Genomic DNA, 57,671 nt, shown 5'->3' with positions numbered 1-57,671 from the left:
GCAGCCCATCATGTATAAGAAAAACGCCATGAGCGAACGAACGACTTCTGCAAGCTGGGCGATGGGGATTGTCAAAGCGCTGGAGATGGACGGCCTGGATTGCCGGGTTCTGTTCAAGCAACTGGGGCTCGATTACGCAGCGCTGGATGATCCGGATGCGCGTTTCACGCAAGACTCCATGACCCGGCTTTGGCAACGCGCGGTCGACTTGTCCGGTAACCCGGCGATCGGCCTGAACATGGGCAAGGTGGTGCGACCGGCCTCGTTTCATGTCGCCGGTTATGCGCTGATGTCGAGCAATACCCTGGCCGAAGGTTTTCAACGGCTGGTGCGCTATCAGCGCATCATCGCCGAAAGTGCGGACCTGAGTTTTCGTTTGCTCGATGAAGGTTACGGGCTGATTCTGACCGTGCATGGCGATCACCTGCCGCCGACCCGGCAAAGCGCCGAAGCCTCGCTGGCCTGCGCACTGGCCCTGTGCGGCTGGCTCAGCGGGCGCCCACTGCACCCGGTCAAAGTGCTGCTGCAGGGCGATCAACCCGCCGACCTCGAACCGTATAAACAAGCCTTCCACGCGCCGCTGGTGTTCGGCGCGCCGTACGACGCGCTGATTTTCAAGCGCGCCGACATGGAAGCGCCGTTGCCCACCGCCAACGAAGCGATGGCGCTGTTGCATGATCGTTTTGCCGGGGAATATCTGGCGCGGTTTTCCGAGAGCCGCGTGACGCACAAGGCACGGCAAGTGCTGTGCCGCTTGCTGCCGCAGGGCGAACCCAAGCGCGACACCGTGGCGCAGACCCTGCATCTGTCGCAGCGCACCTTGCAGCGTCGCTTGCAGGAGGAGGGCACCAGTTTTCAGCAATTACTCGACGACACTCGCCGCGAACTTGCCGAACAGTATCTGGCGCAACCAAGCATGACCTTGCTGGAAATCGCCTACCTGCTGGGCTTCGCCGACCCGAGCAATTTCTTTCGCGCCTTCCGCCGCTGGTTCGACACCACGCCCGGTGATTATCGGGCGCGGTTGCTGCAAGCGCCGAACGCGGTCAGTGACGCCAAAACGCCGGAATACACAGCACAAACACCGTAATGATCTCCAGTCGGCCGAGCAGCATGCCGGCCGACAGAATCCATTTGGCCGCATCCGGCAGGGTGGCGAAGTTGCCGGCCGGGCCGATGGTTTCGCCCAGTCCCGGACCGACCCCGGACACGGTGCTCGCCGCGCCGGTCAGCGCGGTCATCCAGTCGACGCCGAGCAACGACAGCAGCAAGGCGATCACACAAATGGTGATGGCGAAGAAGAACGAAAAAGTCAGAATCGAGCGCACGATCTCTTCATCGAGGCGATGACCGTTGTACTTCTGCTTGATCACTGCCCGCGGGTGAATCAGTTGATTGAGGTTGGACTTGAGCAGGATATAGGCGACCTGAAAGCGGAAAATCTTGATCCCGCCCGCGGTCGAGCCGGAACAGCCGCCGACAAAGCCCAGGTAGAAAAACAACATCAGCGAAAAATTGCCCCACAGGCTGTAGTCGCCGAGGGCGAACCCGGTGGTAGTGACCACCGACGTTACGTTCAGCGCCACGTGGCGCAGCGCTTCGAGCCAGTGCAGCTTGGTGGTCCACCAGTACCAGGTGCCGAGCACCAGCCACGTCACCAGCAACATCGCCAGCAGACCCTGCACCTGTTGATCGCGGATCAGCGCTTTGCGATTGCCGCGCAACGTCGCCACGTACAGGGTGAACGGCAGGCTGCCAAGGATCATCACCACGACCGCTACCCAATGCACCGCCGGCTGCGTCCATTTCGCCAGCGACTGGTCGGACGTGGAAAAACCGCCGGTGGAAATCGCCGACATCGCGTGATTGATCGCATCGAACGGGCTCATCCCCGCCCACCAGAACGCGAGGCTGCCGAGGATGGTGATGCCGACGTAAGCCGCCACGATCAGCCGCGCCACCATGTGTGAGCGCGGCATGACCTTTTCCGAGCGATCCGAAGATTCGGTCTGGAACAGGCGCATGCCGCCGATGCGCAGCAGCGGCAGAATCGCCACCGCCATGCCGATAAAGCCGATGCCGCCGATCCAGTGCAGCATCGAGCGCCACATCAGGATGCCCGGCGACATGGTGTCCAGACCGTTAAGCACGGTAGAGCCGGTGGCGGTGATGCCCGACATGCTTTCAAAAAACGAGTCGGTGTAGCTGATGTGCTGGGTCAGCAGAAACGGCAGCGCGGCAAAAATGCACACCACCAGCCAGCTGCTGACGGTCAGCAGATACATGTCTCGCGGGCGCAGGTGAACGTGTTCCGGACGGCCGGGAATCACCAGTGCGAGGCCGGCGACGAAGGTGATCATGCTCGCCCAGAGGAAGGACGGCAGGTCGCTGGTGCGCTCGAAAATCACCAGGGTGGCCATCGGCACGACCATGGCCACAGCCAGGGTAATCAGGAAAATGCCGATGATGAAACCAATGGTCCGTAAGGTCGGCAACGCCATGAAATCCGCTCGGGCTGATGGAAGAAGGGCGCCATTCTACCTGCGGGGCAGGGCATGTAAACCGGCAGGCGCTGCACAGTTAAAGCTAGAATAGCCGCACATTTTTCAAAGGAGGTGGCCGATGCAGGCTCTCGACGCGTTGCTCAACCGTGTTTCCGTTCCCCGACTGGTCGAACCGGCCCCCACTGCCGAGCAGCGCGAAGCCCTGTTTGGCGCCGCCTTGCGCGCGCCGGATCACGGGCATCTGCAGCCGTATCGTTTCCTGACCGTCGAAGGCGCCGCGCGTGAGCAAATGGGCGAGTTGCTGGCCGAGGCTGCGCAAATGCAGGCTGGCGAAGTCACCGAAGCGATGATCGACAAGGCCCGCAACGGCCCGCTGCGTGCGCCGCTGGTGGTGGTGGTGATTGCGAAATTGCAGGAACACGTCAAATACCCGAAGGCCGAGCAATTGCTCGCGGCCGGGTGCGCGGCGCACGGGATTTTACTGGCGGCGTATGCGCAGGGGATTGGTGCGGTTTGGCGGACTGGGGATCTGGCTTATTCAGCGCATGTTGCCAAGGGGTTGGGTTTGGCGGAAGGGGAGGAGGTGATTGCGTTTCTTTACCTCGGCACGCCGCAGAAAGAGCCGCGGGTGGCTGAGAAAGTTGATCTGGCTGAGTTTGTCAGTGCCTGGCCTGGTAAAGGCTAAAGATCAAAAGCACCCTCACCCTAGCCCTCTCCCAAAGGGAGAGGGGACTGATTGGGGGATGCTGTAGAGGTTCGCCGTCCTGAGTGATTTTCGCTGAATCCAGAGTCGACTCAGACGCAGGACGTGTTGTTTTTGCGGATCCACAATCGACTCAGACGCAGGAAGTGTTGTTTCTGCGAATCCGGAGTCGACTCGGTTTATCAGGTCGACGTGGAACGTATGACACCTCGGTCAGCCCCCTCGCCCTCCGGGAGAGGGCTGGGGTGAGGGTGGCTCTTATGGCTGCACCACCGCACCCGGAACAAGCGGCAATTCCAGACTCGCCACAAACCCACCCTGCGGATGATTCGCCAATATCAGCGAGCCGCCATGCCGCTCCGCCGCCCTCTTGGCAATCGCCAGACCCAGCCCATGCCCGGCCGCTGTCTGCCCCGGCGCCCGGTAAAACGGCTCGCCCAATTGACTGAGATGCTCAGCCTGCACGCCCGGCCCGTGGTCGCGCACGCTGATGACAATTCGCTCGCCCTGAAGCGAGGCCTGCAGTTCAATCGGCTGCTCCGGCGGATTGAAGCGCTGGGCGTTGCGCAGCAGATTATCCACCGCGCGCTCGATCATCGTCGGCCAGCCTTTCAGATGCAGTTGCTGCTCAGCTTCGAGACGCACGGTCTGTTCCGGCGAGCCCAGTTGCGCATCTTTCTGCAAGGCGCCGAGCAGCGCATTCAGGTCCACCTCTTCGGCACTGGCGTTGTCGGCATCGACCCGCGCCAGCACCAGAATTTCACTGATCAAGGCTTCCAGCCGATCGCATTCGCGGGTCAGCCGTGGCCAGAGTCTTTCCCGTTCTTGCGGATTCGCCCGTTCCGCCAGTGCCAGGGCAATGCGCAGCCGTGCCAGCGGCGAGCGCAATTCGTGGGAGACATCGCGCAGCAACTGGCGCTGGCTGCCGATCAGGCTTTGCAGACGCGCGCCCATACGGTTGAAGTCGGTGGCGAGGACGCCGAATTCATCGCGGCGGTTGGCCAGTTTGGCCAGGCTGTTCTGCTGATAAGTGGTTTGCCCCAGATCATGCACCGCACCGCGTAAACGGCTGAGCGGTCGGGTGATCGAGAAAGTCACCAGCAGACTGAACAGGGTCAGCACCACCAGCGCGATGCCCAGCGCACTCAGCGGCCAGAGCAGGCTTTCGCGGTGCCACGCATCGAGTTCCGGGTGTGGTATGCGGTAGATGAACAGATAAGTGTCACCGGTTTTTTCACTGGTGATTTCATCGGTCAGACGCCGCCACGGCAGGCGGCGGTCGTCGTTGTTCTGCCGTGCTTCGAACGCGGCGGCACGGCGCGGGAAGGTGCCGCGTACTACCGGGTCGCCGGTTTCATTGAGCACTTGAACGTCGATGTGATACTGGCGTTTGCGCTGTTCGAGGATGTCCTGCGCGGCTTCTTCGCCCTGGGCTTCGTAGGTTTGCGTCCATTCACTGGCCAGCGTATTGAGGCCGGGATGGCGGCTGAGAATCCACGCGTCCTGGTTGAGCATGTGCCCGAGCAGAATCGACAGCCCCGCGACCAGAGCAATGGCCAGCCAGAAACTCGCGAGAATACGCCAGAACAATGAACGCACAGAAACTCCTCAAACAACACAAAAACCAATGCAGGAGTGAGCCTGCTCGCGATGGCGGTGTATCAGCCAATTCATACTTGTCTGACGCACCGCTATCGCGAGCAGGCTCACTCCTACATCTGGATCATTGAAAACAGGCCCGACGGCGTCAGCCGTCGGGCCCAGGGTCAAACCATTATTGCGCCTTTTGCGCCTGCTGCGCTTTCCACGCTTTGAACTCGGCCCATTCGGCGCGGCGTTCGGCGCGCTTTTTCTGGATCTCGTCGAACTGCTTCTGTTGCTCCGGTTTCAGCAAGGCGCGGACATCGGACTCGGCTTTCTTGTGGTTGGCCGCGATCTCGTCCTTCATGGCTTTCTGGTCGGCCGGCGAGAGTTTCTCCAGGTACTTGTCGACCACTTGCTTACGCTCGTGCATCTGCTCGCCCATGATCTTGCGGATCTGCTCGCGCTGTTCGCGGGACAGGTCGAGCTGGCTGTACGGGCCCTTGCCGTGCATGCCACCGTGCATCTGACCCCCGTGGCGCGGACCGTCGAGCGGGCCACCCATCGGACCGCCATCCTGTGGCATGGCCATGGCCACGGTTGGCAGAGCGGCAGCGAACATCAGAGCGATAAGAGTCTTGCGCATGGTGTATCTCCTTGTCTCGTTCCCGGTACGTTCCGGATGAGTGCAGATTACGCAGATCAAGGTCAGCGGCGGTCAGTACAGCGTAAAGCTTGGGTAAAGACGATTTGTCATCGAGCTGACATACCCCAAAGGCTTGAAGATCAAAGGCAACGTCAAAAGCCCCTCACCCTAACCCTCTCCCGTAGGGAGAGGGGACTGACCGTGCGGGATGCGAGAGTCACACCGACATGACATACCGAGTCGAACACAAATTTTGAAAAGCCCAAAGATCGGCTCCCTCTCCTGGGGGAGAGGGCTGGGGTGAGGGGCGAATCCACCACAAATCCCAAACCAACCACCCGCTTCTAACCACTCAACAATGAGCGTTAGCTCGAGTGCCCTTGATCTTGATCTTGCCTAACCAGCGACATCGGAAGGCTGAGTGGAGGGATTGATCCGGGCGTGGGAGCGCAGCGACCGTACGACGAAGTCGTACACAGCGGAAGGAGGTGCAGCGAAGCAAACCGTAGCCGCTGCGCCCGGAGCGATCCCGGAGCGAAGGGACCCGAGCTTGCGAGGGCCGTACGTAGGAGCAAAGCCTTTTGGTTCCTTTTTGCTGGGCCGGCACTCCGGCGTTTGAAAAAGGGACTCGCCGTAAGGGCGAAACCCTAAGCCGCCGTTACCGCAGCAACGGATATGCACTCAAAACGCACCATAGCCAGCTACCCGCACAGGCAAACTGCGCCGACTCAAAGGCTGTAGTAATAACCCCGACTCCGCAACGCAACGATCCGCGGCCGTCCGTCCGGGTGAGGGCCGATCTTCCTGCGCAAATTGCTGACATGCATGTCGAGGCTACGGTCATACAGCGTCAACTTGCGCCCAAGGGCAATCTGCGCCAGTTCCTGCTTGTCCAGCGGCTCGCCAGGCTGCTTGAGCAAGGCTTCGAGCAAGCGGCTTTCAGAAACGGTGAGGGTCTGTTCTTTTTCATCGATGCTGACCACACCGCGCACCGGACTGAAACTCAAATCACCCAGCTCAAGCTGCGTCGACACCGCCGCCGGGTGGCTACGGCGCAACACGGCGCGCAGGCGTGCAGTCAGTTCGCGCGGATCGCAAGGCTTGGCCAGATAATCGTCGGCGCCCAGCTCCAGACCGAGGATGCGGTCCAGCGGCTCGCCGCGGGCCGAGAGCATCAGCACCGGCAGATCGGCGTGATCGTTGCGCAATTGCTTGAGCAGTTCCAGACCGCTGCCGTCGGGCAGCATCACGTCCAGCACCACCGCCGCCGGAGCGGTTTCGGCCAAGGCCTTGCGGGCACTCTGACCATCGTGGCAGGCGCGCACCTGGAAGCCTTCCTGGCTCAACCAGCTACTCAGGAGTTCACACAACTCCTGGTCATCATCAATCAATAACAGCTCGCTCATGACTCACTCAATTTAGCCATTGCCGACGTTTTCGGCTTGCTCCACTGGCAAAGATACCGCAGAGCAGCGCCAATAGCGCTACCCCGGCGCCCGTGACGAACCACTGTTGCTGATCGGTCAGCAGACGCGGCAGCGGACTGGCCTGCGCTTCCTTGAGTTGCAGCTTCAGGCGCTGGTTCTCCTGGCGCAACCGGGCAAGCTGGGCGCTTTCACGGGTGTTGTCGGCATTTTGCAGTTGTTTGCTCAGTTCTTCTCGTTGTTGCTCGCTGGCCTTGAGGCGCTGCTGCAACTCGGTGATCTGGCTGCCGGCACTCAGCGAAAATGGCGTGGAACTGCCGCCATCAGTGATTTCCTCACCATGGGCGGGCGCCATGATCGACAACGTGACCCACATCAGACACAACGGACCCTTGCGCATCGCGACACCTGTTTGCAATGGATATTGGGCAGGTTGTCGGCAGGCAAACGAGAATAATGAGCGATTGAGAACGCGATGAACCGACAAGGTTCATCGCGTGGGGACAGGCTTAAGGCAGGACTTGCTTGAACGGCTTGACCACGACATTGGCGTAGACGCCGGCAGCGATGTACGGATCGGCGTCCGCCCAGGCCTGCGCGGCGCTCAGCGAATCGAATTCGGCGACGATCAGGCTGCCAGTGAAACCCGCAGCGCCCGGATCATTGCTGTCGACCGCCGGGTGCGGGCCGGCGAGCACGATGCGGCCTTCGCCCTTGAGCGCTTGCAGGCGCTCCAGATGCGCCGGGCGCGCGGCGAGGCGGGCTTCGAGCGAGTTGGCGACGTCGGTGGCAATGATGGCATAGAGCATGTCAGTCCTCGGTTTTTGGTGTTGTGGTATCGGCGTCGTGCAGGTGACGCGACAGGTAAACGCCCTGTGCGACCAGGAACAGCACGGTCATGCCCAGGCTGCCGAACACCTTGAAATCGACCCAGATGCTCTGGAAGGTGAAGGCGACGAACAGGTTGGCGGCGCCGCAGAACAGGAAAAAACCGATCCAGGCGATGTTCAGGCGCGTCCAGACCGGGTCCGGCAGGGTCAGCGCATGGCCCATGATGCGTTTGATCAGCAGGCGGTCACCAATGAAGTGACTACCAATGAAGGCCGCGGCGAACAGCCAGTTGACCACCGGCGCTTTCCATTTCAGGAAGGTTTCGCTGTGGAAGGCCAGGGTCAGGCTGCCGAACACCAGGCAGGCGATCAGGGTCAGCCATTGGCTCTTTTCCAGCTTGCGCTGTTTGATGAACAGCGCGCCGTAGACCACCAGGGAGCTGATGATCAGCATCGCCGTGGCGCTGTAGATACCGCCTACGGTCACTTGCTGGCCGGCGATATCGACGACCCGTGGATCAAGTTTGTAAACGATGAAAAACAGCAGAAGCGGGATGAAATCGATGAATTGTTTCACAGTGAGAGCCAGAAGCTGGATGTGGCGGCATAATAACAAACATATGGGCGCGCGATAGCGCCAGCTGATTTGAGGTTACAACTCCCCGTGAATGTTGATTTGCACTGCCACAGCACGGCCTCCGATGGCGCCCTGGCGCCTGCGGTTCTGGTTGCGCGTGCGTTCGAAAACGGCGTGCAAGTCCTGGCGTTGACTGACCATGACACCCTTGAAGGCCTCGCCGAAGCGCGCACGGCCGCCACTGAACTGGGCATGCAACTGATCAACGGCGTCGAGTTGTCCTGCACCTGGGGCGGAGCGACCATTCATGTGCTGGGATACGGTTTCGACGTCAACGCCGCACCGTTGGTCGAAGCGATCGCCAAATTGCACGACGGTCGCTGGCTGCGGTCGGAAGAAATAAGCCGCAAACTCGCCCTCAAGGGCATGCCCGGTGCCCTCGACGGCGCCCGGCAGATCCAGCAGGAACTGGGCGACAGCGGCAACGCGCCGGCCCGTCCGCATTTCGCCGACTGGATGGTGCGCGAAGGTTACGTCAAGGATCGCGCCGAGGCATTTCGCAAATGGCTCGGCGCCGGCAAGCTCGGTGACGTCAAGTTGCACTGGCCGACACTGGAAGACACCGTCGGCACGCTGCGCGCCGCCGGTGCCTGGGTCAGCCTGGCGCACCCGTGGCACTATGATTTCACCCGCAGCAAGCGCCGCAAGCTGATTGCCGACTATATTCAAGCGGGCGGGCATGCCATTGAAGTGGTCAATGGCTATCAGCCTGCGGAACAGGTGGGCAGCCTGGCGATCCTTGCCCGTGAGTTCGGTCTGCTGGTCAGCGCCGGCAGTGACTTCCATGGCCCTGGCGGCTGGTCCGAGATCGGCCAGTACCGGCCGGTTCCCGAGGACCTTCCACCCCTGTGGTGTCGGTTCAAACATGACCCAGTTATTGCCGCCGTCTGAACAGGTAGAGAATGTGAGTCAATTTTTCCAGATACATCCGGAAAACCCGCAAGCGCGCCTGATCAAACAGGCGGTCGAGATCATCCGCAAGGGCGGGGTGGTGATCTATCCCACGGACTCTTCCTACGCGATCGGTTGCCAGATTGGCGACAAGACCGCCATCGAGCGCGTGCGCCGTTTGCGTCAGCTCGACGAGAAACATAACTTTGCGCTGATCTGCAGCGACCTGTCGCAACTGGGCAACTACGCCAAGATCGACACCGGCACGTTCCGTATTCTCAAGGCGCATCTGCCGGGCCCGTACACCTTTATTCTCAACGCCACCCGCGAAGTACCGCGCCTGTTGCTGCACCCGAAAAAGCGCACCATCGGTTTGCGCGTGCCGAGCCATCCGATCGCGCTGGCGCTGCTGGCCGAACTGGGCGAGCCGCTGATGAGCGTAACGCTGATCATGCCGGGCGATGAAGACCCGCTCAGCGATCCGTACGAAATGCGCCAGTTGCTCGAGCATCAGGTTGATCTGATCATCGACGGCGGTTTTGGCGGCATCAAGGCGTCCACGGTGATTGACCTCACCGGCGACGACCCGGAAGTAGTCCGCGTTGGTTGCGGCGACCCGACGCCGTTCATGGTCGAGGCCTGAATGTCCGCAGTGGAAACCGTCGTCGATCCACAGGCCGGCGCCCAGCAGGAACTGCCGTTTGCCATGGTCTATGGCCAGGCGGTCATGGAAATGCCGCTGGATCTGTACATTCCGCCGGATGCGCTGGAAGTCTTTCTCGAGGCCTTCGAAGGCCCGCTCGACCTGCTGCTGTACCTGATCCGCAAACAGAACATCAACATCCTTGACATCCCGGTGGCAGAAATCACCCGCCAGTACATGGGTTATGTCGAGTTGATGCAGTCGGTGCGCCTGGAGCTGGCTGCCGAGTATCTGGTGATGGCGGCGATGCTCGCCGAGATCAAATCGCGCATGCTCCTGCCGCGCGCCGAAACCGTCGAAGACGAAGAAGACGACCCGCGCGCCGAGCTGATCCGCCGCTTGCAGGAGTACGAACGATTCAAGGCCGCTGCCGAAGGTATTGATGGCCTGAGCCGTGTCGGTCGTGATGTGATCGTGCCCAAGCTCGATGCCCCGGAAGCGCGGGCGCGCAAGCTGCTGCCCGACGTGGCGCTGGAAGAGATTCTGATGTGCATGGCCGAAGTGTTGCGCCGTGGCGACATGTTTGAAAGTCACCAGGTCAGCCGCGAAGCGCTGTCCACCCGCGAGCGCATGAGCGATGTGCTGGAGCGGCTCAAGGGCGGCGGTTTCGTGCCGTTTGTCGAGCTGTTTACCGCCGAAGAAGGTCGCCTCGGTGTGGTGGTGACCTTTATGGCGATCCTGGAACTGGTCAAGGAATCCTTGGTCGAGCTGGTGCAGAATGAGCCGTTCGCCGCGATCCACGTGCGAGCCCGAGCCGAATAACGAGTCCCTGTATGAACCTGACTGAACCCCGCGAGCTGGCGCCCCTGCTTGAAGCCTTTCTGTTGGCCTCGGGAAAACCGCAATCGCTTGAGCGCCTGTATGAACTGTTCGAAGAAGGCGAGCGGCCGGAGCCGGCGGTCTTCAAGAAAGCCCTGAGCCTGCTGGGCAAGTCCTGCGAGGGGCGCGCCTTCGAACTCAAGGAAGTCTCGTCGGGCTACCGCTTGCAGATCCGCGAGAAGTTTTCACCGTGGGTGGGGCGACTGTGGGAAGAGCGCCCGCAACGTTACTCCCGCGCCTTGCTCGAAACCATCGCGCTGATCGCCTATCGCCAGCCGATTACCCGTGGCGAGATCGAAGACGTGCGTGGCGTGGCGGTCAACAGCAACATCACCAAAACCCTGCTCGAGCGTGAGTGGATCCGCGTCGTCGGTTACCGCGACGTGCCGGGCAAGCCGGCGATGTTTGCCACTACCAAGGCGTTTCTCGATCACTTCAACCTGAAAAACCTCGAAGACCTGCCGCCGCTGGCCGAACTGCGCGAGATGGAAGCCGAACCGGTCCTCGATTTCGACGACGCGCCGGTGCCGCAAAGTCTGCAGGAACTGGCCGATGCCAGTGCCGAGCCGGAAGAAGAAAAAGAGCAAACCAGCTTCCACAGCCTGCTGCTGGAGCTGGACAGCATGGAGGAGGGGATCAAGACCGATTTTGACGATTTGCTGCGCGATGGTGCTGATGCTGAAACATCGATCAGCGAGCCTGAGCTGAGCGAGCCGACCCTTGACGTTGAACTCGAAGCCGAGCCTGAAGCCGAGGCTGAAGACGACGTTCTCGGTGTCGCCGAGGCCCGTGAGAAACTCCTGGCCGCCGTCGCCGCCCTTGAACCGCCGGAGCCCGAGCTCAGCGAAGAAGAAGCCGAAGCCCGCGCACTGGCCGAAGCCATCGAAGCCGAACGGCGCGAATTCGAGGACTGACCCCATTTAAAGAACACCGCCGTCCCCTGTAGGAGTGAGCCTGCTCGCGATAGCGGTGTATCTGACGAGAATATGCCGACTGACGCACCGCTATCGCGAGCAGGCTCACTCCTGCAAGGGACTTGTGTGTTTCTGGAGACAGCGATGAGTTCGACCAAAGACCCGTGCATCAGCCTCTGCAAATTCTCCGACGACATCTGCCTCGGCTGCGGCCGCAGCAAGCGCGAAATCAAGGCCTGGAAAAAACTCGACAAGGATGACAAGCGCACCGTGCTCGCCGAAGCCGCGTTGCGCCTGATCAAACTGCGCGGTGCCGGTCGGCGGAAAAACAAATAACCTGCGTTCGATCAGCTAGTCTCTGATGCGCAATGCCGTACATCCGCGTATGATTCGCGACCCTTCGCCGATCCCTTCGGCCGAAGACCAGATTCCAATGCTTCAGGCGCCGCCTGAACAGACCACACCGGGAGGTGCCCAGATGAGTGACATCAATCAGAAAGACGACCAGGAAATCGGACCAGCAGGCGAAAAGCTGCAGAAAGTCCTCGCCCGTATCGGCGTCGGCTCGCGCCGTGACGTCGAATCCTGGATCAGCCAGGGCCGCATCAAGGTCAATGGCAAAGACGCCACCCTCGGCCTGCGCGTCGACATGCACGACGCCATCACCATCGATGGCAAGGTGATCAAGCGCGAAGAAGCCGCCGAGTCGGTCCGCCGCGTGATCATGTACAACAAGCCCGATGGCGAAATCTGCACCCGTGACGACCCGGAAGGCCGTCCGACCGTGTTCGACAAGCTGCCGCGTCCGAAAGAAGGCCGCTGGATCAACATCGGTCGTCTCGACATCAACACCACCGGTCTGCTGATGTTCACCACCGACGGTGAACTGGCCAACCGCCTGATGCACCCGTCCTACGAGATGGACCGTGAATACGCCGTGCGTGTACGCGGTGAAGTCGACGACGAGATGATCGAGCGCCTGAAAGCCGGCGTGGTGCTGGAAGACGGCCCGGCGCGTTTCACCGACATTCAACAGGCCCCGGGCGGCGAAGGTTTCAACCACTGGTACCACTGCGTGGTCATGGAAGGGCGCAACCGTGAAGTGCGTCGTCTGTGGGAATCGCAGGGTCTGGTGGTCAGCCGCCTGAAGCGTGTGCGTTTCGGTCCGGTGTTCCTCAACTCTGACCTGCCGATGGGCCGCTGGCGCGAAATGAGCCAGTACGAAGTCGACGTGCTTAGCGCTGAAGTCGGCCTGACCCCGGTGGCGATGCCGCAGTTGAACGCCAAGAGCAAAGACAAACTGGAACGCATGCAGCGCAAATCGTCGCGGCCGATGGCCAAGACCGAGCGCGTGCGCACCCTGCGTCCTGCCGCTGGCGCGCCAACCGCGCCGCGCCCGAGCCGTGAGCCGCAGATCGAAGGCGAGCGTCCAGGTCGCAAGCCGATCGCCCGCGACGGCGAGCGAGCACCGCGTCCGGCCAACGGCCGTACCGAGCGTGGCGAAGGTCGTGCACCGGCCGGTCGCGGTACGCCAGTGGCGGATCGTCCGGCGGACACCACCAACAAGCGCCCGGCCAAACCGGCGCCGAAGCGTCCGGGGATCAAACTTGTCGACAGTGACAAGCCTTCGGGTAAGCGCCGTGGCGCACCGGCCGGTTCGGGTCAGCGTCCGGGGTTTGGACGCAAGAAGCCGGAGTAATCGGGTTTAGTGCCGAATGAAAAAACGCCAACCGCAGGGTTGGCGTTTTTTTTCATCTGGCGAAAGTGTGGTGGTGGCTGGGCAGGCCCCATCGCGGGCAAGCCCGCTCCCACAGGGTTTTCTGTCGTTCACAGATATTGTGTACACCAACGAAACCTGTGGGAGCGGGCTTGCCCGCGATGAGGCCTGAAGCTGCACCGTCAATTCCAGCCTTAAAACACAAATCGCCCGTCGAATACCGGTTTGTCATCCAGCGCCAACACCCCGCCAGAAAAGATCAAATCAAGGTGATGACTGCCCTTGGCTCCGCCACCCAGGCCCAAATGCAGTCCGCAGTGCCGCTCTTCAAACCCGGCATTGCGCGCGTACAAATCCTTCACACCTTCATTGGTGCCAATCCCTAGTTCCTCGATGCGCCGGTTCGACGGGTTGGCGTCGAGGTATTTATTGAAATCATGCTCCAGCCCCGGCACGTCGGTGGCGATGCGGCTGATGGTCGAGTTCTCGATCCACAGTTCCAGCGGTGATTCCAGCACGCCGTACTTGCGCGCAAACGGAATGGTGCTGAGGAAGGTGCCCTTGAATTTCACATGGCCGTTGATGGCTTCGCTGTGCGTGGCGATCTCGCCAGGGGCCAAGTCAAAGTTGCCGACCCCGTTGATGTCGGTCCATTTCTTGATGCTGCTCATCGGCGTTTCGAACCATGAGCCGTCATCGTCCTTGAAGCTCAACGTGGTCGCCTGCGACATGCGCTGGATCAAGTGGCTGTTGAGGCCGGCGATGCGCTGCGGGGTGACGCTGAAGGTGTCGTAGAAATAATCGCCGTAATCCTTGAACAGCAGCGACTTCTTCCAGTTTTCCGCCATCACCGCTTGCAGCGCGCGGACGAATTCCGGGCCGTCGGGGCGCGGGTTGGGCAGGGTCGAAGAGTCGTAGAAGAAAATGTACAGATCGCTGTCGCCAATCGCCTCGGCCAGCGCTGCGGTGCTTTCCAGGTCCAGGCGGCGGGCGCTGAAACGGAAGCGCGGATGCTCGCCGGCCTGTTCGGCGATGGCACCGGTCAGGGCTTCGTAATCGGCGGTGTGGCCGAGCAATACCTTTGCCGAATCGAGGCCGGCGAGGGCAGGGTGGTGTTCGAGGTAGTAAAGGAAATGCGAGATGGCGCGGGGCTTGTCCATGAGTCCTCCCTGACTGACCGGGAAATGAAGCGGCAGGCACGACCGGCCGGACCGTGCCTGCCCGGGGATGTCTTACAGAGGCCACATCGCCGTGCCGAACGGTACGACCGCGTCGGCTTGCATCATTTCCACGGCGGCCTCATGGGTCGGTGCTTCAAACCATTCGTCCAGTTGCAGTTCGGTATCCAAGTCTTTTTCCAGTGCTTGCATGGTCGATCTCCTAGATGACTTTCACGGTTTATGACTGGCCGGTCGAGGTGGCCGGCGAGTCGTGAAAAACCTAGTTCAGCGGCTTTTGTAATGCAAAAAATTATCCATTTAATTTTTAAATAGACTTTTTGTTCTGTTTTTTGCGCTGGTTTTTCTTATTTGAAAACAAAAAACTAGCCTGCGCATTTCATTAGCAAGCTTGCTACCGTCAATTTGCAGACGTCCTACGGATTGTTCTGAATTGGAAACTTTACGTTACGCACTGTCAGAGAATATTTACGAAAAACAGCGCCAGACCGCCTGAATCACCAACAAGCGAAGCGCTGTAAGGAAAATCTGCCGAATGCCGTCCTGCCGGGGGCCGCGCAAGGCTCTGGTGCGCTTGTTTCAGCGGCGTTTGCAAGGTGAGATGGGGCCCATGCCTGCCGTGCAGGTGCATAACAAGAAGGAGGCGCAATGAACGCCGTGACTGATCTCCACTTCGCTCCGTGGGACGGTTTTTTCCTCGTCCACGCCGATGGTCTGCAAAGGCCTGACTCAATTTTCGCAGCCGCCCGAACCTCTCGAGGCGGACACACGCAATCCCGGCAACCGACACGCTGATCCAGCGGAGTCTGGCAGCAGGGGGTTAGCGGTGTACAATGCGCCGCGTTTTAACTGTGACCCTCTGCGTAATCGCGCAAATCTCAAGGCTACCCGCCTTGTTCACTCCGTCGCGCCACAAGCGTGCCGGGTTCGATTTCGTCACAGATAAAAACAAGCAGGTGACGCATGACCGTTGTAAACAAGCTGAACTCCTGGTGCCTGCGCTGGGGTTTGATCGGGGCTGCCTGAAATCGCAACCTTGCAGCAACGTCTACTGCACACCATCAAACCTTGCGTGAGACCTTTTTCATGAGTGGACAACCCTCGCAGTCAGGCGAGCTGAAACGCGGCCTGAAAAATCGCCACATTCAACTGATCGCCCTCGGTGGCGCGATCGGTACCGGATTGTTCCTCGGCTCGGCCGGGGTGCTGAAATCCGCCGGCCCGTCGATGATCCTCGGCTACGCCATCTGCGGCTTCATCGCCTTCATGATCATGCGCCAACTGGGCGAGATGATCGTTGAAGAGCCGGTGGCCGGTTCCTTCAGCCATTTTGCGCACAAATACTGGGGCGGCTTCGCCGGTTTCCTGTCGGGCTGGAACTGCTGGATTCTGTACATCCTGGTGGGCATGTCCGAGCTGACCGCCGTCGGCAAGTACATTCACTACTGGGCGCCGGATATCCCGACCTGGGTCTCGGCGGCGGCGTTCTTCGTGCTGATCAACGCGATCAACCTGGCCAACGTCAAAGTCTTCGGTGAAGCCGAGTTCTGGTTCGCGATCATCAAGGTCGTGGCAATCGTCGGCATGATTGCGCTGGGCAGCTACTTGCTGGTCAGCGGCAACGGCGGCCCTCAGGCTTCGGTCACTAACCTGTGGTCTCACGGCGGGTTTTTCCCCAACGGCGTCAGCGGTCTGGTGATGGCCATGGCGATCATCATGTTCTCCTTCGGCGGTCTGGAAATGCTCGGTTTCACCGCAGCCGAAGCTGACAAGCCAAAAACCGTGATCCCGAAAGCAATCAATCAGGTGATCTACCGCATCCTGATTTTCTACATCGGCGCGCTGGTGATCCTGTTGTCGCTGACGCCGTGGGACAGCCTGCTGGAAACCCTCAACGCTTCGGGTGATTCGTACAGCGGCAGCCCGTTCGTGCAGGTGTTCTCCATGCTCGGCAGCAATACCGCTGCGCACATCCTCAACTTCGTCGTGTTGACGGCGGCGCTGTCGGTGTACAACAGCGGCACCTACTGCAACAGCCGCATGCTGCTGGGCATGGCCGAGCAGGGCGATGCGCCGAAAGGCCTGGCGAAGATCGACAAACGCGGCGTGCCGGTGCGTTCGATCCTCGCGTCGGCGGCAGTGACGCTGGTTGCCGTGCTGCTCAACTATTTGATCCCGCAACATGCGCTGGAACTGTTGATGTCGCTGGTGGTTGCGACGCTGGTGATCAACTGGGCGATGATCAGTTTTTCGCATTTCAAGTTCCGCCAGCACATGAACCAGACCCGGCAGACGCCGCTGTTCAAGGCGCTGTGGTACCCGTACGGCAACTTCGTCTGCCTGGCGTTCGTGGTGTTCATCCTCGGGGTGATGCTGCTGATCCCCGGCATTCAGATCTCGGTGTACGCGATTCCGGTGTGGGTGGTGTTCATGTGGGTCTGCTACCTGATCAAGAACAAGCGCAGTGCGCAGCAGGCGGTCCCGGTGATCGCCAAGTAAGCGCTTAAGCAGAAACAACAAACCCGGCCAAGTGCCGGGTTTGTTGTTTTCAGCCTCATGCAATTCCCTTGTAGGAGTGAGCCTGCTCGCGATAGCGGTGTGTCAGTCGACGAATATGTACCTGATACACCGCTATCGCGAGCAGGCTCACTCCTACAGGGGATCTGTGACAGGCTTGAGATTCGTTTCCAAGGTATCCTGCACCCTCTGAATACGGACGCTTTTCCATGCTGGTGATTTCCAACAACGTGCATCTGCCCGATGCCGAGATCGAGCTGACGGCCATCCGCGCGCAAGGCGCCGGCGGGCAGAACGTCAACAAGGTGTCGAGCGCCATGCACCTGCGCTTCGACATTCCCAACTCATCGTTGCCCGAGTTCTACAAGGAACGGCTGCTGGCGCTGCGTGACAGTCGCATCACCAGCGACGGCGTGTTGATCATCAAGGCGCAGCAATACCGCACCCAGGAAGCCAACCGCGCCGACGCGCTGGAACGTCTGGTCGAGCTGATCCTCAGCGCGACCAAAGTGGAAAAGAAACGCCGCCCGACCAAGCCGACTCTCGGCTCGAAGAAGCGCCGGCTCGAATCCAAGTCCAAGCGCGGCGACATCAAGGCCGGGCGCGGCAAGATCGATTTCTAGTTCTCGCGGTATTTTGCGGTGTGCTTGTACAGATAGACGCTCAAGCCGAGCCCGCTCAACGCGGCAAGCGCAGCGAACAGAAAGATCGAAGCGAAACCGAATCCCGCCGCAATCGCCCCGGCCAACGGCCCGGTGATGCCCAGCGACAAATCGATGAAGAGCGAGTAAGCGCCCACCGCCGCACCACGGCTTGAGGCCGGCACCAGATTCACCGCCTCGACGCCCAGCGCCGGAAACACCAGCGAAAAGCCAAACCCGCTTAACGCCGCACCCGCCAGCGCCCAGTGTGCATCCGGTGCGATCCATAGCAGCAACAACCCGAGGGTTTCCACCGACAGGCAGGCAATCGCCACGCGGAAGCCGCCGAGGCGGTTGATCAGGTTGCCGAACAGCAGCCGCGCGCCAATGAAGCTGGCGCCGAACAGGCTCAGGCACAGCACCGCGTTGTCCCAATGCTGCGTCGCGTAATACAGGGTAATGAACGTGGCGATGGTGCCGAAACCGATCGAGCCCAGCGCCAGGCCGCAGCCATGGGGGAGGACTTTACCGAGCACATGGATGAACGGCAGGCGCTCACCGGCAACAATCGGCGCGGCGGTTTTTGGCCACGCCAGCGCCAGGCCGAGCAGGGCCAGCAGGATGATGCTGACGCCCATGCTCCACAGGCCCAACCGGCCCACCAGCCAGACGCCGAACGGCGCACCGATCGCCAGCGCGCCGTAGCTGGCGATGCCGTTCCAGGAAATCACCTTGGCGGTGTTGACCGCACCGACGCGGCCGATGCCCCAGCCAATCGAGCCGGAGCCGACCAGACTCTCGGCGCTGCCCAATACCAGACGGCCGATCAACAGGCTGATCAGACTGAACAGCGGGAGGCCTGGCGTCCACGCCGAAAGCAGCATGAACACACCGCTCAAGCCACAGCCGGCCAGACCGATCATCACCGCGCGTTTGCTGCCCTGGTTGTCGATGATCTTGCCGGCGTAGGGGCGGCTGAGCAGGGTCGCGAGGTATTGCACGCTGATCACCAGCCCGGCGATCACCGCGCCAAAACCGAGGTCACTGTGCACGTAACCGGGCAACACCGCCAAGGGAATGCCGATGTTCAGGTAACCGATAAAGGTGAAAAGGACGATGGAAACGACTTGCAGCGTAACCGCCAGAGGGCGCTGGGGCTCGGGTATAGAGGACGACATGGGTAACGATCCACGGGAGCAGCAGATTAGATAGGCTGCTCATGATACCGGCGTGAACCGATCAGAGGCTGGGAAAAGTAAAACTATTTGCCCGGCGGCGCGTTCAGGACTGGGCTGGAGCAACCAGTTGAGTGGTGACCAAGGCGGCGAGGGCGTTCTCTTCGCTGCCGAAACGTGCGAGCAGGGCGGCCTGTTTCTCGGGGGAGAGGCGGTTCCAGATGTCGATCATTTTCTCGGTCGCACCGATCAGGACGGCGGCTTGGCTTTCGGAGAATTCGTCGGTCATGGCGGGCTCGGGTTTCAGGCAGTGTGGAAAGCGCATGTTAGCGCTTTCCACACGGTCTGTACGGCGGGTCTTACGCTTCGCTGTCGGCTTTGCGGCTGTCAGCGGCTTCTTGCGGCTCGGGCTTTTCGGCGCCGGCGTGTTGCGGGGTCGTCTGCTCAGGTACGTGCAGGCTTGGGAAGGGGAGATTAGGAATCTCGTGCATGGTTGCGCTCCTCGCTAAGTCTGTTGATAGATCAGGTGCTCCGCGCTTTTACAAAGCCTGCGCAGGATACAGCAGGAAAAATGACAATCAGACTTTTAATTCAAATTAATGCGACAGATGGCCGCAGGGCGAGAGGTCAACGCAAAAAAATGTAGGAGTGAGCCTGCTCGCGATAGCGTTGTATCAATCAACATTGAAGCTGACTGACACACCGCCATCGCGAGCAGGCTCGCTCCCACAGGGGAATTGCGGTGTTTGTATTATTTGCAGGCGTCAGCGATGGCGTCGGCAAGCAAGGCGAGGCGGGTGGCGTCGATGCCGGCGACGTTGGCCCGGCCGGAGCTGACCATGTACACGCTGTGCCGCTCGCGTAGGTGCTTGACCTGCTCCGGCGACAAACCGGTGTAGGAGAACATCCCGCGCTGCACGCCAATATGCGCAAAGCGTTCGCGCAAACCGTGCGGTTCCAGCGCTTCGACCAGGCCGCTGCGCAGTTGCGCGATGCGCAGGCGCATGGCTTCCACCTCATCGGCCCAACGGGCTTTCAGCTCCGGATCGGCAAGAATGGTTGCCACCACCGCAGCACCATGATCCGGCGGTGTCGACCACAGGTTGCGGGCGATGTTGGCCAGTTGGCTGCGAATGTCGATCAGCTTGTCAGGGCTTTTCGCGCAGACGATCAGCGCCCCGGTGCGGTCGCGGTACAGGCCGAAGTTCTTCGAGCAGGAGCTGGTGATCAGCAGTTCGGGCACTTGTGCCGCGAACAACCGCGTCGACCACGCGTCTTGCTCCAGACCATCGCCAAATCCTTGGTAGGCGAAGTCGATCAGCGGCAACAGATCGCGGCTGCGCACCACTTCAAGCACGCGCTGCCAGTCGTCATGGCTGAGGTCGAAACCGGTCGGGTTGTGGCAGCAGGCATGCAGCAGCACCACATCACCCTTTGGCGCTTCCTTGAGCACGGCGAGCATCGCTTCGACGTCGAGGCGGTTGTCGCTGCCCACGTACGGGTAGTGACTGACCTCGACCCCGGCCGCAGCGAAAATGGTTTCGTGGATCGGCCAGGTCGGGTTGCTCAGCCACACGCCTTTGCCCGGCAGGCACTGGGCGATGAAGTCGGCCGCCAGGCGCAAGGCGCCAGTGCCGCCCGGCGTCTGGGTGGCGCCGGCACGTTGTTCGGCAATCAGCTTCGAGTCGGCGCCAAGCACCAGCTCATTGATGACCTTGCCAAACAGCGGATTGCCGTGGCCGCCGATGTAGGTCTTGGTGTCCTGGCTTTCCACCAGCCGCGCTTCGGCAATTTTCACCGCCTCGGGAATCGGCGTCAGGCCCTGGGCGTCCTTGTAGACGCCAACGCCGAGGTCGAACTTGCGCGGATTACTGTCCTGCGCGTAAGCCTCCATCAAGCCGAGGATCGGGTCGCCGGGCACCCGGCCGATGGCGTCGAAGTGCATTACTTGCGTCCTTCTGCGGTCTTGGCCACTTCGTCAGTGCGCGCGGCCATGATGAAGTCGTTGCGGTGCAGGCCTTTGATCGAGTGGCTCCACCAGGTCACGGTGACTTTGCCCCACTCGGTCAGCAGGCCCGGGTGGTGACCTTCGGCTTCGGAGATTTCGCCGATGGCGTTGGTGAACGCCAGCGCGTGCTTGAAGTTCTTGAACAGGAAGACTTTCTCCAGCTGCATGATGCCGTCGCGGACTTCGATGTTCCAGTCAGGGATCTGCTTGATCAGGATCGGCAGTTCTTCATCGCTGACTTGTGGCGCATCGGCGCGGCAGGCTTCGCAGTGGGCTTGGTTCAAAGTGGACATGGTCGGTTCCTGAAATCGAGTGTGTTTTTTATTCAAGGGTGTGCGCCCGTCGGTACCGTCACGCTAAACCAAAGTGGCGGCGACGCACAGGCGCAATTGTCAGCAAAGGTCGCGGTTCAGGCGGCTTTGGGTTTCGGCGGAAATTTTGGCGCGTGCAAGCCAAGCTGCATGCCCTGGCGCACCATGGCCATGATGTCTTCATGCGCGACGTCGAACAGGCGCTTGAGGTTGGGCAGGACAAAATACAGCGGCTGCAGGATATCGATGCGATACGGCGTGCGCATCGCTTCGAGCGGATCGAAGGCTTGATGCTCAGGCTCGTCTGACAGGCAGTAAACGGTCTCTTTTGGCGAGGACAGAATGCCGCCACCGTAGATGCGCTTGCCTTGCGGCGTATCGACCAGACCGAATTCGATGGTCATCCAGTACAGGCGCGCCAGATACACGCGTTCTTCCTTGCTCGCTTGCAGGCCGAGCTTGCCGTAGGTATGGGTGAATTCAGCGAAGTAGGGGTTGGTCAACAGCGGACAGTGCCCAAAGATCTCGTGGAAAATGTCCGGCTCTTGCAGGTAGTCCAGTTCTTCGCGGGTGCGAATAAACGTCGCGACGGGAAACTGCTTGCTGGCGAGCAATTCAAAAAACGTCTGGAAGGGAATCAGCGCCGGCACGCGCGCAACCTGCCAGCCGGTGGTTTCGCCAAGCACCTTGTTGATCTCGCCGAGCTGCGGGATGCGGTCGTGGGGCAGACCGAGTTTTTCGATCCCGTCCAGGTATTCCTGACAGGCACGCCCTTCGATCACTTTCAATTGGCGAGTGATCAGCGTGTTCCACACCGCATGTTCTTCGGCGGGGTAGTCGATAAAACCTTGCGCATCGGGCTCGCGAGCCACGTATTGCGTCTGCTTCATGCTGCTCTCCTGCTAGGGGAATTCGTTTTTGTTATGTCCAGCGATGGACAGAGGATTACCCGAGAAGTGTGGATGTGCAGCAGGTTGAACCACCTGCGCGTAGGAATTTTCTCTGGTTTTCGTAAAGTAATCGTTACGCTTTGCCGGATAAGTCGCATTTGCGGCGATTGGCGGGTTTGAAAAGGGCGGTGGGTGTCACATAATCTTGACAACAAATTGCTCGCCTCGACATAAAGTCGTGCGCTGTTCCCCTGTAGGAGTGAGCCTGCTCGCGATAGCGGTGTGTCAGACAGCACTGATCTGAATGACACACCGCTATCGCGAGCAGGCTCACTCCTACAGGTTTCTCCTCGTTCAACCGGGCCTCTTTCTATGCGCATCAAAGTCCACTGCCAGAACCGCATCGGCATCCTGCGCGACATTCTCAACCTGCTCGTGGCTTACGGCATCAACGTCGCGCGCGGTGAGGTCGGTGGTGAGCACGGCAATGCGATCTATCTGCACTGCCCGAACCTGATCAACATCCAGTTCCAGGCCCTGCGGCCGAAGTTCGAAGCGATTGGCGGGGTATTCGGCGTCAAGCGGGTCGGGCTGATGCCCAGCGAGCGCCGGCACATGGAGTTGAACGCATTGCTCGGGGCACTGGAGTTTCCGGTGTTGTCGATCGACATGGGCGGTTCGATCGTCGCGGCCAACCGCGCGGCGGCGCAGTTGCTCGGCGTGCGCGTCGATGAAGTGCCGGGCATTCCGCTGTCGCGTTACGCCGAGGATTTCGATTTGCCGGAACTGGTGCGCGCCAACAAATCGCGAATCAACGGCATGCGCGTCAAGGTCAAGGGCGACGTCTTTCTCGCCGATATTGCGCCGCTGCAATCGGAGCACGACGACAGCGAGGCCATGGCCGGTGCAGTGCTGACGCTGCATCGCGCTGACCGCGTCGGTGAGCGCATCTATAACGTACGCAAGCAGGAGCTGCGCGGCTTCGACAGCATCTTTCAGAGCTCGAAAGTCATGGCGGCGGTGGTCCGTGAAGCGCGGCGCATGGCACCTCTCGACGCACCACTATTAATAGAAGGCGAAACCGGCACCGGCAAGGAATTGCTCGCGCGCGCGTGCCACCTTGCCAGTCCGCGCGGACAGTCGCCATTGATGGCGCTCAATTGCGCCGGGCTGCCTGAGTCGATGGCCGAAACCGAGCTGTTCGGCTATGGCCCCGGTGCATTCGAAGGCGCGCGCGCCGAAGGCAAACTTGGCCTGCTCGAACTGACCTCCGGCGGCACGCTGTTTCTTGACGGCGTCGGCGAAATGAGCCCGCGCTTGCAGGTCAAACTGCTGCGCTTTTTGCAGGATGGCTGCTTCCGTCGCGTCGGCAGCGACGAGGAAGTTTATCTGGATGTGCGGGTGATCTGTGCGACGCAGGTGGACTTGTCCGAGCTGTGCGCACGCGGCGAGTTTCGTCAGGACCTCTATCACCGCTTGAACGTGCTGTCGCTGCACATCCCGCCGCTGCGTGAATGCCTCGATGGCCTGACTCCGCTGGTCGAACATTTCCTCGATCAGGCCAGCCGGCAGATCGGCTGCACGCTGCCGAAACTGGCGCCGGCAGCGATGGATCGACTCAGCCATTACCATTGGCCGGGCAACGTACGGCAACTGGAGAATGTGCTGTTTCAGGCGGTGTCGCTGTGTGACGGCGGTAAGGTCAAGGCGGAACATATTCGCCTGCCGGATTACGGCGTGCGTCAGCCGCTTGGCGATTTTTCCCTCGATGGAAATCTCGACGAGATCGTCGGGCGCTTCGAAAAAGCCGTGCTGGAGCGTCTGTACTCCGAGCACCCGAGCAGTCGGCAACTGGGCAAGCGCCTGGGGGTTTCGCACACCACGATTGCCAACAAGTTGCGTGAGTATGAGGTTGGTAAAACCGAGTCATAGCCAGAAGTTGCGTCGGCTAAGATGGCTTCATCGCGAGCAGGCTCACTCCTGCAGAAACCGGGTTTCATCTGAAGGAGCGCGGTCAACTGTAGGAGTGAGCCTGCTCGCGATGGGGGTGGCCGCCGTTGGCTGATGCCAAAGGTTGCCACTCACCGGCAGGACACCGCCGGTTTTTCGTCTTCGATACATTTCAAATTTCCCCCGCAAAACCCTCAAGCCCTTTGTTTACCGGGCCTCGGGCCGCCAATAAAAAGTTGGTCTGCTAATTGCTTATGGCTCAGCAGTACAGCGGTGGGCGGCAAACGTCCGGCATGCAGAGGAAAGAGTGTGGACAAGTACCTTTATGTGGCAATGACCGGCGCCAGCCAGAACGCACTGGCGCAGCGGGCGCATGCCAACAACCTGGCGAACATCTCCACCAACGGTTTTCAGCGCGACCTGGAACAGGCGCGTTCGATGCCGGTGTTCGGTGACAGCTTTCCGGCGCGTGCGTTTGCCATGAGCGAACGGCCCGCCACCGACTTCACCCCGGGCTCGCTGGTGCAGACCGGCCGTGACCTCGACGTTGCCGTGAGCGGCAATGGCTGGATCGCCGTGCAGAATCCCAACGGCGGCGAAAGCTACGTGCGCACCGGCAGCCTCAACGTCGATGCCCTCGGCGTGTTGCGTGCCGGCAACGGCATGCCGGTGATGGGCAATGGCGGTCCGATCGCCGTGCCGCCCGAGCAGCAGATCGAAGTCGGCGAAGACGGCACCATCAGCATTCGGGCGATGGGCGAGGGCCCACGGGTCATGGCCGAAGTCGACCGGATCAAGCTGGTCAACCCCGACATCAAGAACATGAACAAAGGCCTCGACGGCTCGATTTACACCAGGGACGGCCAACCGGCGCCGGCCGATGCCAACGTCAAACTGGTCTCGGGTTTCCTTGAGTCGAGCAACGTCAACGCCGTTGAAGAAATGACCTCGGTGCTGGCGCTGGCCAAGCAGTTCGAGTTGCACGTCAAGATGATGAACACCGCCAAAGACGACGACCAGGCCATGGCTCGGGTCTTGCAGATCAGCTAATTATCAGAACGTCGCGCCGTAAAACAGGCGCACGAGGAGAATCGAATGCTTCCGGCTCTATGGGTTGCCAAAACCGGTCTGTCCGCCCAGGACACCAACCTGACCACCATTTCCAACAACCTGGCGAACGTTTCGACCACGGGTTTCAAACGTGATCGCGCCGAGTTCCAGGACCTGCTCTATCAGATCAAGCGTCAGCCTGGCGCCCAGTCGACCCAGGACAGCGAACTGCCGTCGGGTCTGCAAGTGGGTACCGGTGTGCGCATTGTCGGCACCCAGAAAAACTTCACCGCCGGCAGCCTGCAAACCACCGAGCAGCCGCTGGACATGGCGATCGACGGTCGCGGTTTCTTCCAGATCCTGCAACCGGACGGTACCACCTCGTACACCCGTGACGGTACGTTCCACCTCGATTCCAATGGCCAGATCGTCAACGCCAGCGGTTTCGCGCTGGAGCCGGCCATCGTCATTCCGAACGACGCGCAGACCTTCACTGTCGGCCGTGACGGCACCGTCTCGGTGACCATCGCTGGCAACCCGGCCGCCCAGGTGATCGGCAACCTGCAAACCGCCGACTTCATCAACCCGGCCGGTCTGCAAGCGGTAGGCAACAACCTGTTCCTGGAAACCGCGGCTTCCGGCGCACCGCAGGTCGGTACTCCGGGCCTGAACGGTTTCGGTACCACGCTGCAGAACACCCTGGAAACGTCCAACGTCAGCACCGTTGAAGAGATGGTCAACATGATCACCACTCAGCGCGCCTACGAGATGAACTCCAAGGTGATCTCCACCGCCGACCAGATGCTCTCGTTCGTAACGCAGAATCTGTAATCAAGTCTATGGGGCGGCCTGAGGTCGCCAGCAACACCGTGAGGTAGGGTCATGAATCGCTTTGTATCTGTTCTGGCATTGAGTGGGGTCGTCTCGCTCGCGGGCTGCGTCGCTCCGACGCCCAAGCCCAATGACCCGTATTACGCCCCGGTGTTGCCGCGCACACCGTTGCCGGCTGCCGCCAACAACGGCTCGATCTATCAGGCCGGTTTCGAGCAGAACCTGTACAGCGACCGCAAGGCGTTCCGGGTCGGTGACATCATCACCATCACCCTGAACGAGCGCACCCAGGCGAGCAAGAATGCCAACTCGCAGATGGACAAGAACAGCGACAACAGCATCGGTCTGACCTCGTTGTTCGGCTCCAGCCTGACCACCAACAACCCGATCGGTGGCGGCGACCTGAGCCTGAACGCTGGCTACAGCGCCGACCGTTCGACCAAGGGTGACGCCAAGTCCGGACAGAGCAACAGCCTGACCGGTTCGATCACCGTGACCGTGGCCGATGTGTTGCCCAACGGCATCATCGCCGTGCGTGGCGAGAAGTGGCTGACCCTCAACACCGGTGACGAACTGGTGCGCATCGCCGGCATGGTCCGCGCCGATGACATCGCCACCGACAACACTGTGTCGTCGACTCGCGTCGCCGATGCACGCATCACCTACTCGGGTACCGGTGCGTTTGCCGATACGAGTCAGCCAGGCTGGTTCGACCGTTTCTTCCTCAGCCCGCTGTTCCCTTTCTAGGTGGCGACTTTGAAATTCAAACACCTGATGCTGGCTGCCGCGTTGATGTCCGCTGCCTTCGGTGCCCACGCCGAGCGGCTGAAAGACATCGCCAGCATTTCCGGCGTGCGTTCCAACCAGTTGATCGGTTACGGCCTGGTGGTCGGGCTTAATGGCACCGGTGACCAGACGACGCAAACCCCGTTCACCCTGCAGACTTTCAACAACATGCTCTCGCAGTTCGGCATCAAGGTGCCGCCGGGCTCGGGCAACGTGCAGTTGAAGAACGTCGCGGCGGTGTCGGTGAGTGCCGATCTGCCGGCGTTCGCCAAGCCGGGCCAGCAGGTCGACATCACCGTTTCCTCGATCGGTAACTCCAAGAGCCTGCGTGGCGGCACCTTGCTGCTGACGCCGCTCAAGGGTATCGACGGCAACGTCTATGCGATCGCTCAGGGCAACCTGGTGGTCGGCGGTTTCGATGCCGAAGGTCGCGACGGTTCGAAGATCACCGTCAACGTTCCGTCGGCCGGTCGTATCCCTGGGGGTGCGTCGGTGGAGCGTTCGGTGCCGAGCGGTTTCAACCAGGGCAACAGCCTGACGCTGAATCTCAATCGCTCCGACTTCACCACCGCCAAGCGCATCGTCGACAAGATCAACGACATGCTTGGCCCTGGCGTTGCGCAAGCCATCGACGGCGGCTCGATCCGCGTCACCGCGCCGCTCGATCCGAGCCAGCGCGTTGATTACCTGTCGATCCTGGAAAACCTCGAAGTCGATCCGGGTCAGGCGGTGGCGAAAGTCATCATCAACTCGCGCACCGGCACCATCGTCATCGGCCAGAACGTGAAAGTCTCGCCGGCCGCCGTGACCCACGGCAGCCTCACCGTGACCATCACCGAAGACCCGATCGTCAGCCAGCCGGGCCCGCTGTCCAACGGCCAGACTGCAGTGGTCCCGCGTTCGCGGGTGAATGCCGAGCAGGAAGCCAAGCCGATGTTCAAGTTCGGCCCGGGCACCACCCTCGACGAGATCGTGCGCGCGGTGAACCAGGTCGGCGCGGCACCGGGTGACTTGATGGCCATCCTCGAAGCCCTGAAGCAGGCCGGTGCGTTGCAAGCCGACCTGATCGTGATCTGAGGCCGACCACCATGGATATGCGCAAAAGCGGTCTGGTCAGCAGCAGCGATTCGGGTTCGTACTCCGACCTCAATCGTCTGAACCAGCTCAAGGTCGGTGACAAGAACAGTGACGAAAACATGCGCAAGGTTGCGCAGGAATTCGAATCGCTGTTCCTTGGCGAGATGCTCAAGTCGATGCGCTCGGCCACCGACGCGCTCGGCCAGGACAACCCGCTGAACACGCCGGCTGCCAAGCAGTATCAGGAAATGTACGACCAGCAACTGGCGGTTTCCATGTCCCGCGAGGGCGGAGGTATTGGCCTGGCTGACGTGCTGATCCGGCAGATGTCGAAGAACAAACCGATGGCCCCGGGCGAAGCGGCGGCGGCGTCCGCCGCCAAGCAACAGGAAGCGCTGGCCAAGGCGGCCGCGGTGCCGACGCCGATTGCCGCCGGCACCGTTGCCACAAACGGCCCGTTGTCGCGACTCAATGGCGAACGGCCGTTGTGGGCGTCGCGTTCGGTGAATGCGCCGAACACCGATATCTCCCACCGCAACGACATGCAATTGATCAATCAGCGTCGTCTGGCGTTGCCGCCGAAACTGGCTGATCGTTTGCTCGCCGGGTTGGTGCCGTCTGCGCCTGCAACTGCTGCTGCCGCTACCGCAGCGGTGGCGAGCAACGCCTTGCCACAACGTGCCGCGACCCCGGCGATCGGTGGTTCCGGCCCGCTGTACAACGGCGACTGGCTGGCCCGCGCCGAAGAACAAAAGGCTGCCGCAGGCGGCCAGATGCAGGTCTACGGTCGTGCCATGGCGCAGATTCCGCTGGCGCCGCCGAAAAAGGCTTTCAGCTCTGCCGACGAATTCGTCAACACCATGCTGCCAATGGCCAAGGAAGCCGCCGACCGCATCGGCGTCGATCCGCGTTATCTGGTCGCCCAGGCTGCGCTGGAAACCGGTTGGGGCAAGTCGGTCATGCGTGCTCAGGACGGCAGCAGCAGCCACAACCTGTTCGGCATCAAGGCCAGCAGCAACTGGAAGGGCGATTCGGCCCGGGCGATCACCAGCGAATTCCGCAACGGTGCGATGGTCAAGGAGACGGCCGAATTCCGTTCCTACGCCTCGTACAAGGACAGCTTCCACGATCTGGTGACGTTGCTGCAGAGCAACAATCGCTATCAAGAAGTGCTGAAGTCGGCCGATAACCCAGAACAGTTTGTACGCGAGTTGCAGAAGGCCGGTTACGCCACCGACCCGAACTACGCCAACAAGATTTCGCAAATTGCCAAGCAGATGAACAGTTTCGAAAACTACGCTGCGGCGGGTGTCTCCACCACGCCTTTATAAGGCACCAGGTAATAAGGTCTGAACCATGAGTTTGCTCAATATCGGGATGTCGGGACTGTCGGCCAGCCAGTCCTCTCTGGCTACGACAGGCAACAACATTGCCAACGTCGACACCGCCGGTTATTCGCGTCAGCAAACCGTACAGGGCACCAAGTCGTCGCAGCAGTACGGCACTGTGTTCATCGGCACCGGCACGACCCTGGCCGACGTGCGCCGGGTGTACAACTCGTACCTGGAAAGCCAGTTGCACACCGCGACTTCGCTCAACAGCGAAGCGGCGTCGTACCTGGCCCAGGCCACGCCGCTGGACGCGATGCTGTCCGACACCAACACCGGCCTGACCGGCGTGCTGCAGAAGTTCTTCACTTCGCTGCAGGGCGTGTCGACCTCGGCCACCGATGACACCTCGCGCCAATCGGTGTTGACTGGTGCGCAGGCTTTGAGCAGTCGTTTCAATACCATCGCCAAGCAACTCAACGACCAGAACACCACGATCAACGGCAGCCTGGGCGACATGACCGCCCAGGTGAACAAGCTGGCGACCTCGATTGCCAACCTGAACCAGAAGATCGGCGAGATCTCCACCAGCGGTGGCGCGCCGAACGACCTGCTCGACAGCCGTAACGAAGCCGTGCGCCAACTGTCGGTGCTGACCGGCGCCCAGGTGGTGGAGCGCGGCACCAGTTTCGATATCTACGTCGGCAGCGGCCAGCCCTTGGTGATCGGTAACACCACCAACACCCTGAGCATGGTTGCCAGCAAAGACGATCCGTCGCGCATGGCCATTCAGATGGACCGCGGTTCGAGCACCATCGACATCACCTCGGTGATCAGCGGTGGCGAAATCGGCGGTCTGCTGACCTATCGCAAGGAAGTCCTCGACCCGTCGCTCAACGAGCTGGGCCGAGTGGCCCTGGTGGTCGCCGATCAGATCAACCGCCAGCAAGCCCAGGGCATCGACAAGAACGGTGACTTCGGCGCGGCGATTTTCAACAACATCAACAGTGCCGCGCTGATCAGTCAGCGCAGCATTGCCAAAGATGGCAACAGCGTCGGTTCCGGCAACCTCGATGTGACCATCAAGGACACCGGCAAGCTGACCACCAGCGATTATCAGGTCACGTTCACCAGCGCTACTGACTACACCGTCAAGCGTTCCGACGGCACCGACATGGGCGCATTCAGCACTACGACCAACCCGCCACCCGTGATCGACGGTTTCACCCTCGCGCTCAACGGCGGTGCGTTGAGCGCCGGTGACTCGTTCAAGGTCACGCCGACCAGAAACGCAGCCGCGAGCATCCAGACGGTGCTCACCGATCCGAAGAAAATCGCTGCGGCCGGTCCGCTGACCGGTGTCGCCAGCGCCAACGGTCTGGGCACTTACACCCAGCCGACGCTCAGCGACAAGATCGACATCTACAACCCGACCGCCCAGGCCGACATGCAGGCGGCGCTGAAGAATTCGACGCCGGTCAAACTGGTATTCGGCGCGACCAGCGGCGGCAGCCAGTCGTACAACCTGGTGGACGCCAAAGGCGCGACCATCGGCACCGGCACCATCGTTCCGGGCCAGTCGAACACCCTGAATCTGAAAGTCGGCATCGTCGACGCCAGCGGCAACCCGGTGATGGATACGACTGTCACGCCGAACGTGCAGAAAACCTTCACCGTGCAGACCACCGTGGGCGGCACGCCGAAATCCGGCGAGACCTTCACCATGAACCTGACCGGTGCGGCGTCTTCGGACAACCGTAACGCGCAGGCACTGGTCGGCCTGCAAACCGCACAAAGCGTCGACACCGGTTCGGCGAGCAAGGGCATCAGCCTGACTGACGCCTACAACAAATTGGTGACCAACGTCGGTACCAAGACCGCCCAGGGCAAGTCCGACAGCGCTGCAACCAGCGCGATTCTGGACAACGCCAAGGGCGCGCGCGATTCGTTGTCCGGGGTCAACCTGGATGAAGAAACCGGCAACCTGGTCAAATACCAGCAGTACTACACAGCGTCTTCGCAGATCATCAAAGCTGCGCAGGAAACTTTCGCCACGCTGATCAACAGCCTTTAAGGAGTCGTAATTCATGCGCATTTCCACCGCTCAGTATTACGGAACGCAAGCTTCGGACTATCAGCGTAACTTCAACAAGGCCGTTGCCACCGCCAGCGAGGCGAGCAGCCTGCAGCGCATCAACACCGCGGCGGATGATCCGATCGGCGCCGGGCGCTTGCTGCAACTGGGCCAGCAGGCCGCGATGCTTGATCAGTACAAGACCAACGTCAACACCACCAAAAGCGCACTGAACGTGCAAGAGTCCACGCTGGACTCGATCACCACGGCGCTGGCGCGTGCCAAAGAGCTTGCGCTGGCGGCGAACAACGGCACGATCACCGACAAGGACCGCCAGGCTTACGCTTCGGAAATGGGCGAGATCCAGCAACAAGTGCTGGGCCTGATGAACGCCAAGGACGCCAACGGCAACTACCTGTTCTCCGGTTCGAAAACCGACACCGCGCCATACTCGAAAAACGCCGACGGCACTTTCAGTTACAACGGCGACCAGACCACCATCAATCTGGGCATTGGCGACGGCATGACTGTCGGCACCAATACCACCGGTTGGGACGCCTTCCAGCAAACCATCAACACCGGTCGCACCAACACCAAAATGACCGCACCCGCTGTGGATGACGGCCGTGTCGTGCTGTCCAACGGCACTGTCGGCACTGCTGCCAGCTACGATGCCAAATTCAGCGCCGGTCAGCCGTATACCATCGATTTTGTCAGCAGCACCCAGCTGAAAATCACCGATGCCCTGGGTAATGACGTCACCGCCGAAGCCAGCCAGAACGGCCTGATCAGCAACAGCAGCGGTGCCAACCAGACCGTCAGTTTCCGTGGCGTCGACCTCAAGTTGAACGTCAACCTCAAGGCCGGCGACACCAACCCGGACGCAGTCATTGCCGGGCACAGCTTCCAGCTGTCGAGCACGCCTGATTCGTTCACCACCACGCGCAGCCCGGGCAATACCTCGACGTCGGTGATCACCGGTTCGACCATCACCGACCAGGCTGCGTATACCGCCGCATTCCCGCAGGGTGGGGCAGTCCTCAAGTTCACCAGCGCGACCGATTTCGATCTGTACGCAGCGCCAGTGACCGCCGACAGCAAGCCGGTATCCTCGGGCACCGTGGTCGGTGGCAACGCGACCGCTGCCGGTGTGACCTTCGCCCTCGGCGGTACACCAGCGACTGGCGATCAGTTCTCGATCCAGCCGAACAATCACCAGACCCAGAACGTGCTCGACACCCTGGGCCAGATGATCACGGCGCTGAACACCCCGGTCGATGGCGATCCGGTTGCCAAGCAGAAACTGCAGGGCGCCATGGAGGCGGGCCTCGGCAACATCGACGCCGCCGCCAATCAGATCGGCACCGCCGTCACCACCATCGGTGCGCGCGGTCAGGCACTGGACATGCAGGCCATCACCAACGACAGCCTGAGCACGGCGAACACCACGACCCAAGGCTCGATCCGCGATTCCGATCCGGCCGAAGTCATGACCCGCCTGACCTTGCAGCAGACCATGCTGCAAGCCTCGCAATTGGCGTTCAGCAAGATCAGCCAGTTGGGTCTGTTCAACAAGATCTGACGGGCAGCGGGCGCGTGAGCGCCCGCTGATCTTGTCCCTCTGTTAATGATTTTTGCGGTACCAAGGGCTCGTTTTTCCGAGCGGGCTCGTACCGCCTGTGAGCCCGCCGTGAATTCACTCCCCCTCGTCAGCATTGCCATTCCTGCGTTCAATCCGCGTTTTTTCGAGCGGACGTTGAACAGTGCCGTCAGCCAGACTTACAGCAATCTCGACATCGTCGTGTGCGATGACAGTCGTGGTGACGAGATCATGGACATCGTCAGGCTGGTCAGGGAGCAAACCGGGGCGCAGGTGCGCTACGTTCGCAACCCGCAGACCCTGGGGCTGGTGGGCAATCTGAAGGTCTGCCTCGAGCAGGCGCGCGGCGATTTCATCAAATTCCTGTGTGACGATGACCTGCTCTATTCGGCCTGCATCGAACAGCAAGCCCATGAGTTACAGCGCGAAGAAGTCAGTCTGGTGATCGCTCAACGGCTGCTGTGGGACGCCAACGACATCATTCTGCCGGCCCGTCTGGAAAACAGCTCGCTATCACCCGTGAGCGCGTTGCTCAAAGGCGACGATGTGCTGAGCATTTTCGAAAAATTCCCGGTCAACGTCCTCGGCGGCTTCAGCAGTGCGTTGTTCCGGCGTGCCGATGTCGCCGAACTGTTGCCGGCGCTCACTGAAGAGGGTGCATGTTTCGTTGCGACCCTGGATTTTGCCTTGTATGTCTGTCTGCTGCGACGCGGCAACATGGTGACGTCCAACAATGTTCTGAGCGCCGAGCGACTTTACCCTGAGCGTTTGAGCGCGCAGCAACCGATGAAGGATGCTGCCGAGGTTGAGCGCGAGTGGCTTTCGCAAATGCTCAAAGTGCGCAGCGGCGAGTCGGCGCCCGCGAAGGGCTGGGTTCGCTACGTGCGACTGACCAAGGCCGACGAGTTGCCTCGCGTTTGGGACGAACTGCCGCTGAGCCGTACCTTGGGTACCAAGCAAAGCCGCCAGGAAATGGGCGTGGGTGTCGACAGCTTCAGTTTCGGCGAGCTCTATGCGCAGTGGCTGGCGTGTCGGGTGCTGACCGAGACGCAGCGAAAATGGTTGCCGGAGACCCTTGCGGGCTGGCCGCAGCAGCCGAGAATCGTGCCGATCGTCATCGATGCGCAGGGTAGCCGCGACGGGCTTGAGCGCACCCTGCAAGCGCTCGCTGCCCAGGACTATCCGCCGGAGCTGGTGCTGGTACTGTCCGTCGCCTGTACCGAAGCGCAGTTGCAGGATCGGGTATTCCACATGCCGTTGCAGGATGACGGTCTGGAGCAGATCAATACGCTGTTGCCGCAACTCGAAGGCGCCGACTGGTTCTATCTGCTGCAACCGGGCGATCGCCCGGTGGCACCGGCATTGCTGGTGATGGCCGATCGCATCGCGCATTCGCGGTCGCTGACGTGTCTGTACAGCGATGAAGGCAGCCTGCGCGACGGCGAATCGGCGGAGCCGGCGTTCAAACCGGACTTCAACCTCGACCTCATGCGCAGTTATCCATACGTCGGCCGAGCGCTGGCATTCCAGCGCGAACGCTTCCTCGCGCTCGGTGGGTTTGCGCCAACATTCGCCGAACTGGCGCCACACGACATGCTGTGGCGGATGGCCGAAAGCGATGGTCTGCACGTCATTGGCCACGTCGCTGAAGTACTGCTGGAGTCCAAGTTCGACCTGTCGCAATGGCTCACCGAGCCTGGTGTGGTGGAGCAAAGTCCGCGCATTCTCGAGGCGCATCTGCAGCGCCTCGGCATTGCTCATGAAATCCGCCAGAACGGGCCGCTCAATCGTGTCGACTACCGCCACGCGCAGCGCCCTCTGGTGTCGGTGATCATCGTCACTCAGGATCAGACTGCCGCCTTGCAGCGCTGTGTCGAAACGCTGCTGGAGAAAACCGCCTACACCGAGTACGAGTTGCTCCTGGTCGACAACGGCAGCGAAAGCGCCGAAGCGCTGGCGTGGCTGGACGGCATGGCGCAGCTGGGCAGCGACCGGATTCGCGTGCTGCGGTGTGCGCAGAAGGACAATGCCGCTGCCGTGCACAACTTCGCCGCACGCCAGGGGCGCGGTGAGTATGTGCTGCTGCTCAATGCCTTTGCGGTGATCACCCAGGCCGACTGGCTCGACGAACTGCTCAATCATGCACAACGCCCTGAAGTCGGGGTGGTGGGCGCCAAGCTGTTCAACCCGGACGGTGGCGTGCTGCACGCCGGCCTGATCCTGGGTCTGAATGGGCCGGCGGGACTGCCGTTCTATGGCCAGCCGATGCAGTCGGATGGGTATATGCACCGACTGCAGGCTGTGCATGATCTGAGCGCGGTCGGTGGCGACTGCCTGATGATTCGCAAATCGGTATTCGAAGCGGCCGGCGGCCTGGACGAGCAGGATTTCAAGCAAACGCTCAATGTCGTGGATCTGTGTCTGCGCATTGGCCGCGACGGTTATCTGGTGGTAATGAACCCGCACGCCGTGCTGGCGGTGGGCACGCAGCCAGTTATCGCGGCGACGGAGCAAGAGCAAGCGCAGCACGCCGAGGAGAAGGACACCTTCTATCAACGCTGGCTACCACTGGTTGCGCGCGATCCAGCCTATAACGTCAACCTGACGTTGCAGGGCGTAGGCGCCACCAACTTCAGTCTCGAACCGGGCCTGCGTACCGGCTGGAGTGCCTTCTCCAAGGCACAACTGCCGAACGTGCTCGCGGTCCCGATCAACGCTTCTGCCATCGGTCACTACCGCATGAGCCAGCCATTGATCGAGCTGGAAGCAGCCAACCGCGTGGAAGGGCGAATCTGCTACGGCTTGCCGTCGATCATCGATATCGAGCGTCAGTCGCCCGATGTGATCGTCCTGCAGGGGCGCTACTCGGAGCACGCCATCGATGAAATCCCGCCGCTGAAGAAATTCTTCAATGCCCGACGGATTTTCGAACTCGATGACTATGTGATCGATGTTCCCCATCGCAATGCGCACATTCGCAATATGCCGGGCAAGTCAGACATGGAGCGTATGGTGCGCCGGGCGATTGGCTTGTGCGATCGCGTGGTGGTCTCGACCGCGCCGCTGGCCAACGCGCTGTCGGACATGCATCACGACATTCGCGTGGTGCCGAACATGTTGGCCAAGGATCTGTGGGGGCATCTGCGCAGTCAGCGCCGCACCTCGAAAAAACCGCGTGTCGGCTGGGGCGGCGGCACCAGTCACCATGGCGATCTGGCGGTGATTGCCGAGGTGGTACGCGAACTGGCCAACGAAGTCGACTGGGTGTTCTTCGGCATGTGCCCGGATGACTTGCTGCCGTACATGCACGAATTTCACGGTGTGATCCCGCTGGATGTGTATCCGGCAAAACTGGCCAGCCTGAACCTTGATCTGGCTCTGGCACCGTTGGAGTTTCACATCTTCAACGACTGCAAGAGCAACCTGCGCCTGCTGGAGTACGGCGCCTGCGGCTATCCGGTGGTCTGCACCGACACCGAGGCCTATCGCGGTTACTTGCCGTGCACACGGGTCAAGACCAACACGACCGATGAGTGGCTGCAAGCGATCCGCATGCATCTGGCTGATCCGGATGCCAGCTACCGCATGGGCGATGAATTGCGTGAAGTGGTGCTGCGCGACTACGTGCTGCGCGGCGATAACCTGCGGCATTGGGAATACGGCTGGCTGGCAGATTGATCTGTCGCAAGGCTTCATTTGAGGCGATCTCTCGGGTCGCCTTTTTTACAGGCTCAACGATTTGTTCGAGTCGATCAGGCGAGGGAATGCGCGCTGTCCAGGCAATGCCCGCACTGACGGATCCGGTTTCAACAACAACGCAAGGAAGATGTGATGACAGTCGTGAATGGAACGAGTGAAGCGGACGTCCTGTCGGGCACCGACGGCAATGACCAACTCTATGGACTGGAGTCGGATGATGTCCTCCTGGCAAGTACGGGATCGGATGAGCTTGATGGCGGGGACGGCTTCGACACTGCGAATTACTACGCAATAACCTCTGGGATCAATGTCCAGTTAGCCACTGGTGCGGCCACCGTCGCCGGCCCCGACGGCAAGCTCGATACGCTGGTGTCCGTTGAGAAGATCGTCGGGACCTTTTCCAACGATACGTTCAGCAGTTCGGTAGCTGGCGTGACGCTGGAAGGCAGCAGTGGTGACGATGTCTACATTGTCAGCGCCGAAGACGTGACCATCGTCGAGCAGGACTGGGCCGGCTACGACGAACTGCGCACCAGCCTCAACAGCATCAAGATGGCTGGCTTCGTCGAGAAGCTGACCTTCACGGGGACCGGTGATTTCAAGGCTTACGGCAGTGACACCGACAACGAGATCATCGCGGGTGCCGGTAACGACTGGCTGTGGGGTGGTGACGGTGCCGATCATTTCGTTGGGGGGGACGGTTACGACACCGTCAGCTACAGCGACAGCCTTGAAGGGGTGCGAGTCGAAGACTTCACCAACTACGACGGCCTGACCATCGCCTATGGCGATATCTTCACCGGCATCGAAGCGCTTCAGGGCTCGGGCTTCGATGATGTGATTTATCGTCACAAGGACTCGATGAGTATCGATGGTGCGCAGGGCTACGACACTGTGAGTTACCGCTACGCCTTCGACGTAGCCAATGTCGTGATTGGCAATGGCAGCAACCTTGCAGGTGACACGCTGCTCAACGTGGAAGAGGTTATCGGTTCCTCAGGCGCCGATCGTTTTGTCGTCAACGCCAGCGGTGTGAAGGTGGCTGGCGGTATCGGTGATGACGTTTATACGATCAACAGCACCGGTGTGACTGTCGAAGAAGACGACAGCTTCATGGGCGGTACCGATCATGTGTACACCAGCCTCTCCGAGTTGAGGCTGAGTGCGTTCGTTGAGCTGCTGACCTATACCGGCAGCAGCGATTTCACCGGTTACGGCAATGACGGCGACAACACGATCGTTTCCGGGGCCGGGAACGATGTGCTGCTGGGCGGGGCGGGGGCCGATAACTTTGAAGGTGGCGCCGGTATCGACATCGTCAGCTATGACGACAGCGCTGAAGGCTTGAGCGCCTCGCTGAATTGGGGGGTGCAGAGCGGTATCGCCTTCCATGACGTCTACATCGACATCGAAGGCCTGCGCGGCAGCCAGTTCAATGATGTTCTGGAAGGGGAGTGGGGCGACAACGTCCTTGAAGGCGGTGGTGGTGACGACCAGATTCAGGGTGGCGAAGGCAACGATCATATCTACGGTGGTCTGGCGTCCGGTCTCGATGCAGCCGGGCAGTCCGACACCTTGTTTGGTGGCTTGGGCGATGACGTCATCATAGCTGCGCGCGACGGTCTGTTTACCTGGGTCAGTGGCGATGAAGGCAATGACAACATTACCCTCGGACGAGGCGTGGCCTATGGTGGGCAGGGCAATGACGTGTTGATCTTCAACGGCGCCGGCCCGTCGAGCGTGGGCGGCAGCGGGTTTGGCGAGCAGGGCGATGATACCTATGTGGTGGACACGTCGGCGTTGGTGACGATCAAGGATGAAGGGCTGGATGCCCACGACACGCTGATTCTGAACACGATCGCTGACGCCAGTCAGTTGAGCGTGACCCGTGTTGGCGATGATGTTTATCTGCACAGTGCCAATGACGGTAGCAGTGGCGTACCGGACAATGGTGTGCGGCTGGTGGACTGGTATGCGGGATTTGCCACCATCGAGCATGTTCAGACGGCCGATGGTCAGGTCTTTGAGCTGCCTGCGGGTGGTGATGGGTTTGCCATGTTCGGGTAGTTGTCGGGGGCTTTGAAAGAAGGGATGAATCTTTGGGTTCGTCCCTTTTTTGTTTTGGCCTTGGCGGCCTCTGGGCCGACCAGGCGCTTGGGTTTTTGGGTGAATATCCGTTTTTTTTGGTGTGGCGGCTGGCGGTTTCGCCCTTACGGCGAGTCACCTTTTTCAAACGCCAAAAAGGTAACCCAAAACGCTTGCTCCTGCGTTCGGCCCTCGCAGGCTCGGGTCCCTTCGCTGCGGGATCGATCCGGGCGCAGCGGCTACGGTTTGCTTCGCTGCACCTACGTCCGCTGTGTACGACTTCGTCGTACGGTCGCTGCGCTCCTACGCCCGGATCGGTCCCTCCACTCAGCCTTCCGACGTCGCCGGTGACGCAAGATCAAGAGCACTCGAGCTGGCGCTCATTGTTGAGTGGTTAGAAGCGCCGCATGGCTTGAGATTTTCGGTGGACTCGCCCCTCACCCCAGCCCTCTCCCGAGGGAGAGGGAGCCGATTTGTGAGCCGTTCAAAACTTGAGTTCGACTCGGTATTTCGAGTCGGCGTAGTCCTCGCATCCACCAGTCCCCTCTCCCTTTGGGAGAGGGTTAGGGTGAGGGGCTTTTGATTTTGCTCCGGCTTGGTGTTCATCGTTGCCAGTGATTTTGGAGCTGGCGCGTTTCCTGCAAGTCCCCCTCAAATCGCCATAAAACGAGCGCTCGCGGTTATTTCACCTGAGCCCGGAACGGCAAAAGGTGTCGCCGCAAGGCCCGCAACGCTCAACAAAGCCATGCGCAGCCCGCTGCAGAACAAGAGGGGAGACGATGAAGGCAGTAATTTTGGCGGGTGGCCTCGGCACGCGCATCAGTGAAGAGTCGCACCTCAAGCCCAAGCCGATGATCGAGATTGGCGGCAAGCCAATTCTCTGGCACATCATGAAGCAGTATTCCGCCCATGGAATTCACGACTTCGTCATTTGCCTGGGCTACAAGGGCTATGCGATCAAGGACTTCTTCGCCAATTACTTCCTGCACACCTCCGACGTCACTTTCAACATGCGCGAAAATCGCATGGACGTGCACCAGAACTACAGCGAGCCCTGGAGCGTCACCCTGATCGACACCGGTGAAGAAACCATGACCGGCGGTCGTCTGTTGCGCGCCGGCCGTTATTTGCAGGATGAAGAAGCGTTCTGCTTCACCTATGGCGATGGCGTTTCCGATATCAACATTGCTCAACTGGTCGACTACCACAAAGCCCACGGGCGTCTGGCGACCGTCACCGCGGTGCAGCCGCCGGGCCGTTACGGCGCCCTTGAGCGTCAAGGCGATCAAGTGCTGGGCTTCACCGAAAAACCCCGCGGCGATGGGGGCTGGATCAATGGCGGCTTCTTCGTGCTCTCGCCAAAGGTGTTGCCGTACATCGCCGATGATGCCTCCACCTGGGAAGCCGAGCCGTTGGCGCGTCTGGCTGCAGACGAACAGTTGAAAGCCTTCGAACACGAAGGTTTCTGGCATCCAATGGACACCCTGCGCGACAAGAATCATCTCGAAGCGCTGTGGCAGAGCGGGGAGGCCCCATGGAAGCAATGGGCCTGAGTGCAAATTTCTGGCGCGGCAAACGCGTTCTCGTCACCGGACACACCGGTTTCAAAGGCAGCTGGCTGACCCTGTGGCTGCAAAGCCTCGGCGCGCAAGTCAGCGGCTTTTCGCTGGACCCGTCGACCGAGCCGAGCCTGTTCCAACTGGCGCGAGTCAGCGAGGGCATCAACGATCAGCGCGGTGACTTGCGCGATCTCGGCGCCTTGCTGGAAATCATTGCCGACACCGAGCCGGAGATTGTTCTGCACCTGGCCGCACAGCCATTGGTGCGTGAAGGTTATCGCGATCCGCTCGGTACTTATTCGAGCAACGTCATGGGCACGCTGAACCTGCTCGAAGCGATTCGTCAGGTCGGTGGCGTTCGCGCCTGCGTGCTGGTGACCACCGACAAGGTCTACGCCAACAAAGAATGGCTGTGGCCGTACCGCGAAGACGAAGCCCTCGGTGGCCACGACCCGTACAGCAGCAGCAAGGCCTGTTGCGAGCTGTTGGCGCAGTCCTATGCCGCGTCGTTTTTCCCGGCGGACAAGCACGCCGAGCATGGCCTGGCCCTGGCCACCGCGCGTGCCGGCAACGTGCTGGGCGGCGGTGATTTTGCCCCGGAGCGACTGATTCCCGACGTGCTCAAAGCCTGGAGTGCAGACGAACCGGTGACCCTGCGTTACCCGCAAGCGGTGCGCCCATGGCAGCACGCGCTGGAACCGCTGGCGGGTTACCTGCAGTTGGCCGCAGGTCTTTATGAGCAAGGCCCGGAATATGCCGGTGCGTGGAATTTCGGCCCCGGTGAGGCGGACATGTGCAGCGTCGGCGAAGTTGTCGAATTGCTCGCCAGCCGCTGGCCGCAGGCGCGCGGTCTGCGCATTGAAAAAAGCGAGTTGCATGAAGCCGGTCTACTGCGTCTGGACAGCAGCCGCGCCCGCCAGTTGCTAGGCTGGCAGCCACGCTGGACTTTGCAGGAATGCTTGACCCAGACCCTCGACTGGCACTTGGCGTGGCAGAACGGCGATGACATGCGCAACGTCACCCTCGGCCAACTGAAACTGTACCGAGGCGCGCTGTGAGCGAGATCTCCTTGAAGGCGTTGCCACTGGCCGGGCTGTTCAGCGTCCGGCACAAGCGTTTCGAAGATCAGCGCGGGCACTTCGCCCGGCTGTTCTGCGAGGGCAGCCTGAGTGCGTTCGGCAGCGAATTTCATATCCGCCAGATCAACCATTCCTGCACGCGCGAAAAGGGCAGTGTGCGTGGGCTGCATTATCAGAATGCCAACGCCCCGGAAGCCAAACTGATCACCTGCCTGCGCGGCGAAGTCTGGGATGTCGCGGTGGATCTGCGTCCTGACTCGGAAACCTTTTTGCACTGGCACGCCGAGCACTTGAAGGCGGGCGATGGCCGCAGTCTGTTGATACCGGCGGGGTTCGCCCACGGTTTCCAGACCCTCAGCGAAGACGCCGAACTGCTTTACCTGCACAGCGCCGATTACGCGCCGGAGCATGAGGGCGGTATGTCGGTGCACGACCCACGGCTGGCAATTGCCTGGCCGTTGCCTGTCAATAATTTGTCAGCGCGGGATTCCAGCCATCCCGCGCTCGATCAACACTTTGCTGGAGTGCGTCTATGAACTGCCGTGGGTGCGCTGCACCGCTGAGCCTGCCGCTGATCGACCTCGGCACCTCGCCACCGTCCAACGCCTATGTACATGCCGATCGGCTGGAGCAGGCCGAGCAGTGGGTGCCGCTGAAGGTTGCCGTGTGTCAGCAATGCTGGCTCGTGCAGACCGAGGATTACACCCGCGCCGACAGCCTGTTCGACGCCGAGTACGCCTATTTCAGTTCGTTCTCCAGCACCTGGCTGGCCCACGCTGAGCGTTATGTCGCCGAGATGGTCGAGCGCTTCGGTCTCAACGCCGACAGCCGCGTAGTCGAAGTCGCCGCCAACGACGGCTATTTGTTGCAATACGTCGCCGCCCGCGGGATGGCCTGCCTGGGCGTCGAACCAACCCGCAGCACAGCGCAGGCGGCACGCGAGAAGGGCCTGGAGATTCGTGAACTGTTTTTCGGTCGTGACACCGCCGCGCAGCTGCAAAGCGAAGGCTGGGGCGCTGACCTGATGGCGGCCAACAACGTGCTTGCGCATGTGCCGGACATCAACGATTTCCTCGGCGGTTTTGCCACGCTGCTCAAGCCGAGCGGCGTCGCCACGTTCGAATTTCCGCAATTGCTGACGCTGATGGCCGGCGCGCAGTTCGACACGCTGTATCACGAACACTATTCCTACCTGTCGTTGACCGCCGTGCAGACTTTGTGCGAGCGCAATGGCCTGGAAGTCTTTGACGTCAGCCAGTTGAGCACCCATGGCGGCTCGCTGCGGGTGTTCGTGCAGCGCAAGGACGGCGAGCGCCGAGCGGTACAACCGGCCGTTCAGCAACAATTGCAGGCCGAACTCGACGCCGGGGTGAAAACCGCCGAGTACTACGCAACCCTCGCGCCCGCCGCTGAACGCATCAAGCATGAACTGCTGCGCTTTCTGTTGCAGGCCAAGGCCGAGGGCAAACGGGTGGTCGGTTACGGCGCGGCCGCCAAGGGCAATACCTTGCTCAATTACGCCGGGGTCAAGCCGGACCTGCTGGCCTGGGTCGCGGACGCCAACCCGCACAAGCAGGGCAAATTTCTGCCGGGCAGCCGCATTCCGATCGTGGCGCCGGCGCAGATCGACATCGACAAGCCGGACTACGTGCTGGTGCTGCCATGGAATCTGCTGCACGAAGTCAGTCAGCAACTGGCGCAGGTTCGTCAGTGGGACGGGCGTTTCGTGATCGCCGTGCCTGAGTTGAAAGTGCTGTGAAGGTTTTGGTCACGGGCGCCACGGGTTTTGTCGGTCGGCATCTGGTTGCCGCGTTGCTGGCGCGCGGCTGCGCAGTGCGTGCGGTGGCGCGTAATGCGCAAACCGCGCAAGGCATGCCGTGGATCAACGACGTCGAGTTCGTCGCCGCGGATATTCATGCTGCTGACCTCGATGTCGGCGCGTTGACCGCTGGCATTGATGCCTTGGCGCATCTGGCCTGGCCGGGTTTGCCGAACTATCGGGCGCTGTTCCATTTCGAGCACAACCTGATGGCCGATTATCGCTTTATCAAAAGCGCAGTCGAGGCCGGCGTAAAGCAGGTTCTGGTCACCGGCACCTGCTTCGAATACGGCATGCAAAGCGGCCCGCTCAGTGAAACAACCGAGCCACGCCCGAGTAATCCTTACGGTCTGGCGAAACATACGCTGCACCTGTTTCTGCAGAATCTGCAGCAGGAACGGCCGTTCACCCTGCAATGGGCGCGGTTGTTCTATTTGCACGGCGAAGGGCAGAACCCCAACAGCCTGCTCGCAGCACTGGACCGGGCGCTCGATGCCGGTGAGGCGTCATTCAACATGTCGGCCGGTGAGCAGTTGCGCGATTTTCTGCCGATCGAAAAGGCAGCCGGTTACCTCGCCGCAATCGTGCAAAAACCGCATTTCAACGGTGTGATCAATTGCGCCAGCGGCCAAGCGGTTTCGGTGCGCGCGCTGGTTGAGCAGCGTCGACGCGAACGCGGCGCGACGATCGAATTGAACCTTGGTCATTACCCTTATCCGAGCCACGAACCGCTGGCGTTCTGGGCGGTGACCGAGCGCTTGCAACAGTTACTGGGAGAGCCGCAATGAGGCACGAGTTGTATCGGGTCACCGACCTGCCGGTGTTGCAGAATCGCACCTTTGCCGACGCGGATTCGGCGCAGGCGTCGGCGAGTGCCGACATGCTGTTGGTGCAGGACGAGCACAGCGGTCTGATCTTCAATGCCGCGTTCGATGCCGACAAGCTCAACTACGACGCCGATTACCAGAACGAGCAGGCGCATTCCGGCCAGTTCCAGAAGCACTTGAACGACGTCGAAGGCATTATCGCCAGGCACTTCAAGGGCCGGGAACTGATCGAGGTCGGTTGCGGCAAGGGCTATTTCCTCGAACTGCTCAAGGGCCTGGGCTACTCGATCACCGGCATTGACCCGGCTTACGAAGGCGAGAACGCCGACGTGATCAAGGCACCGTTCACCCGTGGCCTGGGGCTGGCCGCCGATGCCATCGTTCTGCGCCATGTGCTGGAGCATATCCAGGACCCGGTGAGCTTCCTCGCCGTGATCGCCGAGGCCAATCAGGGCGGGCAGATCTACATCGAGGTGCCGTGCTTCGACTGGATTCTCGAACACAAGGCCTGGTTCGACCTGTTCTATGAGCACGTCAATTACTTCCGCCTCGATGACCTGCGCCGTCTGTTCGGCAGCGTGCACGAGGCTGGTCATCTGTTCGGTGGCCAATACCTGTACATCGTCGCTGACCTGGCAACCTTGCGCCTGACTCCGCAGCAACCGGTGCCGCGCCTGACGTTGCCGGATGGCTTCACCGCCAGCCTCGACCGCGCGGTGCAGATCATTCAGTCCGCCCCCGAGCAGGGCTCGGCGATCTGGGGCGCTTCGTCCAAAGGCGTGATCTATTCGCTGTTCCTGCAACGTGCCGGTGTCGCGGTGGACCGCGTCGTCGATATCAACCCGGCCAAGCAGGGGCGCTATCTGCCGTTGAGCGGTGCGCGGGTGTCGTCGCCGCAAGAGGCGATGGATGCGCTGCCCGAAGGCGCCAACCTGTTTGTGATGAATTCCAATTACCTCGAAGAGATCAAGCGGATGACCGGTGGACGCTACGTCTATCACGCCGTCGACAGCGCTTCGTTCCAGTGACCCTTGAGATGACCAACATGACCGACTACAGCATCAACCAAGCCTTCGAAGCCGAGTGCCGCGAGCAGATCGCCCAACAGGGTGATGACCCGAAACTGACCGGCCTGGCCCGCGATTTCTTCAACGAATCGGCCCGGCACAAATACAGCTACCACTTCTCCTGGATGGGCCGCCCGATCATCCAGCTGCCGCAAGACATGATGGCCATGCAGGAGATCATCTGGCAGGTCAAACCGGACCTGGTCATCGAATGCGGCATCGCCCATGGCGGTTCGATCATTTACTACGCCTCGTTGCTGGAGCTGCAAGGCCACGGCGAAGTGCTGGGCATCGATCTCGATATCCGTGCGCACAACCGCGAAGCGATCAAAAGCCATCCGATGGCCAAGCGCATCAAGATGATCGAAGGCTCGAGCATCGATGCAGGCATCGCCGCCCAGGTGCAAGCGGCGGCCAAGGGCAAGAAAGTCATTCTGGTGCTCGACTCCAACCACACCCACGATCACGTCCTCGAAGAGCTGCGTCTCTACGCGCCGCTGGTGTCGGTCGACAGCTATTGCGTGGTGATGGACACCGTGGTCGAAGACATGCCGGCCGATTTCTTCCCGGATCGTCCGTGGGGCCCGGGTGACAACCCGAAAACCGCCGTCTGGAAATACCTGGAAGAAAACCAGGATTTCGAGATCGACCGGCAGTTGCAGAACAAGCTGCTGATCACCGTGGCGCCGGATGGCTATCTGCGCCGCGTTCGTTAATTCGCAACATCCCCAAAGCGTTATCTCGGCGAGTCGCCGGTTGTGGAGAGAAGTTATGCAAGGCAAGTACAGTTCTGCACTGACGCTACCGCTCAACGAGTTGTTGACGGTGGTGCTGATTACTCACAATCGACCGGCGTTCCTGCGCCGTGCGGTGAAGTACTACAGCAGCTTGCCCTGCCGGATCATGGTGCTCGACTCCACGCCGGAACGTCCGGAAGGCGATTTTTCCGCCGTCGATTATCATCACGTGCCGCAATTCGCCTACTGGGGTATGCAGGCCAAACTGGCCTATGGCGTCGAGCAACTGACCACGCCCTATATGGTGCTGGCGGCGGATGACGATTTCATCGTGTTCGATTCGCTCTGCGAGTCTGTCGGCTTTCTTCAGGTCAATCGTGACTACGGCATGTGTCATGGCTATTGCCTGATGTACCTGGCGAAGGCCGATGGCGTGAACTACTACCGCCGCGACAAGAAGGTTCAGGAAGACTATTGCTCCGAGCGCGCGCAGGACCGCGTCATTGACTACATGAGTCAGTACATTCCGCCATTTTACGCGGTGACCCGTACCGACCTGATGAAAACCTGGCACTCGACATTGCCGCCGGGGACCAGTTTTCAATGGCAGGAAATCGGTCACGTGTATTTCCTGCTGGCCAGCGCCAAGGCACGGATCCTGCCAATTCCTTATGTGGTGCGTGAGATCAACTACGGCGTTTCCGATCACAATACCGATGTGTATCACTCGCTGACCTATCTTGATGCGAAGTCAGTCGCCGAACGAGAGGCGTTCGCCGATTTCCTCGTCTCGCTGCCTACCGGTATTCAAAACCTCGATGCAGGGCAGGCCAAGGCATTTGCTCTGGAGAGCTTTGCGGCGATGGCCGAGAGTCTGGCGGTCCGTCGGGCGTTGACTGCCGAGCTGATTTTCGAGTCGACCTGGAATCAGCAATTGCGCCGGCCTGATCGGCGTTTCGGCCCACTGCAGTACGTCGAGATGCCGTTCTACAACCAGGCGTTTTTCGATCTTCTGGAACAGTTTGAATTCATGATGCACACCCTGCCGGCGGGCCGCCTTCAGCTGGAAGGGCTGGAAGGCGTATGGACGCGTCAGGCGCATCTGCTCCAGGCGCGCAATAACGATACGCCGGAGAGTGTGATCGACCGGTTGTGGCAGGCGCATGATCTGAATGCGTTCAATCAGGTCGTTGCCAAGCGTCTGGCCGCGCAAATGCAAGTGCTCGGTGACGAGACGGCGGCGCAAATGCATGAATGGATCGCCCGCCTCGAGGCACTGACGGTCGACGATCATCAGCTCACGTTCGACAAGATGCAATCGGGACGTTTGTTGAATTGGCTGGCTGCACGCGCACCGGCCATCGAGCAGCTCGAGTCGATCAGCCAGCACGTGGCTGCTGAAGGGGGTGGCCCGCAGTTCGGTATCTTCCTGCTTGATCTGGACAACGACATCGACAAGTTGCAGGTGTCGCTCGACAGCCTGGTCGAGGGGCACTGCAAAGCATTCAGGATTGTCGTGTTCACCACCGGTGAAGCGCCGGCAGCGACCACTGCGCAGAACACCTTGCACTTTGTCCGTGTCACGCCCGGCAATCTCGTCGACAAACTCAACCAGAGCGCTCAGCAGTCGCCGAGCGACTGGCTGATGTTGGCTCAGGCCGGTGATGAGTTCACCGCCAGCGGCCTGTTGCGCGCCAGCCTTGAACTGATGGCTGCCCAAGGTGTGCGTGCTGTCGCCACCGATGAAATACAGCGCAAGGAAAACGGTGCGCTGGTCGACGTGTTCCGCCCCGGTTTCAATCTGGATCTGCTGCAAAGCGTGCCGTCACTGATGGCGCGCCATTGGTTGATCCGGCGCCAGGTGCTGCTCGAGGTTGGCGGGTATCAGGCCGATTTCAGCAAGGCGCTGGAATTCGATCTGTTGTTGCGCATCATCGAGCAGGGAGGCCTCGACGGCCTCGCGCATCTCGACGAGCCGCTGTTGATCACCGAGCGGGCGCCGCTGGAGGAAAACACCCACGAACGCCTGGCATTGCTGCGCCATCTCGGCAATCGCGGCTACAAGGCCAAGGTTACTTCGCAGACGCCGGGCACCTGGCAGATCGATTATCGCCACACCGAGCAGCCACTGGTTTCGATCATCGTGCCGGTCATCGATGATTTGCCGGCGCTGCGTCGCTGCCTGGAAGGCGTGCTTTTGCGGACCCGTTACAACCGCTATGAAGTGCTGCTGGCAGCCAACGCCAATCAGTCGGCAGCCGTCAATGACTGGCTGGGCACGCTGCGCCATGCCAAGGTCAACGTGTTGCGTGCCGATCAGCCGTTGAGCGAGGTCGCGTTGTACAACGCCGCCAGCGAGCAGGCCCAGGGCGATTATCTGGTGTTGCTGGCCGCTGACAGTGAAGTGGTCAATCCGAACTGGATCGACTCGCTACTCAATCACGCTCAGCGTCCGGAAGTCGGGATCGTCGGTGCCAAGCTAGTCGACCGCGACGGCAAGGTCTCGCACGCCGGTTTGATTCTGGGTCTGAACGATGGCGTGGGCTCACCCTTCGTCGGCGAGAAACACAAGGCCGAGGGTTACATGCAGCGTCTGGTGGCCGAGCAAAATTATTCGGCTGTCTCCAGGGTCTGCATGATGGTGCGCAAAGAGCTCTATAGCGCCTTGGGCGGGCTGGATGAAGCGACTTTTGCTGAAGGTTTCGCCGATGTCGACCTGTGCCTCAAGGCCGGTCAGTCCGGTTACCTCACCGTGTGGACGCCTCTGGTGCAAGTGCTGCACAACGGCGAGCTGGCACAGCAGCCAGCGGCACTGGCGACGCTGCGTGAAAAATGGCCCGACGCCTTCGCGCACGACCCGGCCTACAACGCCAACCTGGCCCTGACCGGCAAAGGTTTTACCCTGGGCGAAAGTGCCCCGATCAACTGGGCACAGTTGCTCGCTTAAGCTCGCCGGACAGGAATCAGAACATGTTCAACGGTAAATCGATCTTCATCTCCGGCGGCACCGGCTCGTTCGGGCGCAACTTCATCCGTCGCTTGCTGGAGCAATACCAGCCCAAGCGCGTGGTGGTGTTCTCCCGCGACGAGCTGAAACAGTACGAGATGCAGCAGACGTTCAACGCGCCGTGCATGCGCTATTTCATCGGCGACGTGCGTGACGCTGATCGCTTGCGGCAGGCCATGCGCGGCATTGACTACGTGGTGCATGCTGCCGCGCTCAAGCAAGTGCCGGCTGCGGAATACAACCCGACCGAATGCATTCGCACCAACGTCAATGGCGCGGAAAACATCATCGCCGCGGCCATCGACAACGGGGTGAAAAAAGTCGTGGCGTTGTCCACCGACAAAGCAGCCAGCCCGATCAATCTGTACGGCGCGACAAAGTTGCTCTCGGACAAACTGTTCGTCGCCGCCAATAACATTGCCGGCGAGCAGCAGACCCGCTTTGCCGTGGTGCGTTACGGCAATGTCGCCGGTTCGCGCGGCTCCGTGGTGCCGTTTTTCAGTAAGCTGATCGCCGATGGCGCGCAGGAGCTGCCGATCACCGACGAGCGCATGACGCGTTTCTGGATCACCCTCGACCACGGCGTGCAATTCGTCCTCGACAGCTTCGCGCGGATGCACGGCGGCGAAGTGTTCGTGCCGAAGATTCCGTCGATCCGTATCGTCGATCTAGCGCGTGGCATGGCCGAGCATCTGCCGCACAAAAAAGTCGGCATCCGTCCCGGCGAAAAACTCCACGAGCTGATGGTGCCGCTGGACGATGCGCGCATGACTCTGGAATTTGAAGATCACTACACGATTCAGCCATCGATTCGCTTCACCAGCGTCGATGTCGATTTTGCCGTCGACAAACTCGGCGAGCGTGGGCGCACGGTGAGCGAAGATTTTGAGTACCGCTCCGACACCAACCCGCAGTTTCTCTCGGTCGGGCAGATCGCCGACCTGCACGCGAAACTCTCGGCATGATCCCCTACGGTCGGCAAAGCCTCGATCAGGCGGACATCGATGCAGTGGTCGCGGTGCTGCAATCGGACTGGCTGACCCAAGGGCCGACCATCGAACGCTTCGAACAGGCAATGGCCGCACGTTGCCAAGCGGATTTCGCCGTGGCGGTGTGCAACGCCACCGCCGCGCTGCATATCGCCTGTCTGGCGGCGGGGCTGGGGCCGGGCGATCATTTGTGGACCACGCCGAACACCTTTCTCGCCTCGGCCAACTGCGGGCGCTATTGCGGCGCTGAGGTCGATTTTGTCGACATCGATCCGCTGACCTGGAACCTCGACGCGGTGGTGCTGGCGGCGAAGCTGGAACAGGCCGAGCGCGACGGCACGTTGCCCAAAGTGCTGGTCGCGGTGGCGTTCTCCGGGCAGAGCTGTGACATGCGGCGCATCGCCGAACTGGCTGAGCGCTATAACTTCACCGTGATCGAGGATGCCTCGCACGCCGTCGGCGCCAGCTATGGCGGGCGCCCGGTCGGGTGCGGCGAATTTGCCGCGATGACGGTGTTCAGTTTTCATCCGGTGAAAATCATCACCAGCGCCGAGGGCGGCATGGTCCTGACCAATCGCCCGCACCTGGCCGAGCGTCTGCAACGCCTGCGCAGCCATGGCATGACCCGCGATGCGCAGCAGATGACCGAGCCCAGTCACGGGCCTTGGTACTACCAGCAGATCGAGCTGGGCTTCAATTATCGGATCACTGATCTGCAAGCGGCGCTGGGCCTGTCACAGTTGGATAAACTGGACGGATTCATCGCCCGGCGCCGCGAACTGGCGGCGCGCTATGATCGCTTGCTGGCGTATTTGCCGGTGACGTTGCCGAGCCCGCAGGAAGAGGCGGAGTCTGCCTGGCACCTGTATGTGGTGCGCTTGCAGACCGAGCGCATCAGCCTCAGTCATCGTCAGGTCTTCGAAGGGTTGCGCGCCGCCGGTATCGGCGTGAATCTGCACTACATTCCCGTGCATTTGCAGCCTTACTATCGCGACCTGGGTTTTGCCGAGGGTGATTTTCCCGAGGCTGAACGCTACTACGCTCAAGCCATCAGCTTGCCGCTGTACCCCTTGCTGACTGATGAGCAGCAGGATCATGTAGTCGAGCAACTGCGCCGACTGACCGAAGGATGACCGCTGCGGCGGTGGACGAGACTGTGCAATGCGCGATCTGAGCGAGCAGGAAAGGTTCTGGCAGGGTGAGTTCGGCAACCAGTACGTTGAGCGCAACGTCGGTCAGGCGTTGGTGGCGGGCAATCTAGGGTTCTTCGCCAAAGCGCTGAGCCGCGCGGGGCGTGTCGACAGTCTGCTGGAGCTGGGCACCAACGCCGGCAACAATTTGCAGGCACTGCGTCAGCTATTGCCGCGTTGCAAACTGTTCGGGGTCGAGATCAACGAAACCGCGTGCGCGCAGGCGCAGGCGCTGGACATTGCGCAGATCTGGCACGGCTCGTTGTTCGATTTTGCCGGCGAGCGTCGCTACGATCTGACCCTGAGCAAAGGCGTGCTGATCCATCTGGCTCCCGAGCTGTTGCCGCGCGCCTATGCGCAGCTTTACGAGCTGAGTCAGCGCTACATCCTGATCGCCGAGTATTACAATCCGGCGCCGGTGGAAATCGCCTACCGTGGCAACAGCGGCAAGCTGTTCAAACGTGATTTCGCCGGGGAAATGCTCGACCGCCATGCTGACTTGCAGTTGGTCGATTATGGCTTCGTCTATCACCGTGATCGGCAGTTTCCGGCCGACGACATCACTTGGTTTCTGTTGGAAAAACGCCCTTGAGCAACGTCGCAATCATCCCCGCCCGAGGCGGGAGCAAGCGCATCCCGCGCAAGAATCTCTTGCCGTTCGATGGCGTGCCGATGATTGCCCGCTCGATCCGCACGGCGCTGGATTCAGGTTTGTTCGAGCAGGTCGTGGTCAGTACCGACGATGCCGAGATTGCCGAGGTCGCGAGGGCGCACGGTGCGCAGGTACCGTTCATGCGCCCGGCCGATCTGGCCGATGATTTCACCGGCACGGCGGCGGTCATCGTTCACGCGCTGGAGCAGTTGCCGTCGTTTGAATTCGCTTGCTGCATTTACGCCACTGCACCGCTTTTGCAGGCACGCTATCTGCGTCAGGGTTTGGAGTTGCTGGAGCAGCATCCTGATCGATCATTTGCGTTCTCGGTTTGCAATTTCGCGTTTCCGGTGCAGCGTGCGCTGACCGTAGACGGGGAGGGCGCCTTGATGGCGTTATATCCCGAGTTTCGCAATACCCGCTCGCAGGATCTGCCCGAGACGTATCAGGATGCCGGGCAGTTCTATTGTGGGCGTAGCGCAGCGTGGCGGCGCGGTGACGTGCTGTATTCGCCAGCCAGCCTGCCGGTGATCCTGCCGCGCTACTTGGTTCAGGACATCGACACGCCCGAAGACTGGAAACGCGCCGAATACCTGTACGCGGCGCTCAAGGCCGGCGGAGAACTGACATGAGAGTGCTGATCCGCGCCGACGCTTCGCCGACCATCGGCAGCGGCCACATCGCCCGTTGCCTGACCCTGGCGCGGGTCCTGAAACAGCAGGGCAGCCATGTCGCATTTGCCTGCCGGCGGTTGCCCGGGCATCGACTGGATGCCTTGAGTGCCGAGGGCTTCGAGACCTTCGCGCTGCCCGAGCGCTATCGCGATGAAGACCCGCTGCAGGCCATCGAATCGATGCTGCCGTGGCAGTTCGACATCGATGCGCTAGGCCAGTGTCTGGACGGTCAGGCGGAGTTCGACTGGATCATCGTCGACCATTACGGCCTCGACCATCACTGGCAAACCGCGGCGCGGCGCTGGGCGCATCGCATCGCGGCGGTGGACGATCTGGCCACCCGGCGTTACAGCGTCGATCTGCTGCTCAATCAGAATATGTCCGGGCTCAGCGAAAACTATGCGCCGCTGCTGCCGGCGGGATGCCGAACCTTGCTCGGTCCGCGCTATGCGATGTTGCGCGAGGAATTCGATTGCGCAGCGATCGAGATCAAACCGACGGCGCGCCGGGTAGTGGTCAACTTCGGCGGCTTCGATGCGGCGATGCAGACCCACCATGCGATGCTTGCCCTGGCCGACTTCAACGAACTGCAAGTGGACTTCGTTGCCGGCGCCGACAACCCGGCGTGGGCCCAGATGCAGACACTGGCCGAGACGCGGCCGAACTGGCGCCTGCACAGTTTCGTCAGCGATTTTTATCAGCGCATGACCGAGGCCGATCTGTTCATCGGCGCGGGCGGCGGTACCAGTTGGGAACGTGCAGCGCTCGGGTTGCCAACGATCTGCATCGCGGTGTCGAACAATCAGCAGGCCAACGGTGAGGTCATGGCCGCTGCGGGCGCGCATGTGTTTCTCGGCGCCCGTGAGCAAGTCAGCGTTGAGCAATTGCGCGATGCGGTCGGCTTCGTTGCCAATAATTTTTATCTGCGCCAGGGCCTGGCCGAACGCTCGCGACAACTGGTCGATGGCCGCGGAGCCGAGCGCGTTGCAGCAGCATTGGCCGGGGCGGTGCTGAAGCTGCGCCCGGCAACGCTGGACGATGCGCAGTTGCTGTTCGACGGGCGCAATGCCGAAGCGGTGCGGCGCGGGTCGCTGGATTCCAGCGTGATCGACTGGCCGCAGCATCTGGACTGGCTGACGGCGAGTCTGCGCAATCCGCAGCGGCTGTTGTTGATTGCCGAGGCCGACGACGGTGCCGTCGGTGTCGTGCGTTATGACCTGCGCGGGTTCGACGCGGAGGTTTCACTGTATCTGCTTGAGGGGCGCATCGGTCTGGGCTGGGGCAGGGCGCTGCTGGCGCGGGGCGAAGCGTTCGTCACGATGCACTGGCCGCAACTGCAAGCCATCAACGCTCGGGTTTTGCCGGGCAACAGCCCGTCGTTGAATCTGTTTCGTGACGCAGGCTTCAGCCAGGAGGCCTGCGTGTTCACCCGTGTTCTGAAGGATCAATCGCATGACTAGCTTCAAGATTGGCAATCGCTCGATCGGTGCCGATGCGCCGCCGTTCATCATTGCCGAGATGAGCGGCAACCATAACCAGTCGCTGGAGCTCGCCCTGCAGATCGTCGAGGCCGCCGCCCGGGCCGGGGCGCATGCCTTGAAGCTGCAAACCTATACCGCCGAGACCATGACCCTGGACCTGTCCGAAGGTGAATTTTTCATCAAGGATCCGGGCAGCCTGTGGGCTGGCACCTCGCTGTATGAGCTGTACGAAAAAGCCCACACGCCGTGGGAATGGCACGCGCCGATTTTTGCTCGGGCCAAAGAATTGGGAATGCTCGCGTTCTCGACACCGTTCGATGACAGCGCGGTGGATTTTCTCGAAAGCCTCGATGTGCCGGCTTACAAGATCGCCAGTTTTGAAAACACCGACCTGCCGCTGATTCGTCGTGTGGCGGCTACCGGCAAGCCGTTGATCATTTCCACCGGCATGGCCAGCGTCGCCGAACTGGATGAAAGCGTGCGTGCCGCACGCGAGGCCGGCTGCAAGGATCTGGTGCTGCTCAAGTGCACCAGCACCTATCCGGCGACCCCGCTCAACAGCAACGTGCGCACGATCCCGCATCTGCGGGAACTGTTCGGTTGTGAGGTCGGGCTGTCCGACCACTCGATGGGCGTCGGTGTTTCGGTGGCAGCGGTGGCGCTGGGTGCGACAGTGGTTGAAAAACATTTCACCCTCGACCGTTCGGCCGGTGGCGTCGACGCCAGTTTTTCCCTGGAACCGGCAGAAATGGCCAGTCTGGTGGTGGAAACCGAGCGTGCCTGGCAGGCCATGGGCCAGGTGCATTACGGCGTCACCGAGGCCGAGCGCAAGTCGCTGGTGTATCGTCGTTCGCTGTATGTCACCGCCGACATGGCCGCCGGTGACACCTTCAGTCGCGACAATCTGCGCGCGATTCGCCCGGGTCTCGGTCTGCCGCCCAAGCACACCGACGCCGTCCTTGGCCGCCGCGCCCGCGCGCCGATCAAGCGCGGCACGCCGCTGGACTGGTCGTTGCTCGAATAAGCCGATCTGCACCGATTCGGCTAAATAGCGTGACCTGCGAGTCATAACGCGCATCTTCACTGTATTGTATTGATCGGGGAGATGGCGCCTGGCCCGTATTGCGGTTCCAGTGATAGCCCTTGGCGCTCCCCGTGGCTGCCCGTTGTGGCGGCCATTTGCTGTTTGTCGGCGCCCCTCGAAATCCTTGCGAGCGGTGGTCTTGGGCTGTTTTTTATTGGGAAGCCGTAATGATTGGCATAAAAAGCATTGCGAGCTACGTTCCTGTAGCCGGCGTGGACAATTACGCACAAGGTGCAAAATTCGAGAAGGATGAAGAATTCATCCTTGGCAAGATCGGCTCGGCATTCCTGCCGCGCAAAGACGCTGAACAGGAAACCTCCGACCTGTGCGTGGAAGCGGCCAATGCGCTGTTTGCCAGCAACCCGGAACTCAAACGTGAATCGATCGACGCGCTGATCGTCGTCACCCAGAATGGCGACGAAGAAGGCCTGCCGCACACCGCAGCGATCGTGCAGGACAAGCTGGGTCTGCCAACAAACGTAGCGGCGTTCGACATTTCCCTGGGCTGCTCCGGTTATGTCTATGGCATCTACGCGATCAAGGGCTTCATGGAAGCCGCCGGCCTGAAAAACGGCCTGCTGATCACCGCTGACCCGTATTCGAAAATCGTCGACCCGGAAGACCGCAACACCACCATGCTGTTCGGCGACGCCGCCACTGCAACCTGGATGGGCGAAGACCCGACCTGGGCGCTGGGCAAGGCCAAGTTCGGCACGGACGGTTCCGGCGCACCGCACTTGAAAGTCACCGACGGCGTGTTCTTCATGAACGGCCGTCAGGTGTTCAACTTTGCCCTGCTCAAAGTCCCGGCGCATTTGCACGAACTGCTCGATGATTCCGGCCTCAAATCCGATGACATCGATGCGTTCTGCATTCACCAGGGCAGCGCGGCGATCGTCGATGCCGTGGCGCGACGTTTCGAAGGCGAGCCGGAGAAGTTCATCAAGGACATGGTCGAGACCGGTAACACCGTGTCGTCGAGCATTCCGTTGCTGCTGGAAAAACATGCGCTTGATTCGCAATGGCAGCGGGTCGCGCTGAGCGGCTTCGGTGTCGGTCTGTCGTGGGGTTCGGCGATCATCTATCGTCCCTGATCGACACAAAAACAGCGGATACAAAAATAGCGTTCAAGGTTAACCTTGAACGCTATTTTTTTGCCTGATACGGAGCGCGAGGCGTCATGAGCGAGTTTTTTCAAGCCAATGCGCAGGTGTTGCAGCGGCGCTGGCCGGCGCTGTTCGAGCGCTTGTTGGGCGAGGACAGCGCAGACGTTGCCGCAGAACTGGTGCACGGGCTCGGCTCGACGCTGAGCGTCAATGGCGTGCAACTGACCAGTCGCCATGACCGCCTGCATGAGGCGGGGGTACAAGCGGCGAGCCTTCCGGAAAAACCGCAACTGCACGTCTATGGCACCGGCCTGGGCGATTTGCCCGGTGTGCTGCTGGAGCGTGCCGGTCTTGAGCGCTTGTACGTGCATATCCTCAATGGCGCACTGTTCGCACTGGTGCTGCAACTGCTCGATCAGCGCCATTGGCTGGACGATCCGCGCGTCGAGTTGTTTTACGCCGACGACCATTCCGACTTCTTCACGCCGTTTTTCGCCCTGCCGGCGGAGTTGCTGCTGGCCGATGACAGCAATGCGAAGATTCGCGATCGACTGGTCAACGAAATCCATCTGACGTTCAACAACCGTGAGTTCGATCCGCAGTCAGCGCAGATCCAGCAGCGCTTGCAGGAATGCCTGCCGGTGTTGCTCGGCGATGCCGATGTGGCGCAACTGTTCGGTAGCTGCGCCGGGCGGGAAATCTATGTGATTGCCACCGGGCCGAGTCTGGAGCAGCACTTCGCAAGTCTGGCGGCGATCCGCGAACGTGCCGAGCGGCCTCTGTTCATTTGTGTAGACACCGCTTATCGCCCGCTGCGCGAGCACGGGATCGCGTCTGACCTTGTGGTGAGCATCGATCAGCGCATCGGCTTCCGGCATCTGCCTTTCGAGCAATCCGATGGCATCCCGCTGGTGTACCTGCCGATGAGCGATCCGACGGTATTGCAGGCGTGGAAGGGCAAGCGTTACGGCGGCTATTCCGCGAGCCCGATCTACGCGGACTTGCGCGAGCGATACCCGCGCGGCCAACTGCACGTGGGCGGCAGCGTGATTCATCCGGCAGTGGATCTGGCGGTGAAGATGGGCGCTGCGACGATCACCCTGTTTGGCGCTGACTTCGCTTTCCCGATGAACAAGACTCACGCCGGCTGGGATGACGGCGATCTCGGGCCACCGGTGAGTCAGGCGCGGCACTGGGTGCGCGACGGCCACGGGCAGCGGGTCAGTACGCAGCTGAACTTTCGCGGATATCTGTGTGTGCTGGAGCGCTACATCGCTGCGCATCCACAGGTCGAGTTTCTCAACAGCAGTCGATCCGGGGCATTGATCGCCGGAACCGCGTTCAACCCGGAGTTCGTGCAATGAATGCCCTGAGCCACTGCATGAAACAGTGCCGCGACACTGCAGCGCTGTTTCGCTTGGGCCGTGATGTCGAAGCGGCGCTGGGCATGGTCGATGTCTTCGAATATGCCCAGCAGTGCCTGGCGTCTGCCTCTGTAGATACACAGCAACAGTGGGCGCAGGTGTTGACGCAAATGTTCGAATGTCAGGAGCGTCAGGACTGGCTGGCCCTGGCCGATTATATGGAATACGAACTGGTCGATCTGCTGGAAAGTGTTGCGGCCTGAACAGGCCGATGGCGCTGGCCCGCCGCTTTGCGCAGCAGGCGGTTTTATGGCGTCAGTTTTTCGCGGTTGGATGGCGGCTAAGTCTTTGTTTTCTTGGGGGTGGCGTGGTGATGGCAAAATTTTTTCAAAAAGCCCTCAAGCAACCTGCAAACCCGACGATAACTATTACGAAGGTTCTCTAGGCCATACCCGGCGGTTGCCAGG

At 60.8% G+C, this 57,671-nt stretch carries 53 protein-coding genes; 38 read left to right on the top strand and 15 right to left on the bottom strand.

Features of this window, described 5'->3' with window-relative positions; all coding sequences use genetic code 11:
• The first annotated feature begins 28 nt into the window (after positions 1-28).
• Positions 29-1,090 carry an AraC family transcriptional regulator gene (locus tag BLU24_RS21325; protein ID WP_203421175.1) on the top strand — a complete coding sequence of 354 codons (1,062 nt, stop codon included), beginning with the start codon at positions 29-31 and terminating at the stop codon, positions 1,088-1,090.
• Here BLU24_RS21325 and BLU24_RS21320 read toward each other — a convergent pair.
• Positions 1,047-2,501, bottom strand: coding sequence for a TrkH family potassium uptake protein (locus tag BLU24_RS21320; RefSeq protein ID WP_090282303.1), 1,455 nt, complete (start codon positions 2,499-2,501; stop codon positions 1,047-1,049). The genes BLU24_RS21325 and BLU24_RS21320 overlap by 44 nt on opposite strands.
• Positions 2,502-2,622: 121 nt before the next feature.
• Between BLU24_RS21320 and BLU24_RS21315 the strand changes: the two genes are divergently transcribed.
• Positions 2,623-3,189, top strand: a complete 567-nt coding sequence (locus BLU24_RS21315) for a nitroreductase family protein (protein WP_093103576.1) — start codon at positions 2,623-2,625, stop codon at positions 3,187-3,189.
• Between the two features lie 276 nt (positions 3,190-3,465).
• Here the strand turns inward: BLU24_RS21315 and BLU24_RS21310 are convergent, their stop codons facing one another.
• The 6 genes from BLU24_RS21310 to BLU24_RS21285 all read right to left on the bottom strand — a co-directional run bounded on the left by BLU24_RS21310 (position 3,466) and on the right by BLU24_RS21285 (position 8,265).
• Entirely contained in the window at positions 3,466-4,806 is a 1,341-nt protein-coding gene (locus tag BLU24_RS21310) for a sensor histidine kinase (RefSeq protein ID WP_093103573.1), read from the bottom strand.
• A 175-nt stretch (positions 4,807-4,981) separates the two neighbouring features.
• The gene (locus tag BLU24_RS21305) at positions 4,982-5,434 is read right to left on the bottom strand and encodes a Spy/CpxP family protein refolding chaperone (RefSeq protein WP_090282306.1); all 453 of its coding nucleotides are present in this window, start codon (positions 5,432-5,434) and stop codon (positions 4,982-4,984) included.
• 728 nt (positions 5,435-6,162) lie between these two features.
• Complete coding sequence (locus tag BLU24_RS21300; protein ID WP_093103570.1) at positions 6,163-6,840, bottom strand: response regulator transcription factor; 678 nt, start codon at positions 6,838-6,840, stop codon at positions 6,163-6,165.
• Positions 6,841-6,847: 7 nt separating this feature from the next.
• Positions 6,848-7,258, bottom strand: coding sequence for a translation initiation factor 2 (locus BLU24_RS21295; RefSeq protein WP_090282308.1), 411 nt, complete (start codon positions 7,256-7,258; stop codon positions 6,848-6,850).
• A 109-nt stretch (positions 7,259-7,367) separates the two neighbouring features.
• Entirely contained in the window at positions 7,368-7,667 is a 300-nt protein-coding gene (locus BLU24_RS21290) for a YciI family protein (RefSeq protein WP_007919677.1), read from the bottom strand.
• A 1-nt stretch (position 7,668) separates the two neighbouring features.
• Positions 7,669-8,265: a septation protein A gene (locus BLU24_RS21285; protein WP_093103567.1), complete on the bottom strand. Its 597-nt coding sequence runs from the start codon at positions 8,263-8,265 to the stop codon at positions 7,669-7,671.
• Between the two features lie 87 nt (positions 8,266-8,352).
• On the opposite strand from BLU24_RS21285, the gene BLU24_RS21280 reads away from it, so the two are divergent.
• The 6 genes from BLU24_RS21280 (at position 8,353) to rluB (ending at position 13,351) form a co-directional block, all read left to right on the top strand.
• Positions 8,353-9,216 (top strand): PHP domain-containing protein, encoded by an 864-nt coding sequence (locus BLU24_RS21280; protein WP_093103565.1) that lies wholly within the window; start codon positions 8,353-8,355, stop codon positions 9,214-9,216.
• Positions 9,217-9,229: 13 nt separating this feature from the next.
• Positions 9,230-9,859: an L-threonylcarbamoyladenylate synthase gene (locus BLU24_RS21275; RefSeq protein WP_016771124.1), complete on the top strand. Its 630-nt coding sequence runs from the start codon at positions 9,230-9,232 to the stop codon at positions 9,857-9,859.
• A 123-nt stretch (positions 9,860-9,982) separates the two neighbouring features.
• Complete coding sequence (locus BLU24_RS21270; protein ID WP_172828192.1) at positions 9,983-10,681, top strand: segregation and condensation protein A; 699 nt, start codon at positions 9,983-9,985, stop codon at positions 10,679-10,681.
• A gap of 11 nt (positions 10,682-10,692) precedes the next feature.
• Positions 10,693-11,652, top strand: a complete 960-nt coding sequence (gene scpB, locus BLU24_RS21265) for an SMC-Scp complex subunit ScpB (protein WP_093103563.1) — start codon at positions 10,693-10,695, stop codon at positions 11,650-11,652.
• A gap of 144 nt (positions 11,653-11,796) precedes the next feature.
• Positions 11,797-11,988, top strand: coding sequence for a DUF1289 domain-containing protein (locus BLU24_RS21260; RefSeq protein ID WP_090282312.1), 192 nt, complete (start codon positions 11,797-11,799; stop codon positions 11,986-11,988).
• A 142-nt stretch (positions 11,989-12,130) separates the two neighbouring features.
• Entirely contained in the window at positions 12,131-13,351 is a 1,221-nt protein-coding gene (gene rluB / locus BLU24_RS21255; RefSeq protein WP_093103560.1) for a 23S rRNA pseudouridine(2605) synthase RluB, read from the top strand.
• Between the two features lie 212 nt (positions 13,352-13,563).
• Here rluB and BLU24_RS21250 read toward each other — a convergent pair whose 3' ends face one another.
• The gene (locus BLU24_RS21250) at positions 13,564-14,529 is read right to left on the bottom strand and encodes a leucyl aminopeptidase (protein ID WP_093103558.1); all 966 of its coding nucleotides are present in this window, start codon (positions 14,527-14,529) and stop codon (positions 13,564-13,566) included.
• A gap of 72 nt (positions 14,530-14,601) precedes the next feature.
• Positions 14,602-14,739, bottom strand: a complete 138-nt coding sequence (locus BLU24_RS27845; protein ID WP_003222780.1) for a hypothetical protein — start codon at positions 14,737-14,739, stop codon at positions 14,602-14,604.
• Between the two features lie 894 nt (positions 14,740-15,633).
• Between BLU24_RS27845 and BLU24_RS21240 the strand changes: the two genes are divergently transcribed.
• Both BLU24_RS21240 and arfB read left to right on the top strand, forming a co-directional pair.
• The gene (locus tag BLU24_RS21240; RefSeq protein WP_090282316.1) at positions 15,634-17,046 is read left to right on the top strand and encodes an amino acid permease; all 1,413 of its coding nucleotides are present in this window, start codon (positions 15,634-15,636) and stop codon (positions 17,044-17,046) included.
• Between the two features lie 227 nt (positions 17,047-17,273).
• On the top strand, positions 17,274-17,687 hold the full coding sequence (gene arfB, locus BLU24_RS21235; RefSeq protein WP_093103556.1) for an alternative ribosome rescue aminoacyl-tRNA hydrolase ArfB: 414 nt from the start codon (positions 17,274-17,276) through the stop codon (positions 17,685-17,687).
• Here arfB and BLU24_RS21230 read toward each other — a convergent pair.
• From BLU24_RS21230 to phhA, 6 genes are all read right to left on the bottom strand, one after another.
• Complete coding sequence (locus tag BLU24_RS21230; protein ID WP_093103553.1) at positions 17,684-18,883, bottom strand: MFS transporter; 1,200 nt, start codon at positions 18,881-18,883, stop codon at positions 17,684-17,686. The genes arfB and BLU24_RS21230 overlap by 4 nt on opposite strands.
• A 103-nt stretch (positions 18,884-18,986) precedes the next feature.
• Positions 18,987-19,169 (bottom strand): hypothetical protein, encoded by a 183-nt coding sequence (locus tag BLU24_RS21225; RefSeq protein ID WP_093106885.1) that lies wholly within the window; start codon positions 19,167-19,169, stop codon positions 18,987-18,989.
• 70 nt (positions 19,170-19,239) lie between these two features.
• Entirely contained in the window at positions 19,240-19,371 is a 132-nt protein-coding gene (locus BLU24_RS28110) for a hypothetical protein (protein WP_258450101.1), read from the bottom strand.
• A gap of 260 nt (positions 19,372-19,631) precedes the next feature.
• Complete coding sequence (locus BLU24_RS21220) at positions 19,632-20,825, bottom strand: amino acid aminotransferase (RefSeq protein WP_093103550.1); 1,194 nt, start codon at positions 20,823-20,825, stop codon at positions 19,632-19,634.
• Complete coding sequence (locus tag BLU24_RS21215; RefSeq protein WP_093103548.1) at positions 20,825-21,181, bottom strand: 4a-hydroxytetrahydrobiopterin dehydratase; 357 nt, start codon at positions 21,179-21,181, stop codon at positions 20,825-20,827. Before BLU24_RS21215 ends, BLU24_RS21220 begins: the two co-directional genes overlap by 1 nt.
• A gap of 116 nt (positions 21,182-21,297) precedes the next feature.
• The gene (gene phhA / locus BLU24_RS21210; protein ID WP_090282320.1) at positions 21,298-22,089 is read right to left on the bottom strand and encodes a phenylalanine 4-monooxygenase; all 792 of its coding nucleotides are present in this window, start codon (positions 22,087-22,089) and stop codon (positions 21,298-21,300) included.
• Between the two features lie 372 nt (positions 22,090-22,461).
• Here phhA and BLU24_RS21205 point away from each other — a divergent pair, with 372 nt between their 5' ends.
• The 28 genes from BLU24_RS21205 to BLU24_RS27695 all read left to right on the top strand — a co-directional run bounded on the left by BLU24_RS21205 (position 22,462) and on the right by BLU24_RS27695 (position 57,649).
• Entirely contained in the window at positions 22,462-24,021 is a 1,560-nt protein-coding gene (locus BLU24_RS21205) for a sigma-54-dependent transcriptional regulator (protein ID WP_093103545.1), read from the top strand.
• Between the two features lie 327 nt (positions 24,022-24,348).
• Positions 24,349-25,089: a flagellar basal body rod protein FlgF gene (locus BLU24_RS21200; RefSeq protein ID WP_090282323.1), complete on the top strand. Its 741-nt coding sequence runs from the start codon at positions 24,349-24,351 to the stop codon at positions 25,087-25,089.
• A 45-nt stretch (positions 25,090-25,134) separates the two neighbouring features.
• Positions 25,135-25,920 (top strand): flagellar basal-body rod protein FlgG, encoded by a 786-nt coding sequence (gene flgG / locus BLU24_RS21195; RefSeq protein ID WP_090282324.1) that lies wholly within the window; start codon positions 25,135-25,137, stop codon positions 25,918-25,920.
• Between the two features lie 51 nt (positions 25,921-25,971).
• Positions 25,972-26,667, top strand: a complete 696-nt coding sequence (gene flgH, locus BLU24_RS21190) for a flagellar basal body L-ring protein FlgH (RefSeq protein WP_042558188.1) — start codon at positions 25,972-25,974, stop codon at positions 26,665-26,667.
• A gap of 27 nt (positions 26,668-26,694) precedes the next feature.
• The gene (locus BLU24_RS21185; protein ID WP_011333019.1) at positions 26,695-27,783 is read left to right on the top strand and encodes a flagellar basal body P-ring protein FlgI; all 1,089 of its coding nucleotides are present in this window, start codon (positions 26,695-26,697) and stop codon (positions 27,781-27,783) included.
• Positions 27,784-27,794: 11 nt separating this feature from the next.
• The gene (flgJ, locus tag BLU24_RS21180) at positions 27,795-29,114 is read left to right on the top strand and encodes a flagellar assembly peptidoglycan hydrolase FlgJ (protein ID WP_093103543.1); all 1,320 of its coding nucleotides are present in this window, start codon (positions 27,795-27,797) and stop codon (positions 29,112-29,114) included.
• 25 nt (positions 29,115-29,139) lie between these two features.
• Positions 29,140-31,185 (top strand): flagellar hook-associated protein FlgK, encoded by a 2,046-nt coding sequence (gene flgK, locus BLU24_RS21175; RefSeq protein WP_093103541.1) that lies wholly within the window; start codon positions 29,140-29,142, stop codon positions 31,183-31,185.
• Between the two features lie 13 nt (positions 31,186-31,198).
• A complete protein-coding gene (locus tag BLU24_RS21170; protein WP_093103539.1) occupies positions 31,199-32,767 on the top strand; it encodes a flagellar hook-associated protein 3 in 1,569 nt (522 codons plus the stop codon).
• 108 nt (positions 32,768-32,875) lie between these two features.
• Positions 32,876-36,463 (top strand): glycosyltransferase, encoded by a 3,588-nt coding sequence (locus BLU24_RS21165; protein ID WP_093103537.1) that lies wholly within the window; start codon positions 32,876-32,878, stop codon positions 36,461-36,463.
• 153 nt (positions 36,464-36,616) lie between these two features.
• The gene (locus BLU24_RS21160; RefSeq protein WP_093103534.1) at positions 36,617-38,551 is read left to right on the top strand and encodes a calcium-binding protein; all 1,935 of its coding nucleotides are present in this window, start codon (positions 36,617-36,619) and stop codon (positions 38,549-38,551) included.
• A gap of 797 nt (positions 38,552-39,348) precedes the next feature.
• On the top strand, positions 39,349-40,122 hold the full coding sequence (rfbF, locus tag BLU24_RS21155; protein ID WP_093103530.1) for a glucose-1-phosphate cytidylyltransferase: 774 nt from the start codon (positions 39,349-39,351) through the stop codon (positions 40,120-40,122).
• Positions 40,104-41,186 (top strand): CDP-glucose 4,6-dehydratase, encoded by a 1,083-nt coding sequence (gene rfbG, locus BLU24_RS21150; protein ID WP_093103526.1) that lies wholly within the window; start codon positions 40,104-40,106, stop codon positions 41,184-41,186. Before rfbF ends, rfbG begins: the two co-directional genes overlap by 19 nt.
• Entirely contained in the window at positions 41,183-41,743 is a 561-nt protein-coding gene (locus BLU24_RS21145; RefSeq protein ID WP_093103523.1) for a dTDP-4-dehydrorhamnose 3,5-epimerase family protein, read from the top strand. Before rfbG ends, BLU24_RS21145 begins: the two co-directional genes overlap by 4 nt.
• Positions 41,740-42,966 carry a class I SAM-dependent methyltransferase gene (locus tag BLU24_RS21140; RefSeq protein WP_093103520.1) on the top strand — a complete coding sequence of 409 codons (1,227 nt, stop codon included), beginning with the start codon at positions 41,740-41,742 and terminating at the stop codon, positions 42,964-42,966. The genes BLU24_RS21145 and BLU24_RS21140 overlap by 4 nt, the downstream gene beginning before the upstream one ends.
• Positions 42,963-43,814, top strand: a complete 852-nt coding sequence (locus tag BLU24_RS21135) for an NAD-dependent epimerase/dehydratase family protein (RefSeq protein WP_093103517.1) — start codon at positions 42,963-42,965, stop codon at positions 43,812-43,814. The genes BLU24_RS21140 and BLU24_RS21135 overlap by 4 nt, the downstream gene beginning before the upstream one ends.
• Positions 43,811-44,881, top strand: coding sequence for a class I SAM-dependent methyltransferase (locus BLU24_RS21130; RefSeq protein ID WP_093103514.1), 1,071 nt, complete (start codon positions 43,811-43,813; stop codon positions 44,879-44,881). The genes BLU24_RS21135 and BLU24_RS21130 overlap by 4 nt, the downstream gene beginning before the upstream one ends.
• A 17-nt stretch (positions 44,882-44,898) precedes the next feature.
• Positions 44,899-45,636 (top strand): cephalosporin hydroxylase family protein, encoded by a 738-nt coding sequence (locus BLU24_RS21125; protein ID WP_093106880.1) that lies wholly within the window; start codon positions 44,899-44,901, stop codon positions 45,634-45,636.
• A 55-nt stretch (positions 45,637-45,691) separates the two neighbouring features.
• Positions 45,692-48,604: a glycosyltransferase family 2 protein gene (locus BLU24_RS21120; RefSeq protein ID WP_093103511.1), complete on the top strand. Its 2,913-nt coding sequence runs from the start codon at positions 45,692-45,694 to the stop codon at positions 48,602-48,604.
• Positions 48,605-48,627: 23 nt separating this feature from the next.
• The gene (gene pseB / locus BLU24_RS21115) at positions 48,628-49,629 is read left to right on the top strand and encodes a UDP-N-acetylglucosamine 4,6-dehydratase (inverting) (RefSeq protein WP_093103509.1); all 1,002 of its coding nucleotides are present in this window, start codon (positions 48,628-48,630) and stop codon (positions 49,627-49,629) included.
• Positions 49,626-50,786, top strand: a complete 1,161-nt coding sequence (pseC, locus tag BLU24_RS21110; protein WP_093103507.1) for a UDP-4-amino-4,6-dideoxy-N-acetyl-beta-L-altrosamine transaminase — start codon at positions 49,626-49,628, stop codon at positions 50,784-50,786. Before pseB ends, pseC begins: the two co-directional genes overlap by 4 nt.
• 28 nt (positions 50,787-50,814) lie before the next feature.
• On the top strand, positions 50,815-51,435 hold the full coding sequence (locus tag BLU24_RS21105; RefSeq protein ID WP_093103504.1) for a pseudaminic acid biosynthesis-associated methylase: 621 nt from the start codon (positions 50,815-50,817) through the stop codon (positions 51,433-51,435).
• Positions 51,432-52,127: a pseudaminic acid cytidylyltransferase gene (pseF, locus tag BLU24_RS21100; protein ID WP_093103501.1), complete on the top strand. Its 696-nt coding sequence runs from the start codon at positions 51,432-51,434 to the stop codon at positions 52,125-52,127. Before BLU24_RS21105 ends, pseF begins: the two co-directional genes overlap by 4 nt.
• The gene (gene pseG / locus BLU24_RS21095) at positions 52,124-53,629 is read left to right on the top strand and encodes a UDP-2,4-diacetamido-2,4,6-trideoxy-beta-L-altropyranose hydrolase (protein WP_093103498.1); all 1,506 of its coding nucleotides are present in this window, start codon (positions 52,124-52,126) and stop codon (positions 53,627-53,629) included. Before pseF ends, pseG begins: the two co-directional genes overlap by 4 nt.
• Entirely contained in the window at positions 53,622-54,674 is a 1,053-nt protein-coding gene (gene pseI / locus BLU24_RS21090) for a pseudaminic acid synthase (protein ID WP_093103495.1), read from the top strand. Before pseG ends, pseI begins: the two co-directional genes overlap by 8 nt.
• Before the next feature lie 227 nt (positions 54,675-54,901).
• Positions 54,902-55,828 (top strand): ketoacyl-ACP synthase III, encoded by a 927-nt coding sequence (locus BLU24_RS21085; protein WP_093103492.1) that lies wholly within the window; start codon positions 54,902-54,904, stop codon positions 55,826-55,828.
• An 86-nt stretch (positions 55,829-55,914) separates the two neighbouring features.
• Positions 55,915-57,204: a motility associated factor glycosyltransferase family protein gene (locus BLU24_RS21080; protein ID WP_093103489.1), complete on the top strand. Its 1,290-nt coding sequence runs from the start codon at positions 55,915-55,917 to the stop codon at positions 57,202-57,204.
• Entirely contained in the window at positions 57,201-57,467 is a 267-nt protein-coding gene (locus BLU24_RS21075) for a hypothetical protein (protein WP_093103486.1), read from the top strand. Before BLU24_RS21080 ends, BLU24_RS21075 begins: the two co-directional genes overlap by 4 nt.
• 8 nt (positions 57,468-57,475) lie before the next feature.
• The gene (locus tag BLU24_RS27695; RefSeq protein WP_157720867.1) at positions 57,476-57,649 is read left to right on the top strand and encodes a hypothetical protein; all 174 of its coding nucleotides are present in this window, start codon (positions 57,476-57,478) and stop codon (positions 57,647-57,649) included.
• The last annotated feature ends 22 nt before the right edge of the window (positions 57,650-57,671 follow it).

Origin of the sequence: Pseudomonas sp. Z003-0.4C(8344-21) (assembly GCF_900104975.1) — a bacterium.
GTDB lineage: Bacteria > Pseudomonadota > Gammaproteobacteria > Pseudomonadales > Pseudomonadaceae > Aquipseudomonas > Aquipseudomonas granadensis.
This window is presented reverse-complemented; position numbering and strand designations above follow the sequence as displayed.

Excerpts from the sequence above, each read along its gene's own strand:
- BLU24_RS21325 (WP_203421175.1), top strand. The coding sequence starts at position 29 with ATGAGCGAACGAACGACTTCTGCAAGCTGGGCGATGGGGATTGTCAAA.
- BLU24_RS21320 (WP_090282303.1), bottom strand. The coding sequence starts at position 2,501 with ATGGCGTTGCCGACCTTACGGACCATTGGTTTCATCATCGGCATTTTC.
- BLU24_RS21315 (WP_093103576.1), top strand. The coding sequence starts at position 2,623 with ATGCAGGCTCTCGACGCGTTGCTCAACCGTGTTTCCGTTCCCCGACTG.
- BLU24_RS21305 (WP_090282306.1), bottom strand. The coding sequence starts at position 5,434 with ATGCGCAAGACTCTTATCGCTCTGATGTTCGCTGCCGCTCTGCCAACC.
- BLU24_RS21300 (WP_093103570.1), bottom strand. The coding sequence starts at position 6,840 with ATGAGCGAGCTGTTATTGATTGATGATGACCAGGAGTTGTGTGAACTC.
- BLU24_RS21295 (WP_090282308.1), bottom strand. The coding sequence starts at position 7,258 with ATGCGCAAGGGTCCGTTGTGTCTGATGTGGGTCACGTTGTCGATCATG.
- BLU24_RS21290 (WP_007919677.1), bottom strand. The coding sequence starts at position 7,667 with ATGCTCTATGCCATCATTGCCACCGACGTCGCCAACTCGCTCGAAGCC.
- scpB (WP_093103563.1), top strand. The coding sequence starts at position 10,693 with ATGAACCTGACTGAACCCCGCGAGCTGGCGCCCCTGCTTGAAGCCTTT.
- BLU24_RS21260 (WP_090282312.1), top strand. The coding sequence starts at position 11,797 with ATGAGTTCGACCAAAGACCCGTGCATCAGCCTCTGCAAATTCTCCGAC.
- rluB (WP_093103560.1), top strand. The coding sequence starts at position 12,131 with ATGAGTGACATCAATCAGAAAGACGACCAGGAAATCGGACCAGCAGGC.
- BLU24_RS21250 (WP_093103558.1), bottom strand. The coding sequence starts at position 14,529 with ATGGACAAGCCCCGCGCCATCTCGCATTTCCTTTACTACCTCGAACAC.
- BLU24_RS27845 (WP_003222780.1), bottom strand. The coding sequence starts at position 14,739 with ATGCAAGCACTGGAAAAAGACTTGGATACCGAACTGCAACTGGACGAA.
- BLU24_RS21240 (WP_090282316.1), top strand. The coding sequence starts at position 15,634 with ATGAGTGGACAACCCTCGCAGTCAGGCGAGCTGAAACGCGGCCTGAAA.
- arfB (WP_093103556.1), top strand. The coding sequence starts at position 17,274 with ATGCTGGTGATTTCCAACAACGTGCATCTGCCCGATGCCGAGATCGAG.
- BLU24_RS21230 (WP_093103553.1), bottom strand. The coding sequence starts at position 18,883 with ATGTCGTCCTCTATACCCGAGCCCCAGCGCCCTCTGGCGGTTACGCTG.
- BLU24_RS21225 (WP_093106885.1), bottom strand. The coding sequence starts at position 19,169 with ATGACCGACGAATTCTCCGAAAGCCAAGCCGCCGTCCTGATCGGTGCG.
- BLU24_RS28110 (WP_258450101.1), bottom strand. The coding sequence starts at position 19,371 with ATGCACGAGATTCCTAATCTCCCCTTCCCAAGCCTGCACGTACCTGAG.
- BLU24_RS21220 (WP_093103550.1), bottom strand. The coding sequence starts at position 20,825 with ATGCACTTCGACGCCATCGGCCGGGTGCCCGGCGACCCGATCCTCGGC.
- BLU24_RS21215 (WP_093103548.1), bottom strand. The coding sequence starts at position 21,181 with ATGTCCACTTTGAACCAAGCCCACTGCGAAGCCTGCCGCGCCGATGCG.
- phhA (WP_090282320.1), bottom strand. The coding sequence starts at position 22,089 with ATGAAGCAGACGCAATACGTGGCTCGCGAGCCCGATGCGCAAGGTTTT.
- BLU24_RS21205 (WP_093103545.1), top strand. The coding sequence starts at position 22,462 with ATGCGCATCAAAGTCCACTGCCAGAACCGCATCGGCATCCTGCGCGAC.
- flgG (WP_090282324.1), top strand. The coding sequence starts at position 25,135 with ATGCTTCCGGCTCTATGGGTTGCCAAAACCGGTCTGTCCGCCCAGGAC.
- flgH (WP_042558188.1), top strand. The coding sequence starts at position 25,972 with ATGAATCGCTTTGTATCTGTTCTGGCATTGAGTGGGGTCGTCTCGCTC.
- BLU24_RS21185 (WP_011333019.1), top strand. The coding sequence starts at position 26,695 with ATGCTGGCTGCCGCGTTGATGTCCGCTGCCTTCGGTGCCCACGCCGAG.
- flgJ (WP_093103543.1), top strand. The coding sequence starts at position 27,795 with ATGGATATGCGCAAAAGCGGTCTGGTCAGCAGCAGCGATTCGGGTTCG.
- flgK (WP_093103541.1), top strand. The coding sequence starts at position 29,140 with ATGAGTTTGCTCAATATCGGGATGTCGGGACTGTCGGCCAGCCAGTCC.
- BLU24_RS21170 (WP_093103539.1), top strand. The coding sequence starts at position 31,199 with ATGCGCATTTCCACCGCTCAGTATTACGGAACGCAAGCTTCGGACTAT.
- BLU24_RS21160 (WP_093103534.1), top strand. The coding sequence starts at position 36,617 with ATGACAGTCGTGAATGGAACGAGTGAAGCGGACGTCCTGTCGGGCACC.
- rfbF (WP_093103530.1), top strand. The coding sequence starts at position 39,349 with ATGAAGGCAGTAATTTTGGCGGGTGGCCTCGGCACGCGCATCAGTGAA.
- rfbG (WP_093103526.1), top strand. The coding sequence starts at position 40,104 with ATGGAAGCAATGGGCCTGAGTGCAAATTTCTGGCGCGGCAAACGCGTT.
- BLU24_RS21140 (WP_093103520.1), top strand. The coding sequence starts at position 41,740 with ATGAACTGCCGTGGGTGCGCTGCACCGCTGAGCCTGCCGCTGATCGAC.
- BLU24_RS21130 (WP_093103514.1), top strand. The coding sequence starts at position 43,811 with ATGAGGCACGAGTTGTATCGGGTCACCGACCTGCCGGTGTTGCAGAAT.
- BLU24_RS21125 (WP_093106880.1), top strand. The coding sequence starts at position 44,899 with ATGACCGACTACAGCATCAACCAAGCCTTCGAAGCCGAGTGCCGCGAG.
- BLU24_RS21120 (WP_093103511.1), top strand. The coding sequence starts at position 45,692 with ATGCAAGGCAAGTACAGTTCTGCACTGACGCTACCGCTCAACGAGTTG.
- pseB (WP_093103509.1), top strand. The coding sequence starts at position 48,628 with ATGTTCAACGGTAAATCGATCTTCATCTCCGGCGGCACCGGCTCGTTC.
- pseC (WP_093103507.1), top strand. The coding sequence starts at position 49,626 with ATGATCCCCTACGGTCGGCAAAGCCTCGATCAGGCGGACATCGATGCA.
- BLU24_RS21105 (WP_093103504.1), top strand. The coding sequence starts at position 50,815 with ATGCGCGATCTGAGCGAGCAGGAAAGGTTCTGGCAGGGTGAGTTCGGC.
- pseG (WP_093103498.1), top strand. The coding sequence starts at position 52,124 with ATGAGAGTGCTGATCCGCGCCGACGCTTCGCCGACCATCGGCAGCGGC.
- pseI (WP_093103495.1), top strand. The coding sequence starts at position 53,622 with ATGACTAGCTTCAAGATTGGCAATCGCTCGATCGGTGCCGATGCGCCG.
- BLU24_RS21085 (WP_093103492.1), top strand. The coding sequence starts at position 54,902 with ATGATTGGCATAAAAAGCATTGCGAGCTACGTTCCTGTAGCCGGCGTG.
- BLU24_RS21080 (WP_093103489.1), top strand. The coding sequence starts at position 55,915 with ATGAGCGAGTTTTTTCAAGCCAATGCGCAGGTGTTGCAGCGGCGCTGG.
- BLU24_RS21075 (WP_093103486.1), top strand. The coding sequence starts at position 57,201 with ATGAATGCCCTGAGCCACTGCATGAAACAGTGCCGCGACACTGCAGCG.
- BLU24_RS27695 (WP_157720867.1), top strand. The coding sequence starts at position 57,476 with ATGGCGCTGGCCCGCCGCTTTGCGCAGCAGGCGGTTTTATGGCGTCAG.